Origin of the sequence: Actinoplanes derwentensis, from assembly GCF_900104725.1 — a bacterium.
Lineage (GTDB): Bacteria > Actinomycetota > Actinomycetes > Mycobacteriales > Micromonosporaceae > Actinoplanes > Actinoplanes derwentensis.
Genome location: NZ_LT629758.1, coordinates 9797707 through 9855377 on the forward strand (window position 1 = coordinate 9797707; position 57671 = coordinate 9855377).

The following is a 57671-nucleotide window of genomic DNA, read 5'->3' on the forward strand; positions in this document are numbered from 1 at the left end:
ATCATGGAGAAGCTGAAGATCGCCGAGAGCCGCCGGCTCCGGGGTCTCGGCGACCAGCAGCGCAAGGCCCTCCTGGGGGAGTTCGCTGCGAACTGACTCATCGGCTCGTGTAGGAATGAGCCGTGAGCATGGATGACGACGCGCGCCCGGCAGCTCGACTCACTGTTCTTTCCGGCCCTTCCGGGGTCGGAAAGGACAGTGTGATCGAGGTGATCCGGGCGCGCTCGCCGTGGATCAAACTCTCGGTGTCGGTGACAACACGCAAGAAACGCGACTACGAGACCGACGGCGAGCACTATCACTTCGTAAGCAGGTCCGAGTTCCAGCGCCTGGTCGATGGTGATCAGCTCCTGGAGTGGGCGGAATTCGCGGGGAACCTCTACGGCACACCCCGCGCGCAGGTCGAGGGCTGGCTCCGTGAGGGCCGGCCCGTTTTGTTGAAGATCGACCTACAGGGCGCCCGGCAGGTCCGTGCCGCCATGCCGGAGGCCCAACTGGTCTTCCTGGCCCCACCCAGCGTCGACGAGCTGCAGCGCCGGCTGATCGGCCGGGGCACCGACGACGAAGAAACGATCAAGCGCCGGCTCGCTCACGCCGACGAGGAACTGGCGGCCGAGGCGGAGTTCGACGCCACCGTCGTGAACGACTTCGTCGAGCGTGCTGCCGATGAGCTGGTAGGATTGCTCGGTTCGTTACACCTCGCACACGAGCATTAAGGACTTCGCCACAGTGGGAACCATCGCGAACCCCGAAGGAATCACCAACCCGCCGATCGACGAGCTGCTCGACAAGACCTCGTCGAAGTACTCGCTGGTGATCTTCGCGGCCAAGCGCGCCCGCCAGGTCAACGCCTACTACAGCCAGCTCGGCGAGGGTCTGCTCGAGTACGTCGGTCCGCTCGTCGAGACCACGCCGCAGGAGAAGCCGCTGTCGATCGCGATGCGCGAGATCAACGCGGGTCTCTTGACTGCTGAGGCGACTGACAACCCCTGATCGATCCGACTCTCTTGATCCCGCGTCCCACACCTTGGGCGCGGGATCAATTGTTATCCGAGGTGGGACTGTGACCGAGGTCGTGTTGGGGGTCGGGGGCGGGATCGCCGCCTACAAGGCCTGTGAGCTGCTGCGACTGTTCACCGAGTCGGGGCACGGGGTGCGGGTGGTGCCGACTGATTCGGCACTCAGGTTCGTCGGGGAGCCGACCTGGGCGGCGCTGTCCGGGCGGCCGGTCGCCACCGGCGTCTGGAACGACGTGCACGAGGTGCCGCACGTGCGGATCGGGCGGGCCGCCGAACTGGTCGTGGTCGCTCCGGCCACCGCCGACCTGCTGGCCAAGGCCGCCCACGGCATCGCCGACGACCTGCTCACCAACACGCTGCTCACCGCCACCTGCCCGGTCGTCTACGCGCCGGCGATGCACACCGAGATGTGGGAGAACCCGGCGACGCGGGCCAACGTGGCCACCCTGCGCGAGCGTGGGGCGATCGTCATCGAGCCCGCCGTCGGCCGCCTGACCGGCAAGGACACCGGCAAGGGGCGGCTCCCCGATCCGGCGGCGATCTTCGAGACCGCGGTACGCGTACTCAAGCGGGGTCTTGATCTTGATCTGGCCGGTCGTCATGTGGTGGTGACCGCCGGTGGGACGCGCGAGCCGCTGGATCCGGTCCGTTTCCTGGGCAACCGTTCGTCCGGCAAGCAGGGTTACGCGCTGGCGAAGGTCGCCGTCGCCCGCGGCGCCCGAGTGACACTCGTCTCGGCGAACGTGTCGCTGCCCGAACCCGCCGGGGTGGACCTGGTCCGAGTCGGCACCACCGAGGAGCTGCGTAAGGCCACCGTGGAGGCGGCGGCTTCGGCAGACGTCGTCGTGATGGCCGCGGCGCCCGCCGACTTCCGGCCCGCGTCGGTCGCCGAGCAGAAGATCAAGAAGACCGACGACGGTACGCCCGGGCCGATCGTCCTCGTCACGAATCCGGACATCGCGGCCGAACTGGGCGCGGCCAAACGTTCCGGGCAGGTTCTCGTGGCGTTCGCGGCGGAGACGCACGATGCGCTGGAGAACGCCCGTGGCAAGCTGGTCCGTAAACGCGCGGACCTGATCGTCGTCAATGAGGTGGGTGCCGGCCGGGTCTTCGGCCAGGACCGCAACACCGTCACTCTGCTGGGCGCCGACGGCTACACCGCCACCCACGGGGAACTCCCCAAAGGCGATGTGGCGGATATGATTTTCGATCAGGTGGTGAGCCGCCTGGAAGCCCAGGTAGGCGAACGCTGAGCCACTCTGGCTAAACTTCCGCGTTACGTTGTAATTCGACAAATCTGAGGAGCACCGTGGCACGCCGCCTGTTCACCTCCGAGTCGGTCACGGAAGGCCACCCGGACAAGATCGCTGACCAGATCAGCGACGGGATTCTCGACGCTCTGCTCGCCCAGGACCCGCGCAGTCGCGTCGCGGTGGAGACCCTGATCACCACCGGCCAGGTGCACGTGGCGGGCGAGGTCACCACGCAGGCCTACGCCGACATCCCCAAGATCGTTCGCGACACCATTCTGGCGATCGGCTACGACTCGTCGAAGAAGGGTTTCGACGGGGCCTCCTGCGGCGTCAACGTCTCGATCGGCTCGCAGTCGCCGGACATCGCGCAGGGCGTCGACAGCGCCATCGAGCTGCGCTCCGGTGACAGCGAGCACGTGCTGGACTCCCAGGGCGCCGGCGACCAGGGCATGATGTTCGGCTTCGCCTGCTCGGAGACCCCGGAGCTGATGCCGCTGCCGATCGCGCTCGCCCACCGCCTGGCCCGTCGCCTGTCGGCCGCGCGCAAGGACGGGACGATCCCCTACCTGCGCCCCGACGGCAAGACCCAGGTCACCATCGAGTACGACGGGCTGCGCCCGGTCCGCCTCGACACCGTCGTGGTGTCCACCCAGCACGCCGCCGACATCTCCCTGGAGTCGCTGCTCACGCCGGACATCCGGGACCACGTGATCGCGCCCGAGCTGGAAGGCCTCGGCATCGAGACCGAGGGCTACCGGCTGCTGGTCAACCCGACCGGCCGTTTCGAGATCGGCGGCCCGATGGGCGACGCCGGCCTGACCGGCCGCAAGATCATCGTCGACACCTACGGCGGCTACGCCCGGCACGGTGGCGGCGCGTTCTCCGGCAAGGACCCGTCCAAGGTGGACCGCTCCGCGGCGTACGCGACCCGCTGGGTGGCGAAGAACGTGGTCGCCGCCGGTCTCGCCGAGCGCTGCGAGGTCCAGGTCGCCTACGCGATCGGCAAGGCCCACCCGGTCAGCCTGTTCGTGGAGACCTTCGGCACCGAGAACGTCCCGGTCGAGCGGATCGAGAAGGCCATCAAGGACGTCTTCGACCTGCGTCCCGCCGCGATCATCCGCGACCTGGACCTGCTGCGCCCGATCTACCAGCAGACCGCCGCGTACGGCCACTTCGGCCGGGAGCTCGCCGACCTCAAGTGGGAGAGCACCGACCGCGCCCAGGACCTGAAGAACGCCGCTTCCTGACCCGGTCTCACCAACGGCCGGCACCCTTTTTCCGGGTGCCGGCCGTTGGCGTTGATCCGCTGGCGCCGGTTTTGCGTGTTCGTTCGCATGAGTCTCGTGGGTGGTTCTGGCGGCTACGCTCCGGTGATGACGGCTGTCCAGGGTGAACGGGTGATCGTTGTCCGCCACGCCATGCCGGCGGTCGATCCGGACGTGCCGTCGGAACAGTGGCAGCTCGCACAGGAGAGCCGGGTCGCCGCCCGCCTGCTGCGATTGCACGTCTGTCATCCGGCTTATTACGTGGCCAGCACCGAACCCAAGGCCGCACAGACCATGCAGGAGATCGCCGGCGCCCAGCGGGTGGTCCGCGACGCCGGGCTCGCCGAGGTGCACCGCCCGCACGTGTGGTTCACCGACGAGGGTTACCACTCGGCCGCGCTGGCCTACGCGCGTGGCGAGTGCCCCGAGGGCTGGGAGCCGCGGGACCAGGTGATCGAGCGGTTCGACGCCGCGGTGGTCCGGCACGCCGCCGCGGCCGCCGCACAGAACCGCACCCTGGTGATGGGCACCCACGGTCTCGCCCCGACGGTGTGGATGGCCAGTCGCTACCAGCTGGCCACCGACCCGGCCCGGTTCTGGGCCGACCTCCGGTTCCCCGACATCGTCGAGATCGACCTGCGGGCCTCGACGGTGAGCTGCCTGACCCACTGACGCCCGCACCCCGCCCGGAAGTGTCGTACCGGGCGGGCAGAATGTTCGGCGATGGCCAACAAGGGAACACGCGGGGAGCGGGAGCCGGCCGAGCGGCTGCCCGTGGCCCGGGTGTGCGTGGATGTGGCGCTGGCTCACCTGGACCGGCCGTTCGACTATCTGGTCTCCACCGGCGACGACGAGGCGGCGCAGCCCGGGGTGCGGGTCAAGGTCCGCTTCGCCGGGCAACTGGTCAGCGGCTTCCTGCTGTCGCGGGCCGAGAGTTCGGAGCACCCCGGGAAACTCTCCTACCTGGAGAAAGTGGTCTCCGCCGAGCGGGTCCTCGACCCGGACGTCGCCCAGCTGGCCCGAGCGGTCGCCGACCGCTATGCGGGCAACCTCGCCGACGTTCTGCGCCTCGCGGTCCCGCCCCGCCACGCCCGGGTGGAGTCGCAGGCGGCCGACCCGCCGGCGATCGAGGAGGACTCCGGGATCAAGGAGCCCGCCGCCGGCGGCTGGGATTCGTACCTGACCGGCGGTGCCTTCCTCCGTGCTCTGCGGGACGGGAAGCCGGCTCGGGCCGTGTGGTCGGGGCTTCCGGGGGAGGACTGGCCGGCCCGCCTCGCGGAGGCGGCCGCCGCGACCGTGCTCGGCGGGCGCGGCGTGGTGATCGTCGTCGCGGACGCCCGTGACCTGGACCGGGTCGACCGGGCGCTGCAGGCGACCCTGGGACCGGGGCGGCACGTAGCGCTGAACGCGGCACTCGGGCCCGCCGAACGATACCGGCGGTTCCTCGCCGCCAGCCGGCATCAGGTGCCGGTCGTGGTGGGGACCCGGGCCGCGGTGTGGGCGCCGGTCGCCGACCTGGGACTGGTGATCATCTGGGACGACGGCGACGATGTGCACGCCGAGCCGCGGGCGCCCTACCCGCACGCGCGGGACGTGCTGCTGACCCGGGCCCGGCTGGCGGACTGCGCGGCGCTGGTGGCGGGGTTCGCCCGTACCGGCGAAGGGCAGTTGCTCCTGGAGACCGGCTGGGCACGGGAGATCACCGCGGATCGGGCGGTGCGCCGGCACCGCTCCCCGGCGATCACGCCGACCGGCGACGACTCGCAGCTCGCCCGCGATCCCGGCGCGGTGGTGGCCCGGCTGCCCAGTCTGGCGTGGCAGGCGGCCCGGGAGGCGCTGCAGGCCGGGACCCCGGTGCTGGTGCAGGTGCCCCGGCGCGGCTATCTGCCGTCGGTGGCGTGCGCCGAGTGCCGCTCCCCGGCGCGATGCCCGCACTGTTCCGGTCCGCTGGGGCTGCAGGGCGCCCGGGACGTGCCGGTGTGTCACTGGTGCGGGCGGGCCGCGGCGGCCTGGGAGTGCCCGGTCTGCCACGACCGGCGGCTGCGGGCCTCGGTGATCGGGGCCCGGCGGACCGCGGAGGAGATGGGCCGGGCTTTCGCCGGTTTCCCGGTGCGCACGTCCGGGCGCGACGAGGTGCTGACCACCGTCGCGGCCGAGGCGGCGCTGGTGGTGTCGACGCCGGGGGCGGAGCCGGTGGCCGAGGGCGGGTTCGGGGCGGTGCTGCTGCTCGACACGTGGGCCCTGCTGAGCCGGGCCGATCTGCGGGCCGCCGAGGAGACGATGCGGCGCTGGCTGAACGCGGCGGCGCTGGCCCGGTCCGCGGCCGACGGTGGCCGGGTCGTGGTGGTCGCCGACGGCTCGCTGGCGCCGGTGCAGGCGCTGCTGCGGTGGGATCCGGGCTGGTTCGCGGCCCGGGAGCTGGCCGAGCGCCGGGATCTGGGCTTCCCGCCGGCGGCCCGGATGGCCAGTGTCACCGGGCTGACGGTGGCGGTCAACGAGCTGCTGGGGCTGGCCCGGCTGCCGGAGGGGGCCGAGGTGCTGGGCCCGGTTCCGGCCGGCGAGGAGCAGGAGCGGATGCTGTTGCGGGTGGCCCGTTCGAAGGCCGCCGATCTGGCACACGCGCTGCACGAGGCGGCGGGGGTGCGCAGCGCCCGCAAGGCGGCTCTGCCGGTGCGGATCCAGGTGGATCCGGCCGACCTGTTCTGACCGTCGCCGGGCACGGCCCGTCAGAGGTGTTCGTGCGGTCACTGTCAGCGCGGCGTCGTACGGGTCACTCCGTAGACTGGGCCGGTGCCGCCCATCAGAGTCAGGAGTTTCACCGCGTGACCGTTCAGCCCATCCGTCTCTTCGGCGATCCGGTGCTCCGCACACCGGCCGACGACGTCGCCGATTTCGACAAGGAACTGCGCAAGCTGGTGAAGGACCTGATCGAGACCATGCAGGACGAGGGTGGTGCCGGTCTGGCCGCGCCGCAGCTCGGCGTGGGCCTGCGGGTGTTCAGCTTCGACGTCGACGACGTGGTCGGCCACATCGTCAATCCGGTGCTCTCGTTCCCGGACGAGGAGGAGCAGGACGGCCCGGAGGGCTGCCTGTCGATCCCCGGCATCTACGTGGACACCAAACGCCGGCAGAACGTGGTGGCCAACGGTTTCAACGAGTTCGGTGACCCGGTCCAGCTCGTCGGCACCGGCATGATGTCGCGGTGCGTCCAGCACGAGACCGACCACCTGGACGGGGTGCTCTTCCTGGACCGCCTGGACTCGGCGGCCCGCAAGGACGCCATGCGGCAGATCCGGACCGCCGACTGGTACGACGCCGGCAAGCCCCCCACGATCAAGGAGAACCCGCACAGCAGCGGGATCTTCGGGTCCGGTCTCTTCAGTTCGGGGCGGTGAGGCGGATGCGCCTGGTCTTCGCGGGTACCCCGGCGGTAGCCGTCCCCAGCCTGGACGCGCTCGCCGCCTCCGGGCACGAGCTGGTCGCGGTCGTGACCCGGCCGGACGCCCCGGCAGGTCGGGGCCGCCGTCTGGTCCGCTCCCCGGCCGGTGCGTGGGCCGACGAGCGTGGCATCGAGGTGCTGACACCGGAGAAGCCACGGGACCCGGAGTTCCAGGAGCGGCTGCGGCAGATCGCGCCGGACTGTGTGCCGGTCGTGGCGTACGGCGCGCTGGTCCCGCCGTCGGCTCTGGAGATCCCGAAGTTCGGCTGGGTGAACCTGCACTTCTCGCTGTTGCCGTCGTGGCGCGGTGCGGCGCCGGTGCAGCACGCGGTCCTGCACGGCGACGCGGTGACCGGGGCCAGCGTGTTCGACCTGGAGGCGGGTCTGGACACCGGCCCGGTCTACGGGACGCTGACCGACCAGATCCGGTTCAACGACACGTCCGGGCATCTGCTGGAGCGGCTGGCGGTCGAGGGCGCCGGGCTGCTGGTGGCGGTGCTGGACGCGATCGAGGCTGGGACGGCGCGGGCCCATCCGCAGCCGGCCGACGGGGTGACACACGCCCCGAAACTGACGGTGGACGACGCCCGGGTGCGCTGGGACGATCCGGCGTTCGCGGTGGACCGGCGGATCCGGGCGTGCACCCCGGCGCCGGGCGCGTGGACGACGTTGCGCGACGAGCGGCTGAAACTGGGCCCGGTGCGGCCGGTGGCGAACGCCCCGGCGCTGCGGCCCGGTGAGCTGCTGGTCGAGCGTAAGCAGGTATTGGCCGGCACGGCCACCACGCCGGTGCAGCTCGGCGAGGTCCGGGCGGCCGGCAAGAAGCCCATGTCCGCGACGGACTGGGCGCGCGGTATGCGTATCGAAGCAGGGGAGAAGTTGGCGTGACGGAACACAGGGCCTCGCGCCCGCACGGCGGACGGCCGAGCCGCCCGAGCGGCCCGGGTAGCCCCCGGGACGAGCGCAGCGGCCGGGCTCCGCGCGCGGGCCGGCCACCGGCGGACCCGGCACGGCAGGCGGCGTACGAGGCGGTGGCCGCCGTGCACCGCGACGACGCGTACGCGAACCTGGTCCTCTCCGACATCCTGCGAGGGATGGGCCTGCACGGCCGGGACGCGGCGTTCGCCACCGAATTGACGTACGGCACGCTGCGCGCGGTCGGCACCCTCGACCTGATCATCGCGGCGGCCGCCGAGCGTGAGGTCGCCCGGATCGACCCGCCGGCCCGGGACGCGCTGCGGCTCGGCGCCTACCAGCTGCTCTACACCCGGGTGCCGACCCACGCGGCGGTCAACCAGACGGTCGACCTGGTGCGCTCGGTGGCTCCGGGTGCGGCCGGGTTCTCCAACGCGGTGATGCGCACGATCTCCGAGACCACCCTCGAGGCCTGGCTGGAGCGGCTCGCGCCGCCGTACGAGACCGACCCGATCGGGCACCTGTCGGTGATCCACCACCACCCGCAGTGGGTGATCCGGTCGTTCGCGGAGGCGCTCGGCGGCGACCTGGAGGACACCGCCCGGCTGCTGATCGAGGACAACCAGCCGCCGGCCGTGCACCTGTGCGCCCGTCCGGGCCGGGCCGACGCGGTCGAGCTGGCCGACGAGGTCGGCGGGGTGCCGGGAGCGTTCTCGCCGTACTCGGTGTACCTCAACGGCGGCGCCCCGCGGGAGATGGCCGCGATCCGGGAGGGCCGGGCGCACGTCCAGGACGAGGGTTCGCAGCTGGTGGCGGCCGCGCTGCTGGCGGCCCCGATCGAGGGCCGGGACACCCGCTGGCTGGACCTGTGCGCCGGTCCCGGTGGCAAGACCGGGCTGATCGGTGCGATCGCCGCCGGGCGGGGTGCCGAGGTGACGGCCGTCGAGGTGGCCGAGCACCGGGCCCGCCTCGTCGACCTCGCCACCGAGGGCATGCCGGTGACGGTGCTGCCGATGGACGGCCGCTCGGTGGGCCGGGACCCGGACCTGCCGGAGGAGGGCTTCGACCGGGTGCTGGTGGACGCGCCGTGCACCGGGCTGGGTTCGCTGCGGCGCCGGCCCGAGTCGCGGTGGCGCCGGCAGCCGGCTGACCTGCCGCCGCTCACCCGGCTCCAGCGGGAGCTGCTGGTGGCGGCGTTGCGGGCGGTCCGGCCGGGTGGTGTGGTGGCCTATGTGACGTGCTCGCCGCACATGGTGGAGACGCAGGTCACGGTCAGCGAGGGGGCCCGGCGCAGTGGCGTCGAGGTCGACTTCGTGGACGCGCGCCCGCTGCTGCCGCCGGGCATGCCGGGTCTGGGCGCCGGGCCCACGGTGCAGCTCTGGCCGCATCGGCACGGCACGGACGCGATGTTCCTGGCGGTGCTGCGCCGTACCAGCTGATCTGATCGGAAAGTGGCCGGGCCCGAAGGGGCCCGGCTTTTCCACGGGGACCGGCCTGTCGGCGACCATGCTGTCCGGGGGTCCTAGACTTCGGGTCGTGGAACGATCGCCCATCATCGCGCCCAGCATTCTCGCCGCCGACTTCTCCCGCCTGGGGGAGGAGGTGCGTGCCATCGAGGGAGCGGCCGACTGGGTGCACGTGGATGTCATGGACAACCATTTCGTGCCGAACCTGACGATCGGCCTGCCGGTGGTGACGAGCCTGCGCAAGGCGACGACGATCCCGTTCGACGTGCACCTGATGATCAACGACCCGCAGCGGTGGGCCCCGGCCTACGCGGAGGCGGGCGCCTACAACGTGACCTTCCACGCCGAGGCGTGCGAGGACCCGGTGGCCCTGGCGAAGGCGCTGCGGGCGGCGGGTTCGAAGGCGGGGCTGGCGATCGACCGGGACACGCCGGTCGAGCCCTACCTGGAGCTGCTGCCCTACCTCGACACGATCCTGATCATGACGATCAAGGCCGGGTTCGGCGGGCAGTCGTTCATGCCGGAGCTGCTCGGCAAGGTGCGTGACGTGCGCCGCCGGGCCGACGTCAACGACCTGCAGATCCGCATCGAGGTCGACGGTGGCATCGCCGCCGACACCATCGAGCAGGCGGCCGAGGCGGGTGCGGACGCGTTCGTGGCGGGCACCGCGGTCTACGGCGCGGCCGACCCGGCGGAGGCGATCCGTAAGCTGCGCGCGTTGGCCGCCGGGCGGATGGGGCTGGCGTGACTCGCCGGTAAGGACCATTATCGAGCCTGACTGGGCTGGAAGGTGAGATGAGCAAGGCAGAGCCGCTTCCCGAGATCGATCCCGAACTGGACTCCGAGGAGGGACCGAGCCTCGTGCTCGTGGTCGACGACGATCAGGACATCGCTGGCTTCGTCGAGTTCAATCTCAAGCTGCGTGGTTTCGAGGTGATCCGGGCCCGGGACGGCCAGGAGGCGCTCGACCTGATGGAGACGCACCTGCCCGACCTCGCGGTGATCGACTGGATGATGCCGCGGATGGACGGGGTCGAGCTGATCCGGCAGCTGCGGGCCGAGCCGCTGACCTCGGCGCTTCCGGTGATCATGCTGACCGCGATGGGGCTGACCGGGGACAAGGTGCACGGCTTGCAGGCCGGCGCCGACGACTACCTGGTGAAACCGTTCGACCTGGAGGAGCTGATCGCCCGGGTCACCAACACGCTGCGCCGGCACCGGGACGCGCGTGAGGTGTCGCCGCTGACCGGCCTGCCCGGTAACGCCCGGGTGCGGCGCGAGATCAGCGACCGGATCCGGTCCGGCCGGGACTACTCGGTCGGCTACATCGACGTCGACCGGTTCAAGAGCGTCAACGACGTGTACGGGTTCGACCGCGGTGACGAGTTCATCATCGCGCTGGCCCGGAGTCTGCAGCGGGCGTCGAGTCAGACCGGGAAACCGTCTATCTTCCTCGGGCACATCGGTGGCGACGACTTCGTGTTCATCTGCGAGCCCGATCAGGTGCTGCCGCTGACCCAGCGGACGGTGACCGACTTCGAGACCGCGGCGGACCGGCTGTACGAGCCGAAGGACGCTCAGCGTGGTTACATTGAGGTGCCGGACCGGCGTGGCAACAAGCAGAAGGCGGCTCTGGTCACGCTTTCGATCGGGGTGGCGCAGGCGACCGAGGACGGGCGCCGGTTCCTCGATCCGCGGGCGGTGATCGCGGTGGCTTCGGAGATGAAGAAGGTCGCGAAGTCACAGCCCGGGTCGTACGTCGCGATCGACCGCCGCCGCGACGAGGCCGACTGAAAGATGTATTCCCATGGGTGATGTGGTATTCGTGACATGCCCATCTGTCCTGCTCAGGGCTTTTTCGGCGAGGCTCGTTGTGAACTAGATCCCCCGGCAGGTGGCAAAGTCGCGAACCCGTGCAAGACTCGGGGGTGACCCACCACGCGCTGGCGGGACTCGGTGAAATTCCGAACCGGCGGTGATCCGACGCGAAAGCGACGGTAAGCCCGCGACCCGATCGCCCCACCAAGGGCGAGCGGTGGACCTGGTGAGACTCCAGGGCCGACGGTTGATCAGCACATGCTGGTCTGACAGTCCGGATGGGAGACAGCGCGCGGAATCGGACGGGTCGTGCCCTCATCGGCACGACCTCGCCGGGGTGCGCGAAGCGTACCCTCAGTGTCCGATTCCTGGCGTTCTCCCACCATCTCTCCGCGCGTGCCGTTACCGCGCGAGAGGACTTTGATGGTCACCGAGGACGAGGCGATGCGCCGCGCTGTCGCGCTGGCCGTCCGGGGTCTCGGCACGACCAGCCCCAACCCGGTGGTCGGCTGCATCCTGCTCGACCCCGCCGGTGAGGTGGCCGGGGAGGGTTTCCACGCCTACGCCGGCGGCCCGCATGCCGAGATCGTGGCCCTGGCCCAGGCCGGCGAGCGCGCCCGCGGCGGGACCTGCATGGTCTCCCTGGAACCCTGCAACCACACTGGCCGGACCGGCCCGTGCTCCCAGGCCCTGATCAACGCCGGTGTCCGCCGGGTCGTCATCGCCGTCGACGACCCGACCCCGGTGGCCTCCGGCGGTGCCGCCACGCTGCGGGCGGCCGGCGTCGAGGTGATCACCGGGGTCCGGCGGGCCGACGCCGAGCTGGGCAACGTGGCCTGGCTGACCGCGGTGCGCCGGGGCCGGCCCTACGTGACGTGGAAGTTCGCGGCCACCCTCGACGGGCGGTCGGCCGCCGCCGACGGCACCAGCCAGTGGATCTCCTCGGCCGAGTCCCGGGCCGACGTGCACGTGCTGCGCAGCACCGTCGACGCGATCGTCGCCGGAGTCGGCACCGTGGTCGCCGACGACCCGCAACTCACCGTCCGTGACCTGCGGGACGGGACACTCGCCATCAAACAGCCGATGCGGGTGGTGGTGGACTCGTCCGGGCGGACCCCCGCGGACGCCCGGGTCCGGGACGCCGCCGCACCCACCTGGATCGTCACCACCGCCGAGTCCGGCGCCGGGCCGGACGGCCGCGTCGACCTGTCCGCCCTGCTCACCGAGCTGTTCGCCCGCGGCGTCCGCAACGTCCTGCTGGAGGGCGGGCCGACGCTGGCCGGCGCCTTCCTGGCCGCCGGGCTGATCGACCGGGTGATCGGTTACGTCGCGCCGAAACTGCTCGGTGCCGGCCGGACCGCCCTGCTCGACGCCGGGATCGGCACCATCACCGACGCGGTCGACCTGAACTTCCTGGAAATCGCGCAGATCGGCGGCGACCTGCGTTTCACGGCGACCCTGCGCCCGAAAGAGAGCCATCCGACCGCCCCGCCCGCCACCCTCAAAAAGGAAGAACGGACTTTCTAGATGTTCACCGGAATCATTGAAGAACTGGGCGAGATCATCCGCCTGACCGAGGGAGCCGAGGACTCCGCGGTGATCGCCGTCCGCGGCCCGGTCGTCACCTCGGACGCGCGGCACGGCGACTCGATCTCGGTGAACGGCGTCTGTCTCACCGTGATCGACAACGAGAGCGGGGTGTTCACCGCCGACGTGATGGGCGAGACGCTGCGGCGCAGCTCGCTCGGCGCGCTGCGGACCGGCAGCAACGTCAACCTGGAGCGGGCCGCCGCCCTCGGCAGCCGCCTCGGCGGCCATCTGGTGCAGGGCCACGTGGACGGCGTCGCGCGGATCATCGCCCGTGAGCCGGCCGACCAGTGGGAGGTGGTGCGCTTCTCGCTCCCGCCTGAGCTGGCGAGATACGTGGTGGAGAAAGGGTCGATCACCGTCGACGGGGTGTCACTGACCGTCATGACGGTCGACGAGGACAGCTTCGCGGTCGGGATGATCCCGGCCACCTCGAAGCTGACCGTGCTGGGCAGCAAGGCCATCGGCGATCCGGTCAACCTCGAGGTCGACGTGATCGCCAAGTACGTCGAGAAGATGCTGGGGAGCCGCAATGTCTGAGAGCATCGAACGCGCGATCAAGGACATCGCGGCCGGTAAGCCGGTGATCGTGGTGGACGACGAGGACCGGGAGAACGAGGGCGACCTGATCTTCGCGGCCGAGCACGCCACACCGGAGCTGGTCGCGTTCATGGTCCGCTACACGTCCGGTTACGTCTGCGTGGCCATTCCGGAGACCGAGGCGGACCGGCTCGACCTCCCGCCGATGGTGAAGACCAACCAGGACAACCTCAAGACGGCGTACGCGGTGACCGTCGACGCCCGGCACGGCATCACCACCGGCATCTCGGCCGCCGACCGCGCCCACACCATCCGCCTGCTGGCGGCGGCCGACAGCGGCCCGGACAGCTTCAACCGCCCGGGTCACGTCGTTCCGCTGCGGGCCAGGCCGGGTGGTGTGCTGCGCCGCCCCGGTCACACCGAGGCCGCGGTCGACCTGGCGGCACTCGCCGGCTGCCGCCCCGCCGGGGTGCTCTGCGAGATGGTCAACGACGACGGCACCATGCAGCGCCGCCCGGACCTGGAGACGTTCGCCGCCGAGCACGACCTGCCCCTGATCACCATCGCCGACCTGGTGGCCCACCTGGGGCAGACCGCCGGGACGGTCGTGCGGTTCCCGGACAACGTGCGTTACCTGCACGACAAGCGTGGCCACCTCTTCGCCGAGTTGGCCTGACCAGTCCCCGAGCAGGGTGAATGATGACTAACGAGGGGGACTTCCATGGCCGGTTTCGGTGATCCACATCTGCAGACCGTCGACGCGGCCGGGCTACGGCTCGGCATCGTCGGCTCCCGCTGGCACAACGACCTGGTCGACCACATGATCAGCCGGGCCGAGGCGGCCGCCGAGGCGTGCGGGGTGACGGACGTCGTGGTGATGCGGGTGGCCGGTTCGGTCGAGCTGCCGGTGGTCGCACAGGCCTTGGCCCGCAAACTCGACGCGGTGGTCGCCCTGGGCGTCGTGATCAAGGGCGAGACCCAGCATTTCGAGTACGTCTGCGACTCCGTGACCGCGGGCCTGACCCGGGTGGCGCTCGACGAGAGCACCCCGGTCGGGCACGGCGTGCTCACCGTGCAGAGCCTCGGCCAGGCCCGCGACCGGGCCGGTCTGGAGGACTCGATCGAGGACAAGGGCTGGCAGAGCACCGTCGCCGTCCTGGACGCCGCGCTGGCCATCCGTGAGGTGGTCAAGCAATAGCTTGACTTCACCCGCACGACACCTCGAGTTCCCGGAATAGGCGCTCGGCACGGGGAAGCTTCCCCGGTCCGCCGCCTATTCCGGAGATGAGCAGTTGATTCCCCGTCTCAGCATCGTCGTGCCGTTCTACGACGTGGAGCGTTACCTCGCGGCCTGCCTCGACTCCCTGGCCCGGCAGACGTTCCGGGACTTCGAAGTGGTGCTGGTCGACGACGGTTCGCGGGACGGCAGCGCGGCGATCGCCCGCGATTTCTGCGCGCGGGACCCGCGGTTCCGGCTGGTCACCCAGGAGAACCAGGGCCTCGGCCCGGCCCGCAACACCGGGGTCACCCACGCGCGGGGCGAATACCTGACGTTCGTGGACAGCGACGACCTGGTGCCCCGGCACGCGTACGAGCTGCTGGTCGGTTCTCTCGACCGGACCTCGTCGTCGATCGCCGGCGGCAACGCGCGGAGATTCAACAACACGTCGGGCGTACGCCAGTCGTACGTGCACCGGATCGCCTACGCCACCGACCGTCCCGCCACCCACGTGCTGGAGTTTCCCGAGCTGGCCGTCGACCGGATGGTCTGGAACAAGGTCTACCGACGTCGCTTCTGGGACCAGTTCGACTTCAAGTTCCCCGCGATCCGGTACGAGGACTACCCGGTCACGTTGAAGGCCCACATCGACGCGGTGACCGTGGACTGCCTGGCCGCACCGGTCTACTACTGGCGCGAGCGTGAGTCCGGCGAATCGATCACCCAGTTGAAGTTCCAGATCGGCAACCTGGAGGACCGGGTGGTCTCGGCGGAACGGGTTCTCGACATCGTCGACCGCAAAGCCCCCGGCCTGCGCCCCGGAGTGCACGGCCACCTCGCCCAGATCGATCTCACCACCGTGGTCCAGGCGTTCGGCGCGGCCCCCGACCACGAGGCCCCGGCCCTGCTGGAACTGGGCCGGCGACTGACCCGGCGACTGCTGCCCGAGGTGTTCGAGAAGGCGTCGTCGTTCCAGCGGATGGAGTACTACGGGCTGCAGTCCGGCGATGTGGAGCTGCTGCAGCGGCTGGCCCGGTTCCGGGCCGACGGCGGGCTGGCGGCCGGGCCGCGCGCGCGACGGCACCCGGTGCTGCCGTGGCGGTTCCGCGGGCACTATCCGGGCCTGCCGGAGACCGCCGGAGTGCCGTCCGAGGTCTACCGGCTGTCCCGCGCCGATCTCGACCTGCGCGCCGCCGTCACCGAACTGACCTGGGACGACGACGCGCTGATCGTCCGCGGCACGGCGGAGATCCACCACCTGCGGGCGACCGCCGACGCGACGTTGCGGATCTCGCTGCTCGCCGGGACTCGGGAGACACCCCTGGAGAGCGAACGGTTCGACGTGCCGGACGCGCGTGGCGAACAGCGCCCGGCCGGGTTCACCGCCCGGGTGCCGCGGGAACTACTCGCGTCGGTCGCCGCGAACCGGGGAGCGGTGCAACTGCTGGCCACCGTGCGCAGCGGCCGGGTGCGCCGCCGCAAACTGATCAACTCGCAGGTGCAGTACCCGGCCGGCGCCCGGATCGCCGACGACTGGTTCCAGCCGGTCCGGGCCAACGACGGCCGGCTGCTGCTGCGCCGGATGAACGGCGACCCGGAGCTGACCGGTGCGGTCGCCGACGGGGACACGCTGGTGCTGACCGGCCGGCTGCCCGGCGCGGTGGACGACCCGGTGCTGCGGCTGACCCGGGCGGCCCGGGAGATCCGGGTGCCGCTGGACCTCGGCCCCGGCGGTGTCTTCACCGCCCGTGTCCCGGCCGGTGCGGTGGTCGACGCGGCCAGCCCCGACGATCCCTTCCTCGGTCGTACGGTGCTGATCCCCAAGATCGGCGGCAAGCTGATCCTGATCACCGGTCTGGACCGGGCGGTGAGTGTGCCGCACGGCGACCGGATGCTCAGCGTCTCCCGCTCACCCGGGCAGTACCTGAACCTGATCGAGGCGCCCGCCCGGGCCTCCGTCTCGGACCTCGGCATCGACGGCGACCTGGTCACCGTCAGCGGGCCGTGCCGGCCGGGCGTCGACCACCGGGGCATCGTGTGGCGGCGTTTCCTGCCGAACTCCGACGACGCCGTGGACACCGTCTGCCGGATCACCGACGACGGGGTGACCTGGTCGGCGGAGGTGGACCTGGCGGCACTCGGTGCGGCGGACGAGACCGACTGGACACTGTTCGCCCGTGCGGACGGCGAGCTGCCGTACGCCGTCCAGGTCGAGACGTTCGCGCTCACCGGGCTGCCCCGCCGCCTCGGCCGCCACCGCCTCTACGCGCGGGCCGGCACCCTGCACCTGGAGACGAGCTGATCGGCATGCATCATCACAACCACTACTACGGGCAGACGCACATCCTGGCGCGCTGGTGCGGCCTGGACGACGAGCACCCGCCCCGGATCCGCGGCTACCTGCAGCACGGGTGGAACGTCGGCTGCGGCTGGAACCCGGTGCACGAGTTCTTCGACGGTGCCTGGCGGTACACCTGGAGCGACCCGCCACGCCGGCGCGGCCACTCGCTCGGGCGCCGGGACTACCACGTGGTCGGCGCGCCCTTCCTCTACCTCGCCGAACTGGAACCCACCCTCGGTGCGGTGCCCGAGCCGGAACGCCGAGGCACGCTCTGGTTCCTCTTCCACGGCTGGGAGGGCGGCGGCAAGGGCGGCAAGATCGAGGGTGACCACGCCCGGCTGATCTCCGAGATCAAGGAGACCGAGACCGAGCCGGTCACGATCAGCCTCTACTACACCGAGTTCGAGCGGCCCGAGGTCCGGCGAGCCTACGAAGAGGCCGGTTTCGAGGTGATCTGTTTCGGCAAGCGGGGCTGGAACTACGAGGGCACCGACCGGCGCTTCCTGTACAAGCAGCTGGAGGCGTTCCGCGGCTTCAAACGGGTCGCCGCCAACCGGCTCAGCACCGCGATCTTCTTCGGTGTCGCGGCCGGGTGCGAACCCGCCGTCTACGGCGACCCGATGGAACTGGAAGGCGACAACCCGCTCTTCGGCGGGCAGGCCCGGATCGCCCGGCTCTGGCCGGAGATGCTGGGCAAACAGATCGACCTCGCCACGGCCCGCGCCACCACCGACGCCGAACTGGGCCGCCACCACCTGATGCCGCCGGCCGAGATGCGCATGCTCTTCGATTGGAACCCTCGTGACTGACCGCACGCTGCCGCCCGTCGTCCGCGGCGAGATCCAGCCGTGGACCGACCGGAACCCGGCCGGTGGACCGGCGCTGACCGGTTTCCTCGCCGACCTGCTGCCGGACCGGCCCGGCCGGGTGCTGGTGGCCGGGCCGCACCACACCGGCGTGCTCGACCTGGTCGCGAGCCGCAGCGACGACGTCACCGTCCTGCTGCGGTCGGTCAGTGACGCCGAGGCGGTACGGGGCAACATGTACGCGGTGGTCACCGGCGCCCTGGACGGGCTGGCCGACGAGAAACCCGAGCCGTTCGACGTGGTGATCGCCGCCGACGGGCTGGACCGGCTGCTCGGCCCGGACTCGGCGGCCCTGGACTGGCCGGAACGGGCGGCGCTGCTGCGCGGACTGGCCGGGCCGGCGGCGCTGGTCGTGATCGGAGTGGAGAACGGCTTCTCGATCACCGGGCTGCTGGACCGGCGGCCCGCCAAGGACCGCTACGGCGACGACGAGTGGCGGCCACTGCACGACGACCCGCGCCGGCCGGGGTCGGCAGCACAGGTGAACGACCTGCTCGGCGGGGTGCAGCGGCGTTACGCCCGCTTCGGGGAGCACACGCTGCTGGAATCGGGGGCTCTCACCCGTACCCAAGCAGGGTTTCCGGCGATGCGCCTCGCGGTCGCCGCGCTGGAGGCCTCGGACACGCCGCTCCTCGCGTCCGTCGGCGACGCCGCCGAGGCCGCGGCCCGGTCCGGGATGCTCGACGCCGTCGCGCCGGGCTGGCTGGTGGTGCTCGGTTCCGGCGGCGCCACGCACACCGTCTACACCCCGGCCGGGGCTGCGGATCTCGCGGCGGACGGCTGGCATGTCGGTGACCGGGTGGTGCCGGACGTCGAGGACGCTGAGACGGTGCTGCTGCGGTTGGCTGCCGCTGAGGACGTGCCGGGATTCCGGGCATATGCCGCGAATCTCGATGCGGTCCGGTTCGACGGCGACCCATTCCAGGCCTCAGCTACGGCTAGCCGTAGCTCAGATGCCTTTGAACGATCGGCGAACCTCGCCGCCGCGTGGTTCCGCTTCCGGCACCGACTGATCGGCGGCCACCACCGGCACCCGTGGCCCCCGTGGATGACCGACGGCGACGACCTGGTGAAGATGTGGCTGGCGATGTCCGGCACCGAGCCCACCGACGAGATCCTGACCCGCGGGCGAGAGATCGCCGGGACGGTGCCGGACGGGCGGCCCGCCCTCGCCGGGACGGTGCCGGACGTTTCGGACGTGCCCGACCTGCGGACCGCCCTCGCCGACGCCGACCAGGCCCGCGCCACGATCAAGGAGCAGGCCGGTCACATCTTCGGCCTGGAACGGACCATGCGCTTCCGGGACCAGCAGTTGCGCACCCGGGAGCAGCAGCTCCGCAACCTGCGCGACGAGTTGCGGCGACTCAAGAGCGGCCGGTCGGCCAAGGTCGCCGCCACGATCAGCCGGGTGGCCCGGTTGCGTGATCCCAAACACCTGGCCGGCGCGGTCAAGAAGCGGGCTAAAGCCTTCCTGCTTCGATGATGCGGGCCAGGAACTGCCTGGTCCGGGCTTCGACGGGGTCGCCGAGCACCTGCTCGGGCGGCCCCTGTTCGAGGACCTTGCCGCCGTCCAGGAACGCCACCCGGTCGGCCACCTGTTTGGCGAAACCCATCTCGTGGGTGGCCAGCACCATGGTCATGCCCTCGCCCTTGAGGTCACGGATCATGGTGAGCACCTCGCCGACCAGCTCCGGGTCGAGCGCCGAGGTGACCTCGTCGAGCAGCAGCAGGCGCGGGTTGTTGACCAGGGCCCGGACGATGGCGACCCGCTGTTGCTGGCCGCCGGAGAGCCGGTCCGGATAGGCGCCCGACTTGTCCGCCAACCCGACCCGGTCCAGCCACTGCATCGCCTGCTCACGGGCTTCTTTCAACGGCTTTTTGTGTACGCGTACCGGAGCCAGGGTGATGTTGTCCAGCACTGTCATGTGCGGGAACAGGTTGTAGCTCTGGAACACCAGCCCGATCCGCTGGCGCACCTCGTCCGGATCGGCCTTCGGGTCGGTGATCTCGTCGCCGTCCAGGTGGATCGTGCCGTCGTCGATGTCGGTGAGCAGGTTGACGCAGCGCAGCAGGGTCGACTTGCCCGAGCCGGAGGCGCCGATCAGGGCCACCACCTCGTGCTCGCCGACGTCCAGGCTGAGCCCGTCGAGGATGACGTTCTCGCCGAAGACCTTGCGGACCTCGTGACAGGAGAGCAGCACTAGTTCCCCGCGTTCTGGCGACGGGCCGCGCGCAGGGTCACCCAGTCGGTGACCGCGATCAGCGGCAGGGCGAGCAGGACGAACAGCACCCCGGCAACGATGTACGGGGTGAAGTCGGCGTCCTGGGCCACCCCGATCTGGGCGGCCCGGATCGCGTCGATCGGTCCCGCGAGGGAGATCAGGCCGACGTCCTTCTGCAGGGCCACGGTGTCGTTGAGCAGCGGCGGAGACACCCGGCGGACCGCTTGCGGCAGTACCACGTGCCGCATCGCCTGCCGGTAGCTCAGCCCGAGCGAACGGGCCGCCGCGATCTGGCTCGGGTGCACCGATTCGATGCCGGCCCGGAACACCTCGGCCAGGTAGGCGCCGTAGGTCACGATGATCGCCCCGGCGCCCAGCCACAGCACGTCCGGGGTGCCCTGCAACCGCAGGCCGGGAATGCCGAAGGCGAACAGGTAGATCACGATGATCAACGGCAGACCACGGAACGAGTACGTGTACCCGGTCGCCAGCGCCCGTACCGGGAAGGTGACCGGTCCGCGCAGGGTGCGCAGCACCGCCACCAGCAGCCCGAGCGCCATCGCCAGGGTCGCGCAGACCACCAGCAGTTTCAGGTTGAGCCAGAGGCCCTCGAGGATCTGCGGCAGGTATCGGACGGCGGTGTCCGGGTCGAAGAAGGACTCCTTGACCCGTTCCCAGCCGGGCGCGCCGGTGATGCCGACGACGAGCAGTGTTCCGACGACGGCCGTCGATGTGGCGGCCAGCAGAACGGAACGGATCGCCCGCCCCCGGCGGTATGCGACCCGTTCCTGTTGCCGTGCGCTGGGTATGTGACTCACGAGAGCTCGGGAGCTCCGTCACTGCCGGCGAGCCACGTCTTCTCCAGAACGGCGAGGGTGCCGTCGTTGCGGAGCTGGTCGACGGCCTTGCTGACACAGCCGGTGAGCGGCGAGTTCTTGTCGAGCACGATGCCGAACTGCTCGGGTACGCCGACCTGCGGCAGCTGGCCGACGATCACGCCGTTGTCCAGTTCGGCACCGGTCATGTAGAACGCGGTCGGCAGGTCCACCACGATGCCGTCGACGGTGCCGTTCTCCAGGGCCTTCTTGGCGTCGTCGTTGTTGTTGAACACCGACGGGTCGGCGCTCGGCTTGATCACTTCGGTGAGCGCCTGGTAGCTGGTGGTCCCGACCTGGGCGCCGAGTTTCGCGGTCTTCAGGTCCGCGAGGGACTTGGCACCGGCGATCTTCGAGCCCTTGGTGGTGATCACGGCCTGGCGCACCAGGTAGTACGGGGACGAGAAGTCCACCGCCGCCTTGCGCTCGTCGGTGATCGAGAACTGGTTGACGTCGATGTCGTACGTCTTGGGCCCGGGCGCGACCGCGTTGAGGAACGTCACATCGGTCCAGACCACGTCGGACTGCTGGTAACCCAGGCGCTCGGCGACCTGATAGGCCACGGCGGACTCGAAGCCCTTGCCGTTCGCCGGCTTGTTGTCGCTGAACCACGGGCCGTACGCCGGGTTGTCGGTTCCGATCGTGAGCTTGCCGGCGGCGAGCGTCTTCAGGTCCGCCGGAGCGCAGGTCGCGGCGGCGGAGGACGATGGGCCCGACGTGGCGGAGGGGCTGTTTTCTTCCATCGGGGAGCAGGCCGTCACGCTGGCGAGCAGCAGCGCTGCGCCACCGAGGGCCACGGAGGGGATTCGGCTGACCATGACCGGAACTTTAGAAGACGTCCCACGGGCTGGGGGCGTTCGTCGTCAAGACGTGATGAGCTGCCACAATCGGATCTCGTGAAGACGTTCGAAGAACTGTTTGCCGAGTTGCAGAACAAGGCGGCGGACAAGACACCCGGGTCGGGCACCGTCGCGGCGCTCGAGCGAGGAGTCCACTTCATCGGCAAGAAGGTCGTCGAAGAGGCGGCCGAGTCGTGGATGGCCGCCGAGCACGAGGGGCCGGAACGCACCGCCGAGGAGATCTCCCAGCTGCTCTACCAGGTTCAGTGCCTGATGATCGCCTCCGGACTGGAGCTGAAGGACGTTTACCGACATCTGTGAACGCGCGTCCCGCCGACCCGTTCACAGATCGAAGGAGCACGTCATGCTGCGCATCGCCATTCCCAACAAGGGCACCCTCTCGGCCCCCGCGTCACAGATGTTGCGGGACGCCGGGTACCGCCAGCGCACCGATCCCAAAGACCTGATTTGCCGTGACGAAGCCAACAACGTCGAGTTCTTCTACCTGCGGCCCAAGGACATCGCGACGTACGTGGGCTCGGGTGACCTGGATCTCGGCATCACCGGCCGGGACCTGCTGGTCGACTCCGGAGTCCCGGCCACCGAGCTGCTCGACCTGAACTTCGGCCGGGCCACGTTCCGCTGGGCCGCCCCGTCGGGGACGCTCACCGGCGTCGACGAGATCGGTGGCCGCCGGATCGCCACCGCCTACCCCGGGGTGGTCGGCCGCTACCTGGCCGAGCACGAGCTGAAGGCCGACGTGGTGCGTCTCGACGGTGCGGTCGAGAACGCGGTCCGGCTCGGGGTGGCCGATCTGATCGCCGACGTGGTGGAGACCGGTGCGACGCTGCGCCAGGCGGGTCTGGTCACCCTCGGTGAGCCGATCATGGAGTCCTCGGCGATCCTGATCGGGCGTGACCAGGAGGCCGTCGGCGGGGCCGCGCAACTGCTGCGGCGGCTGCACGGTGTGCTGGTGGCCCGCAGTTTCGTGATGCTGGCGTACGACGTCCGGGCCGACCTGCTCGACCAGGCCACCGCCCTGACCCCCGGTATCGAGTCGCCGACGGTGTCCCCGCTGCACCGGGAGGGCTGGGTGGCCGTCCAGGCGATGGTCCAGCGCAGTGACGTGCACCGGATCATGGACGAGCTGTACGACCTGGGCGCCCGCGCCATCCTGGTCACCGCCATCGCGAATTGCAGGCTCTGAGATGACTGGTGTGCTCTATCGCCCGAAGAAGATCCGCTGGGTGGCCGTGCCCCTGGCGATCGCGCTCGCGCTGTTCTTCACGGTGATCAGTTTCGGCCTCACCGGTTCGGCCGGGTTCGAGAACAAGAACGCCAGCTTCCAGCGCGGCGACCAGTTCGCCATGATCGGCCTGGGGATCCTGCTGGGCCTCGGCGTGCTCACGTTCTGCCGGCCACGGGTCACCGCCGACGACGACGGTGTGCACGTGCGCAACGTCATCGGCGGTTACGACCTGCCGTGGAACGTGGTGCGCGCGGTCCGTTTCGACCGGAACTCGGCGTGGGCGCACCTGGAGCTGGAGAACGACGACCAGGTACCGATCCACGCGCTGCAGGCGGTGGACAAGGACTATGCCGTTGATGGCGTACGAACGCTGCGGTCTTTGCATTCGGCCTCGCAACCACCTGCGTAGAGGCATGCGGGCTGCTCTTCAGGCGCCTGCTAGGATGGCTAGCAGTCGACCACGTCCATGCTTAGGCTCCGTGCTTTTGCAGGGACGCGAAAGAGGAGCCCGCTGGTTCCCACCCGAGTCATTCAGTGGCCGGGTCCGGTCTCCCTGACAGGGATTAGTCCCTGTCAGGTGTGCGTCCTTGGTTGTGGGCGCCGATGACCGGTCGAGCGGGCCCCGGCATGCTCTTTTTCATTCAGAGCGTGCGGGGCCTTCTGCTTTCCCGGCGTCCCGCCGCCAGCGGGACACTCGGGGCCGACCGACATTGGCAGCGCCTGGCCTAATTGGCCGGGCGAGGTATCAACTGAGGAGGCCCCATCAGCGTCGAACCACGCGTGAACGAACAGATCCGGGCTCGTGAGGTCCGCCTGGTCGGTCCGGAGGGTGAGCAGGTCGGCATCGTGCCGCTCGAGCGCGCTCTCCAGCTGGCCGCGGATGTCGATCTGGATCTGGTCGAGGTTGCTCCGATGGCGCGGCCGCCGGTGTGCAAGCTCATGGACTTCGGCAAGTTCAAGTACGAGAGCGCACTCAAGGCCCGCGAAGCGCGACGCAACCAGCAGCAGACCGTCATCAAGGAAATGAAGCTTCGGCCGAAGATCGACCCGCACGACTACGAGACCAAAAAGGGTCACGTGGTGCGGTTCCTCAAGGCGGGCGACAAGGTCAAGGTGACGATCATGTTCCGTGGTCGTGAGCAGAGCCGTCCCGAGCTGGGTTTCCGGCTCCTGCGCCGGCTCAGCGAGGAGATCTCGGAACTCGGCTTCGTCGAGGCCAGTCCGAAGCAGGACGGCCGAAACATGATCATGGTGCTGGCTCCGCACCGGGCCACCAAGGCCGCTGCCGTCGCCGCTGTCGCCGCCGGCGCCAAGCCCGCACGTGAGCCGCGCGAGGGCGACGTCGTCGAGGACGATGTCGTCGAGTCCGAAGCCGAGGCCGCGGTTTCGGTTCCGGTTCCGGCCGAGACCACCGCAGAGTAAACAGCTTTTCCCCGTCCCCCTGGTTGCGGGGAAAGACCAGAAAGAGGCGTCAAGTGCCGAAGATGAAGAGCCACACCGGCATGGGTAAGCGGGTGAAGGTGACCGGCAAGGGCAAGATCCTGCGCGAGCAGGTCGGCAAGCGTCACTACCTGGAGCACAAGAGCTCCAACGTCACCCGCCGGATGACCGGCACGGTCGTTGTGGCCAAGGCCGACACCGCTCGTGTGAAGAAGCTTCTGGGCCGCTGACGCGCGCCTGACCCGGTTTTCCCTGAAGGAGTAACTAGAAATGGCACGCGTCAAGCGGGCGGTAAACGCCCAGAAGAAGCGCCGCACACTGCTCGAGACCGCGAGCGGCTACCGCGGTCAGCGCTCCCGCCTGTACCGGAAGGCCAAGGAGCAGGTACTGCACTCGATGCAGTACTCGTACCGTGACCGTCGTGACCGCAAGGGCGACTTCCGTCAGCTCTGGATCACCCGTATCAACGCGGCGGCCCGGGCCAACGGCATGACCTACAACCGTCTCATCCAGGGTCTGAAGCTGGCTGAGGTCGAGGTCGACCGCAAGATCCTGGCCGACCTCGCGGTCCACGACGGGGTTGCCTTCGCCGCCATCGTCGAGGTCGCTCGCGCGGCCGTCGCGGCCGAGGGCACCGGCGGCGCCGCCGCGCAGGCTGCCTGATTTCGCGTAGCACTTTTCAAACGCCTCCCGGTCACTGATCGGGAGGCGTTTTCGTGAGGAGACCATGTTCACGCCCCGTACCCCCCGCATCGTCGCCGCCCGCCGCCTGCAACGCCGCCGGGACCGGGACCAGGCCGGGCGTTTCCTGGCTGAAGGACCGCAGGCCGTCCGTGAGGCGCTCGCCGCGGGCGCGGTGATCGAACTCTTCGGGACCCCGGCCGCCCTGGACCGGCACGCCGACCTGGCCGCCCAGGCTCCGGAGCTGTCGCCGGTCACCGACGACGCCCTCGCGGCGCTCGCCGAGACCGTGCACCCACAGGGCCTGGTGGCGATCTGTGAGCAGGGCGACGTCTCGATCGGTGAGGCCCTGGCGAAGAACCCGCGGCTGGTCGCGGTGGTCGCCGAGATCCGGGACCCCGGGAACGCCGGGACCGTGCTGCGCACGGCGGACGCGGCGGGGGCCGGGGCGGTCATCTTCGCCGGCGACGCCGTCGACCCCTACAACGGCAAGTGTGTACGGTCGTCAGCCGGCTCACTGTTCCACGTGGACGTGGTCCGTTCCCCGCTGAGCGTCGTCGACCTGTTGCAGGACAACGGGCTGCAGGTGCTCGCGACCAGTGGCACCGGCGAGGACGACGTGGACTCGCTGCTGGACGGCGGTCAGCTCGCCGCCCGTACCGCCTGGTTGTTCGGTTCGGAAGCCCACGGCCTGCCGTCCGAGGTGCTGAAAGCCGCCGACCGCCGGGTCCGCGTACCGATCTATGGCGGCGCGGAGAGCCTCAATCTGGCCGCGGCCGCCGCCGTCTGTTTATATGCTTCGGCCCGCGCGCAACGCTGAGGGTATGCTCGCTGCATGTCAGGTCCCCGGTATCTGTTTATCCGGCCCGCTGGTCGCGGGCGCCGGATCTGACACTTCTGCGCGCAACTCCCTGACCGGCGGGCTACGGCTGAGCCGTGCCTCCGTAGACTGTCCCCGTTTTGTCGCCACTTCGCGGCCCTCGCTGCGCTCGATGGCAAATCCGGTGTGAGGGAGTTCGCCCTACCATGTCCTACCGCAACGATCCGTACGATCCGAAGCAGGCCGTCCTGCTGGCCCCCGAGTCTCTCGAGGCCGCCGTCGCGGAGGCCGAGAAGGCGTTCGCCGCCGCCGCCGACCTCGACGCGCTCCAGGCTCTGAAGCCGGCCCACCTCGGTGACCGTTCCCCGGTGTCGCTCGCGCGCCGGGAGATCGGCTCGCTGCCGCCGGCCGCGAAATCCGACGCCGGCAAGCGTGTCAACATCGCCCGCCAGGCCGTGCAGGCCGGTTACGACGCCCGCCAGGCCGAACTCGAAGCCGACCGCGCCGCCCGGGTGTTGGTCGAGGAGCGGGTCGACGTCACCCTGCCGTGGTCCCGTCGTCCGCGTGGTGCCCGGCACCCGCTGACCACGCTGATGGAGCACATGGGCGACATCTTCATCGGCATGGGCTACGAGATCATCGACGGTCCCCAGCTCGAACTGGAGTGGGCCAACTTCGACGCGCTCAACATCGGCCCGGACAACCCGGTCCGCGGCGCCTCCGACACCTTCTTCGTCGACCTGCCCGGCCTGGTGATGCGCACCCACACGTCACCCGGTCAGGTGCGCACCATGCTGGACCGGCAGCCGCCGATCTACGTGGTCAGCCCCGGCCGCGTCTACCGGACCGACGAGCTGGACGCCACGCACAGCCCGGTGTTCCACCAGATCGAGGGCCTGGTCATCGACGAGGGCATCACCATGGCGCACCTGCGCGGCACTCTCGACCACTTCGCGCGGGCGCTGTTCGGCCCGGACGCGAAGACCCGCTGGCGCCCGCACTACTTCCCGTTCACCGAGCCGTCCGCCGAGTTCGACGTGTGGTTCGCCGAGCACCGCGACGGCCCGCGCTGGGTCGAGTGGGGTGGCTGCGGCATGGTCAACCCGCGGGTGCTCACCGCCGCCGGCATCGACCCGGCCGTCTACTCGGGATTCGCGTTCGGCATGGGTGTCGAGCGGACCCTGATGTTCCGCAACGGTGTCTCCGACATGCGCGACATGGTCGAGGGCGACGTGCGGTTCACCACGAACTTCGGAATGGAGTCCTGAAGCGATGAAGACGTCACTGTCGTGGCTGCGCGAGTACGTCGAGCTGCCCGCGGGGATCACCGCTTCGGAGCTGGACACGGCGCTCACGAATCTCGGCATGGAGGTCGAGAGCATCGTCGACCAGGCCGGGACGATCCTCGGTGACCTGGTCGTCGGCCGGGTGCTGACGATCGAGGAGCTGACCGGTTTCAAGAAGCCGATCCGGTTCACCACCGTCGACGTGGGCCGGAGCACCCCGCAGGAGATCGTCTGTGGTGCGCGGAACTTCGCCGAGGGCGACCTCGTCGTGGTCATCCTGCCCGGTGGCGAACTGCCCGGCGGGTTCAAGATCGGTGCGCGCAAGACGTACGGGCGGAACTCGCACGGCATGATCTGCTCGGCCCGGGAGCTGGGAGTCTCCGACGACCACGAGGGCATCATCGTGCTGCCCGCTGCCGAGGGTGTGACGCCCGGTATCGACGCACGGCCGGTCGTGGGACTGGACGAGGTGCTGATCGAGGTCGAGATCACCCCGGACCGCGGGTACGAGATGAGTGTCCGTGGCATCGCACGGGAGCTGTCCACGTACTTCAACGTGGGTTTCGTCGATGTTGCCGACCTCGCGTCGGCCGCCGGAACGGAAGACGTCCCGCATCCGGTCGTGATCGACGACACCGTCGGCTGTGACCGGTTCGCGGCCCGGGTCGTCCGTGGTGTCGACCCGGCCGCGCAGTCTCCCGAGTGGATGCAGCGCCGCCTGATCCAGGCCGGCATCCGGGCCATCTCGCTGCCGGTGGACATCACCAACTACCTGATGCTCGAATTCGGTCAGCCGATGCACGTCTTCGACCTGGACCGGCTGCACGGCGGCCTGGTCGTCCGGCGGGCCCGGTCCGGCGAGAAGCTGACCACCCTGGACGGTGTCGCGCGGGTGCTCGACGCCGAGGACATGGTGATCTGCGACGAGACCGGCCCGATCTCGCTGGCCGCGGTGATGGGCGGCGAGACCAGTGAATGGCAGGAGGGCACCGTGAACGTGCTTCTCGAAGCCGCCCACTGGGACCCGGTCATGGTCGGCCGTACCGCCCGCCGGCACAAGCTGTTCAGCGAGGCCGCCAAGCGCTGGGAACGGGGCGTCGACCCGGCGCTGCCGCTCGCCGCGCTGCAGAAGGCCGTCGACATCCTGGTCGAGCACGCCGGCGGGACCGTCGACGAGCGGGTCCTGGACATCGACAACGTGGTGGCGCCGGTCGCCCTGACCTTGCCGGTTGACGCGCCGTCGCGTCTGATCGGCCTGCCCTACACCGGCGCCCAGTCGGCTGACCTGCTGCGCAAGATCGGCTGCGAGGTCACCGGGGACGAGGTGCTCAGTGTCGTGCCGCCGACCTGGCGTCCCGACCTGGTCGCCCCGATCGACCTGATCGAGGAGGTGGCGCGGCTCGGCGGTTACAACGAGATCCCGAGCGTGCTGCCGCCCGCCGGAGCCAGCCGTGGGCTCACCCCCGCGCAGAAGCGGCGCCGGTCGATCGGCCGGGCGCTCGCCGAGAACGGTTACGTCGAAGTCCTGTCGTACCCGTTCGTCGCACCCGGCACCGCCGACGCTCTCGGGCTCGCCCCCGAGGACCCCCGGCGCAGCGCCGTCCGCCTCACCAACCCGCTGTCCGAGGAGGAGCCGCTGCTGCGCACCACGCTGCTCGGCCCGCTGCTCGGCACCCTGAAGCGGAACCTGGGCCGGGGCCGCCGGGACGTGGCCCTGTTCGAGGCCGGCACGGTGTTCCTGCCGCACCTGACCTCGATCTCCCCGCCGGCCCTGGGCGTGGACCGCCGGCCCACGAATGCCGAATGGGCGGCCGCCAACGCGATCGTCCCCGAGCAGCCGTGGCACCTGGCCGTCGTCCTGTCCGGCGACATCGACCCGGCCGGCTGGTGGGGTGCGGGCCGGGCCGCGACGTGGGCGGACGCCATCGAGGCGGCGCGCGTCACGCTCGCCGCCGCGGGCGTCACCGAGGACCGGATCGCGGTACGCGCGGCCGAACGCGCGCCGTGGCACCCCGGACGGTGCGCTGCCGTGCTGGTCGACGGCGAGGTCGTCGGCCACGCCGGCGAACTGCACCCCGCCGTGCTGGCCGCCCTGGAGCTGCCGAAACGCACGTCGGCCGCGGAGCTCGACCTCGACGCCCTGCCGGAGTCCCCGGTGGTCGAGGCCCCGAAGATCTCCACGTTCCCGCCGGCCCTGATCGACGTCGCCCTGATCCTCGACGAGACGGTCCCGTCCGCCGAGGTCCAGGCGGCGCTGGCCGAGGGCGCCGGCCCGCTGCTGGAGTCGGTGTCGTTGTTCGACGTCTACGAGTCCGAGCAGCTGGGCGAGGGCAAGCGTTCCCTGGCGTACAAGCTGACGTTCCGGGCCGCCGATCGCACCCTCACCTCCGAGGAGACGATCACCGCTCGCGACACCGCGGTGGCCCTGACCGCGTCCCGTTTCGGAGCGACCCTCCGCGGCGCGTAATCCGGATCAGAACAGGCCGGGCCGGTGGTTCACTCCACCGGCCCGGCCTGTCTCTGTTCAGTCGGCGGTCAGGTAGCGCTGGATCGTCGGGCCCAGCCAGCCGGCCGCCTCGTCGGGGGTCAGGTCCACCACCGGAGGGAGCCGCAGCACGTAACGGCACAGGGCGAAACCCAGCATCTGGGTCGCGACCAGTCCGGCCCGGGTGGGGGCCTGGTCCGGGGCGGGGGCCAGGCGGGCGGCGACCGGGCCGATCTGGGTGGCGAAGACGGTGCGGACCCGGTCGGCCGCGGCCTGTTTGGTGACCGCCGCCCGCAGCAGCGCCAGCAGGGTCTCGTCACCCTCCCAGCGGTGCAGGAAGTGCCGGGCCAGGGTGTCGCCGATCTGGCCGGCCGGGGTGTCGCCGAGCTCGGGCAGGCGCAGGTCGAAGTCGGCGGCCGCAGCGAACAGGGCCTCCTTGTTGCCGTAGTAACGCATCACCATCGACGGGTCGATGCGGGCGTCGGCGGCGATGGCGCGGATGGTGGCGCGCTCGAAGCCGTCGGTCGCGAAGCGCTCGCGGGCGGCGGCCAGGATGGCGGCCCGGGTGGTGTCGGAGCGGCGGGTCGTCATGGTTTCAGCTTATGCCAACGGGCGTTGGCCAACAAGTGTTGACCTGGCTTCGCGACGCCGCATATGGTTTTGCCAACACCTGTTGGCAAACGTGGGGAGGACGTCGTGCACACCACTGTCGCGATCATCGGGGCCGGTCCGACCGGTCTGCTGCTCGCCGGCGACCTGGCCCGGGCCGGGATCCCGGTCACCCTGTTCGAACGACGGGCGAACACGTCCAACCTGACCCGGGCGTTCGGCGTGCACGCCCGTACGCTCGAATTGCTCGACGCCCGGGCCCTCGCCGACCGCATCGTGGCCGGCGGCGCGAAAGTCGAACACCTGCGCCTCTTCGACCGCATCCGGCTGGACCTGTCCCGGCTGCCGTCCCGCTACCCGTTCCTGCTGATCACCCCGCAGTCGCGGGTGGAGGAAGCGCTCGAGGAGCGGGCCGTGGCGGCGGGCGCCCGGATCGAGCGCGGCGCCGCGCTGACCGGCCTGCGGCAGGACGACGAGCGGGCCACCCTGGAGTTCGGCGAGCAGACGGTCACCGCGGACTGGGTGGTCGGCGCCGACGGGGTGCACAGCACCGTCCGCGATGCGCTCGGCCTGCCGTTCCCCGGAAAGGCCGTGCTCACCTCGATCATGCTGGCCGACGTCCGCCTGGCCACCCCGCCGGAGGACGTGCTGGCCGTCAACGCGGTCGGTGACGCGTTCGCCATGGTCGCGCCGTTCGGTGACGGGTGGTACCGGATCTTCGCCTGGGACCGCCGGCACCAGGTCGGCGACGACGTTCCGGTGACGCTCGACGAGATGCGCGGGGTGACCCGCCGGGTGCACGGCACCGATTTCGGCATCACCGAGGCCCGTTGGCTGGCCCGGTTCCACAGCGACGAACGGCAGTCCCCGCGCTACCGGGTGGGCCGGATCCTGCTCGCCGGCGACGCCGCTCACGTGCACTCCCCGGCCGGCGGCCAGGGCATGAACACCGGTCTGCAGGACGCGGCGAACCTCTCCTGGAAACTGGTCGCCACCATCCAGGGCTGGGCGCCCGCCGGCCTGCTCGACACCTACGAGGCCGAGCGCCACCCGGTCGGCCGGCTGGTCCTGCGCAGCAGCGGCGCCCTGATCCGGATGGCGATGATCCACTCGGCTCCGGCCCGTGCCCTCCGCAACACCCTGGGCAACATGCTGCTCGGCCTTCCGCCGGTGGCCCGCCGCGCCACGGGTGTCGTCTCCGGCGTCGGCATCGGTTACCCCGGAGCACCGCGGGCCACCGACGTCGCGCTGGCCGAGGGCAGCCGCCTTTACCAGGCGCTTCGCGAGGGCCGGCACGTCCTTCTCACCGATCGGTCCGTGCCTGGTCACGCCGATCGCCTGCTCGTGGCGGTCCCGGCGATTTCCGGCAGTGAGGCGGTCCTCGTCCGCCCGGACGGCTACGTGGCCTGGCGCGGTCCCGCCGCGGACGCTCCGGCCGCGGTCAGTCGCTTCCTCAGCCCTGCTACCTAGCGACACTTCTCCGCAGCAGCCCGCGGGCGTGCGGGCGCTCGGACGGATCCAGGCGGGTGCAACCGGAGTCGCGCACCCGCCAGCCACCGGCGGCCAGCGCGGCGTCGATGCCGGACCGTGCCTCGCCGACCCGGTCCGGCTCGGCCGCGAAGAGCACCCGCAGACGGATCTCGTCCCCGGCGGCAACAACCGCGACGTGGTGTTGCGGGAGAGCATCGGCGAGCGTGGCTCCCGGATCGGTGCCGGGCTCGGGCACGAGCGTCGCCTGATGGGCGTAGACCTGCCGCATCAGGGCAGTTCAAGCACATCGGCGATGACCGTGCCGTCCGTGCCGAGCCGGATCGGGGCCGGGCTGTCGTAGACGACGAGCACCCGGTCGGTGCCGAGCAGGCTCAGGCCCTCGGCGTGATCGTCACCCTCGCCATAGGTCAGTTCCAGCACCCGGCTGATCAGAACGTCGCGCACGATCGTCGGGACCTCGGCCGCGAACGCACCGTGCCAGCGGTAGATCCGCACCGGCCCGTCCAGATCCATCGTCGGACCGGCCAGGATCAGCACGTCGTCGCCGATCGGGCAGAGGTCACGCACCCCCAGACCATCAAGATCAAGGACATGCTTGCGGTACGGGGACCCGTCCTCGAAACGGTGCAGCCGCAGCCGGGTGGGTTCGTCGTCGAGCACGTAGGGCCGCAACTCCAGCACGAACGCCCAACCGCGCAGCACCGGGCCGCGCAACCCGACGAAGACCCTGTCCCCGCGTACGGCGATGCCTTCGACGTCCAGGCCGTTGTCCTTGCCCGGAATCGCCAGGAACGGGGCCAGATGCTCGTCATCGCGCAGCAGCCGCCGCAGATCGTCGCGCCGGCTGAGGGCGGCGGCCCGGTGTGTCATGCCGTCCGCGTGCAGCTCCCGGACCGGGGTGGGGATCCCGTCCACGTCGGCGATCGGCAGCCGCACCAGGATCTGCCGATTGTCCTGCCCCTCCACGCGGGCCAGCCGGCGCAGTGCCCGCGGGCCCTCGTGGCGGTCCTTGATCTGTTTGCGGCGCAGGCTGTGCGAACCGATCGCCCAGAGGAAGCGGCCGGTGCGGGCCAGGCCCTCCACGTCCGCCTCCTCGTCGGCGTCAGCGCCCGGCAGATCGACGAAATCGGCCAGCCGGAACCGTGCCTCCGCCCCGAACTCGGTGGGCCGCTCCGGATCGTCGGCGAGCAACCGCTCGACCGTCGCCGTCTCGTCGCCGGCGATCCAGAGGGCCCGCCCGTCGAGGCGGATGGCAGAGAGGTTCGTGTGGGTGGCCGTGGCCCGCGACTCGTCGGAGAACCGCAGCCGCACCGTGTAGTCGACCGTCATGGTCGACATCGTCGCACCGGCACGCACCTGAAATCGGTGGGTTCTTCGGTCAGCCTTGCGAGATGTACAGCCGGTACCCGGACGGCACGAACCCGACCCGCTCGTAGACCCGCCAGGAGTCGTCGCCGGACGCCTCCAGCCAGGCGAACTCCGCGCCGCCCTCGAAGAGCCGCCGGGTGACGCCCGCACTGATCGCCCCGCCGAGACCACGCCGCCGGAACTGCTCCCGCACCGCGATCCCGGCCACCTCGCTCAGGCCGTCGTTCGGTGGGCTCGACTGCCCGCCACCAGCCCAGACACCGTCAGCCGAGCGGGCGCCGAGGACCACTCCGCCGCGCTCCTGACTACGGCGCATCCGGGCCACGGCGGCCTCGGACGGATCGTCCGGGAACTCGCCGAAGGCCTCGTTCTGCGCGGAGACGATGGCGGCCCGGTCCCGGTCCGTCTCCGGTTCCACCAATTCCAGACCGGTGGGTACGGGGGGAGCGTTCAGCGTCGACGGGGAGCAGATCAGGTACTGGTTGCGCTCCTCGACGGTGAATCCGGCACCGAGCAGCAGCCCTTCCAGCTCCGGGGAGCAACTGGTCACGTACTCCAGGCGGGGTTTGCGGCCCGCGCCGGCGAATGCCGTGACCAGGGCGGTGATGTCGGCTGCCGTGATCGGGACACCGGGCACGGGAGTGGCGTAGTTGATGTAGGGACTGTCGGTCTCCGGGTCGAACCCGGCCACGAACGGGCCGGTGTCGATGGCCTGCGGCCGGGTACGGAGGTTGGACACGACGGAGCGCTGAATGCGCAGATCCATGATGAGTGAAGCCTTTTCGCCAGAGAAACGGATGCCTACGCGGAAGATTTCGCGGGGCCGCCTGCTGGGCGTGCGAGCGTCAGCGGCGGCCGAAGGGCCGGGCCGAGGGCATTGGCGTCACTCTTTCAAGAAGTCGGGACCGTGTGCTTTCACACGACCGCCCGCAAATCCTGCCACGGGCGGGTGTTCTCCCGCAAACATCGGCGCGGGCCGGCCGCCTGCACGGCCCGCACCGATGTCCCTCACTCTGTCCCATCCCGATCGGGAAGTCCATGGACGTCGATGTGTTCCCCTTTTTGTCGGAGGGGGTCGTTAGGGTTCAGCCGACCGATCGAGCGATGCCTGGGAGAGTGAGCCGTGACATTTGTCGTGCCGGCCGGGTGGAAACGGTTCCTGCTGCCGCGTCGCGGTGACGCCCCGGCGTTCCCACAGGTCAAGCTCGCCGAGGTCACCGCCGCCGACGAGCTGCTGACCGCCTTCGACGGCGACGTCCGGGGCGCGCTCGGCCATCGGCTCACCCCCGGCGACCTGTCCGCTGCCGGGCACGCCCATCTCTCCGGCGAGGCCCCCTCCCCGCTCGGCGCGGCGGTCGTGGCCGCGGCGGTGGCCAACGTGCTGCAGTGGCCCCGGCAGGAGGAGCTGCTCGCCTTCACCGAGCTGTGGCGCTCCCGGCACGGGCTGCCCTTCGCCGCGGCGGCCGTCGCCGAGTTGACCACGATCTTCCACGGGAGTCAGCGGGTCGACCGCCCGATCACCCGGGCCGTGCCGGACCTGGACGCCGACGGCTTCGCCACCCGGGTTCTGCTGCCGATGGCCTTCCGGCTGCGGCGCGCCGTCGCCGCTGTCCCCGCGGGGGAGTATGCACAGGTCGTCGCCGCTCTGGCCGCGGTGCGCGGGCCGTCGCTGCTGCAGCGGGTGACCGTCTCGGTGCTGACCCCCGACGAGACCGGGTGGGCCACCGACATCACCGGCGCGCTGCTGGCGGTCTCCGGACGGGACGGGCTGAAGGCCCTGATGCTGACCGTCGTCACCGACGAGGCGGCGGCCGCCCGGCTGGCCGCCCCACTCAGCCCGTGGCAGGTGCTGAACTGGAACGAGGTCGTCTACACCTTCACCGCCACGCTCGGCCCGGCCGCCGCCCCGGCGCTGGCCCAGTGGCTCGACGCCACCACGACCGCCGCGCAGCTGCGGCGCAGACTGCTCACCCTGCTGACCACGATCGGTGGCGACGCGGCCTTCACCGCCCTGCTCGTCCGGCTCGACCAGCCGGACGTGGCCGCCGCGATCGCCGATTCGGCCGGTCGCTCCCCGGCCCGGGCCCTGCGGCTGCTGGCTGAGGCGCCGGTCGGCGACCGGCTGCTGCGCAACCACCTGGCCAACCATCGTGACCTCGCCGACGAGGTCCGGCCCCTGCTCACCGACGAGGCCGCCGGCCGGTTCGACGCCGCCCACGCCGTGCTGACCGCGGTCGGCGGCGACGTGGCCGGCCCCGCCGACCTGCCGCCGATCCTGGTCAGCCCGCCCTGGACCGACCCGGTCCCGCGCAAGCCCCTGGTCGTCACCGGCCTGATCGGCGACGACGCGCCCCAGGTGGAGTGGGCGCCGGGTGAGCGGGAGAGCTGGGGCGACGGATCCTGGCCCGCCCGGCACGGTGGCTCCCGCGACTGGGCGACCATCGCCGCCGACTTCGGCACCAGCCGGGCCAACCCGTGGCACGAGACGTTCTTCTTTCTGCAGGGCCCCGACGAGGTGACCCTGTCCCGGATCACCGGCTGGCGCCCGGAGTGGACCCACTATCTGGACGACTGGGGTCCCGAGTTGCTCGCCCGCTACCAGGCCGACGCCGTCCCGGCCCTGGTCGCGGCGGCGAAACGCACCCCGGTCGCGGGCGCGCCGGTGCTGCTCCCGGCCGCCACCGCCGAGGTGGCGCTGCTGATGGCCGGATGGCTCGCCAAGTCCCGCGCGATCCGCACGACAGCCCTGGCCTGGTTCGCCCGCCACCCGGCGTTCGCCGCCCGCGCCCTGATCCCGATCGCCGTGGGCAAGGTGGGCAAGACCCGGACCGAGGCCGAGGCCGCGCTGCGTGTCCTGCCCCGCGACGAGGTCCTGACCGCCGCCGCCGGTCACGGCCCGGAGGCCGTCGCGGCGGCCGAGGAGATCCTGGCCGTCGATCCGGTGACGATCCTGCCCAAGGTCATCCCCGCGGTGCCCGACTGGGCGAACCCGGCGGTGCTGCCCCCGGTCCGGCTCACCGGCGGTCGCGGCACGCTGCCCGCCGACGCCGTCCGGCACCTGCTGACCATGCTCGCCCTGTCCCGTCTCGACGGCGTCTACCCGGGCCTGCCCCTGGTCGCCGCCGAGTGCGAGCCGGCCGACCTGGCCGAGTTCGCCTGGGTCCTGTTCACCGAGTGGCGCGAGGCCGGCCATCCGGCCAAGGCGAGCTGGCCGCTCGACGCCCTCGGCCTGCTCGGCGACGACGAGACGGTCCGGCGGCTGGCCCCGGTGATCCGCGCCTGGCCCGGCGAGGGCGGCCACACCCGCGCGGTCACCGGGCTCGACGTGCTCGCCACGATCGGCACCGACGTGGCCCTGATGTACCTCAACGGCATCGCGCAGAAGGTCAAGTTCAAAGGCCTGAAGGAGCGTGCCGAGGAGAAGATCGCCGAGCTCGCGGCCGGGCTCGGGCTCACCAGCGAGGAACTGGCCGACCGCCTCGTCCCCGACCTGGGCCTCGGCGAGACCGGCAGCCTCACCCTGGACTACGGGCGCCGCACCTTCACCGTCGGTTTCGACGAGCAGCTCAAGCCCTACGTCACCGATGCCGGCGGTAAAAAGCTCAAAGCCCTTCCCAAGCCTGGTACGCAGGACGACCCGGTCCTCGCCCCGGAGGCCTACCAGCGGTTCACCGCCCTGAAGAAGGACGTTCGCGCCATCGCCACCGACCAGGTGCGCCGACTGGAACGGGCGATGGTCGACCAGCGCCGGTGGACCGGCGCCGGCTTCCGGCAGTTCCTCGCCGGGCATCCGCTGCTACGGCACCTGGTCCGGCGGCTCGTCTGGGTGCGCTTCGACGAGGCCGGGCGCCCGGCCGGTGGGCTGCGCCTGGCCGAGGACGGCAGCCTCGCCGACCGCACCGACGAGACCGTCACCCTGCCCGACGACGCCCTGATCGGGATCGGTCACCCACTGCACCTCGGCGACGACCTGGCCACCTGGGTCGAGTTGTTCGCCGACTACGAGATCCTCCAGCCGTTCGACCAGCTCGGCCGGGGCACCGAACCGCTCACCCCGGAGCGGGCCGCCGGATTCACCGGCCGCACCGTGCCCAGCACCACACTGCTCGGGTTGGAACGGCGCGGATGGCGGCGCGGCAGCCCGCAGGACGGCGGCGTGCAGGGCTGGTTCGAACGCGACGTTCCCGGCGCCCGGCACCTGGTGGTGGCGATCGACCCCGGTATCCCGGTCGGCGCCGTCGACGTCCTCGGTGACCAGACGATCGAGGCGATCTTCGTGGAGCCGGCCGCCGCGTACCACTGGTCCCGCCGGGACCAGGACGACCACATCCGCGAACTCGATCCGATCACCGCCGCCGAGGCGCTGCGCGAACTATCCGAGGTGCTCCCGTGACCCGTTCCACCCCGCCGAACTCCGCTTCGTCCTTCGTTTCGCCTTCCGGGGCCTCCGCTGCTTCGCCTTCCGGGGCCTCCGCTGCTTCGCCTTCCGCGTCGTCCTCCGCTTCGTCCTCCGCGCCGGAGCACGTTCAGCGGCCGCCGGCCGAGGTTCGCTACGCCGACGAGCTGGCTCGTCTCCGCGCCGCCGACGACGCGCCCACCCCGCCCGGCTGGGCGCTCAGCCTCCGGGCCGCCCGTGCGTTCGTCGTCGGCGACGAGAACCTCGGCGTCACCCGCAAGTTCGTCGGCGACCCGTCACTCATCGACCGGGCCCTGGTCAGCCTCGCCACCAGTCGCGGTCTGCTGCTCGTCGGCGAGCCCGGCACCGCCAAGTCGCTGCTGTCCGAACTGCTCGCGGCGGCCGTCAGCGGCGACTCGACCCTGACCATCCAGGGCGGCGCGGCCACCACCGAGGACCAGATCAAATACTCGTGGAACTACGCCCTCCTCGTCGCCGAGGGCCCGACCGAGCGGTCCCTGGTCCCGGCACCGCTGCTGCGCGGCATGGCCCACGGCAAGGTGGTCCGCTTCGAGGAGATCACCCGTTGCCCCCTCGAAGTGCAGGACTGCCTTCTCTCCCCGCTGTCCGACCGGGTCCTCGCGGTGCCCGAGCTGCCCGGTGCCGCGAGCATGGTGTTCGCCCGGGAAGGCTTCAACATCATCGCCACCGCGAACACCCGCGACCGGGGTGTCAACGACATGAGCTCGGCGCTGAAACGGCGCTTCAACTTCGAGACGGTCTTCCCGATCGGCGACTTCGACACCGAACTGGCTCTGGTCGAAACCGAGGCCGGCGCCCTGCTGCGGCGCTCCGGCGTCACCGCCCCGCCCCGTCGTGACGTGCTCGAAGTGCTGGTCACCGCGTTCCGGGAACTGCGCACCGGGCGTACCGGGCGCGGCGACGAGATGGAGAGACTGTCGTCGGTGATGAGCACCGCCGAGGCGGTGTCGGTCGCCCACGCCGTCGGGCTGCGCGGCTGGTTCCTCAACGGCACCGCCGGCACCACCACCGACCTGGTCTCCTGCCTGGCCGGCACCGCCGCCAAGGACAGCCCGGAAGACCTCGCGAAACTGCGCCGCTACCTGGAGCAGCACACCTCGTGGCGGTCCGGACCGCAATGGCGTGAGCTGCGGGACGCGCGCCGGGAACTGCCCGGCGGATGAACCTCACCGTCATCGGGGTCCGGCACCACAGCCCCGCCTGCGCCCGCCTGGTCGGCACCACGATCGCCGCGCTCCAGCCGGCGTTCGTGCTGATCGAGGGGCCCGCCGACATGAACGCGCGGATCGGTGAACTCCTGCTCGGCCACGACCTGCCGGTGGCGGTCTTCACCAGCTACCTCGACGAACAGCGGCGGCACGGCTCGTGGGCGCCGTTCTGCGAGTACTCACCCGAGTGGGAGGCCCTGCGCGCAGGCCACGCGAGCGGGGCGGAACTCCGGTTCATCGACCTGCCGGCCTGGCACGAGGCGTTCGCCGACCGCGACAACCGCTATGCCGACGCCGAACTGCGCTACGCCGAAGCCGTCGACCGGCTGTGCACCGAGTTCGGCGTCGACAACAGCGACGCCCTCTGGGACCACGTCGTCGAGATGGCGCCGGCCGACGGTCTGGCCGACCGCCTGGCCGCCTACTTCGAGCTGATCCGCGGCGACACGGCGGCCGGCCCCTCCGACACGGCCCGCGAGGCCTACATGGCCGCCTGGCTCCGGGCCGCGTGTGCCGAGGCCGGTGACCGCCCGGTCGTCGCGGTCGTCGGCGGTTTCCACCGCCCCGCCCTCCTCCGCCTGGCCACCACACCGGCTGACCCGCCGATCCCCACATCCGCGCCCGCGCCCATCCCCGCGCCCACCCCCACCCAGACTCCGGCCTTCTCGGCCGTGGCGCCTGCCGCCGCGTCGTCATCCCCGCCTGCTTCTGAATCTCCCGGCGCCGTGGCGGGTTTCTCCCCGCTCACATCCCGGTCTTCCGGGGCCGGCTCGGCGGCGGGCGGGGCCGGGTGGCCGGAGATTCCCGCTCCGCCGGACGGGGCTACCGCCGGGAGCTATCTGGTGCCGTATTCGTTCCGGCGGCTGGACGCGTTCGGGGGATACCAGTCGGGGATGCCGTCACCCGAGTACTACCAGCGGCTCTGGGAGAGCGGCCCGGAGGAAGCGGCCCGATACCTGGTGACCGCCGTCGCGGGGCGGTTGCGGAAACGCGGTCAGCCTGTCTCCACGGCCGACCTGATCGCCGCCCGTGCCGGGGCCGAAGCGCTCGCACTGCTGCGCGGGCACGACCACCCGGCCCGAGTCGACGTGCTCGACGGGCTGGCGTCCGCGCTGGTCAGCGAAGCTTTGGAAGTGCCACTGCCGTGGGCGGTGCGCGGGACCGTCAGCGCCGGGCAGCATCCGGCCGTCGTCGAGATGACCGCCGCGCTCAGCGGGGAACGGGTCGGGCGGCTGCATCCGGACACCCCGCTGCCGCCGCTCGTCCACGCGGCCACCGCCGAACTGGAGCGGTACCGCCTCGACGAACCCGGCGAACACACCGCCGACCTCACCGAGGCGCACGGCCGTACCGTCAGCCGGGTCCTGCACCGCCTGCGGGTCCTCGGGGTGCCGGGCTTCCGGCGTGACGCCGGGCCGGCCACCGGCATCGACCCGGTGCTGCGGGAACGATGGACCACCACCGCGCACGAGCACCGGCTCGCCGCACTCATCGAGGCCGGCGGCTACGGCCCGACACTGGAGGCCGCCACCGCCGCCCTGATCACTCAGCGCATCGCCGGATCGTCCGGAGACCTGGCCCGGCTCGCCGACGCGCTCTTCGACGCGGCGCTCAGCGGGGTCACCGACCTCGGCACCGATGTCCCCGCCCTACTCGAACGCGGTGTCGCCGCCGGGAGCGACCTGGCCGAACTGGGCCGGGTCCTGGCGATCACCCTGGCTCTGTGGCGGCACGACCGGCTGCTCGGTACCGCGGGCAGCGACACCCTCGGTACCGTGATCGCCGCAGCCACCCGCCGGATCCTCTGGCTGTCCGAGGGCTGGCACGCGGCCGGAGCACCCGCCGACCGGACCCGGATCGCCGCCGTCGTGGCGGTCCGCGACGCGGTGTTGCACGCCGGGGCGGTGGGCGTCGACCGTACCGCCGCCGTTGAATCAGCCGGCCGGATCGCCGCCGACCGCGCCGCACCGCCGGACCTTCGCGGCGCCTTCTACGGCCTCGGCCGAACCCTCCTCGCCGCCACCGCACCACCCGCCGGCCTTGCGCCTGCCGTTCCCGCTGGCCTTGAGCCCGTCAGCCTTGAGCCCGCTGGCCTCGTGATCCCGGCGGACTCGGTGGCCGCTGACGATCCGCCCGTCGCGCCCGGTGGTTCGCCGCCCGGTCCAGGCCGTGGCGGGGGCTCCTCGGGCTCCGGTGGGAGCGGGGAGCCTTTTCCGGCGCCGGATCATGCGGTTCGGGGAGCGTTCGCGGCGGGGACCGCGGGGGACTGGCTGGCGGGGCTCTTCGGGGTGGCCCGGGAGCCGGTGCTCGCGCCGGACGGGATCCTCGACCTGCTCGACGATCTGATCAGCGGGTTCGCCGCTGAGGACTTCCTGGTGGCGTTACCGGCGCTGCGGCAGGCGTTCGAATATTTTCCGCCGCGGGAGCGGGCCACCATCGGTGACCGGTTGCTGGCCCGGCGCGGGCTCGCCGGATCGGGGCGTGACCTGCTGCGGGCCACCGGCGATCCGCGGCTGGTGGCGGCCGGGATGGCGCTGGACGAGACCATCGAGCAGCGACTCGTGCGAGCGGGGCTGATCAGCTTGAGGGAGACGGCATGACCGACGCCGGACTGGAACGATGGCGGCTGGTCCTGGGCGAACCCGCCGGTGGCAGCCTCGGGGAACCCGGCGGTGACGCAGCCGCCCGGGACGCGGCCCTGGACTGGCTCTACGGCCGCGACGGCGAACTGGACCGGCGTGACATCCGGCGGCGCCAGGGCGGTTCCGGCCCGTCCCAGATCACCACCGTGGACTGGCTCGACGACATCACCCGGCTGTTCCCGAAGGAGACCGTCGAACGTCTGCAGCGCGACGCCGTCGAACGGTACGAGATCGACGACATCGTCACCGACCCGAAGGTCCTCGAACGGATCGAGCCGAACCCGTCCCTGCTGCGTGCTGTGCTCCGCACCAAGCATCTGATGAACCCCGAGGTGCTGCGGCTGGCCCGGCGGATCGTCGAAGCGGTCGTCCGCGATCTGATGGAACGGCTCGCCACCGAGGTCCGGCAGAGTTTCTCCGGCGCCCGGTCCCGGCGGTCCAGCCGGTTCAAACAGGCCCGCGACTTCGACGCCCGGCGCACGATCCGGGCGAACCTCGGCAACTACCGGCCGGACGAAGGGCGGATCTATGTCGAGACGCCGTACTTCACGTCCCGGACCCGGCGCCAGCTCACCCAGTGGCAGGTGATCCTGCTCGTCGACCAGTCCGGGTCGATGCTCGACTCGGTGATCCACTCGGCGGTCACGGCGGCCTGCCTGTGGGGGCTGCCCGGGGTGCGTACCCATCTGATCGCCTTCGACACCGACGTCGTCGACCTCACCTCCGACGTCAGCGACCCTGTCGAACTGTTGATGAAGACCCAGCTCGGCGGGGGTACGGACATCGGGCGCGCGGTCCGGTTCGCGGCTCAGCTCGTCGAGCAGCCACGACGAGCGATCGTGGCGGTGATCAGTGACTTCTACGAGGGCGGATCGGAGGCGACCCTGGTGCGGGCGGTGCGGGAACTCGTCGAGCAGGGCACGATCGTTCTCGGTCTGGCGGCTCTCGACGAACAGGCGGATCCGGCGTACGACCGGGCCTGTGCCCAGCGACTCGCCGACGTCGGCGCCTGGGTCGGCGCGATGACTCCGGGTGAACTGGCCGCGTTCGTCGCCGAGCGGGTCGGCCGATGAGCCTGCCGGTACGCGCCGACCTGCTCGCCCTCGACGACGCCGCTCTCGCCGCACTCGCCAACCGGGGCCTGGTGAAACGGGCCGCCCGGGAGGTCGAGCGCGAATCCCCGCTGCTGTCCGCCCGGCAGACCACGATCGTGGCCGGCTGGCCCGACGGCATTCACACCGAACTCCCGGAAGGCGGCCTGGACCGGGGCACCTGCTCGTGCGGCGCGACCGGGGTGTGCCGCCACCTGATCGGCCTGGTCTTCGCCTACCAGCACGTCTCCACCGCCCCACCATCCGCCGCGTCATCGTCGGCCGCCACGCCGTCCACCGTGTCGCAGTCCGCCGTCGCGGTCCCGACGGCCGAGCCGTCCGTTGCCGCGTCGGCCGCCATCCAACTGGCCGCCACCACGTCGGACGCCGGTGAGTCGTCGCCTGCCGGGTCGCCCGCCGCGGAGAAGCCGCCTGCCAGGGTGTCCGTGTCGTGGTCGCCCGGAGCGTTCAGCGACGCTGATCTGGTCGGCCGGATCGGGGCACGGCTCGTCGACGCGGCCCGCCGGGCCGAACGTGGCGGATACACCGCCCGGATCCGGCGCGGACCGGTTCCGGTGGCCGAACTACCCGCGGCGACGGTCCGGTTCCTGGTGCCGAACGATCTCGGATACGTGCACACCGACGCCAAAGCCGGTGTCCGAGACGATGTGATCGCCCTGGCCGTCTGGGCGTTCCGGGCCGCCGACGAGCAGCAGCCGGGCGCCGACGACTGTGTGGTCGACGTCGGCGGGTCACGAACCGGGGCCGCCACCTCCGATTCCGGGCTCGAACAGGTGGTGGAGTTCGCCGCCGAGGTACTGCGGGCCGGTGCCGTACACGCGGGTGCCGGGCTGGCCGCGATGGCCGCTGGGCAGATCACCGCCCTGGAGAAGAGCAGCCTGCGGTGGCCGCTCGACGCCGTCACCGAACTCGCCGGTCAGCTCGCCGCCTACCGGGATCGCGGCGCTCGTTACTCCCCGGACGTACTCGCCGATCTGATCGCCGAGTTGTTCGCCCGGCATCGTGCCGTCATCGCGGGCGGCGGCACGGCCGTGCGTTCCCGGGTGCTCGGTACGGAGGAGGCGGCCGAGACCCCATTGCGGAGAGTACGACTGGACGGCCTCGGTGCCCGAGTCACCGCGGTCGACGACGAACGCCGGGTCGAGATCTTCCACGGCCAGGCAGCCAGTGGTGTGGTCCTGGTGTCACACCGGCAGTGGACCGCCACCGACGACGGCCCGGCCCTGTCGAGACGCCGCCTGGCCGGTGCCACGATCGCCGCGCTGGCCGCCGGAACCCTGGTGACCGAATCCGCGATCCGCAGCGCCAGCCGTTCGGTGCGCCTGACCGCCAGCCGCGTCGCCAAGTCCACGGTGACCGCCTCGACCGGCGCCTGGGAACACCTGCCATCCGCCTTGCGGGTGCATGACTATGCGAAGTTCGCCGCCGAACTGGACGCCATGCCACCCCGCCCGGTCCGCGCCCGGGTGCGAGCCGACCTGGTCCGCGTCCTGGAGATCGCCGAGGTCGGCGAGAGCCACTACGCGCCCGGAGCCCAGCGCCTGACGGTGCAGATCCGCGACAGCCTGGGCAACACGGCCACGGTGGTGGCGACGCACTCGGCGGTGGCTCCGGCCCGCCTGGACGCGGTGGCCGCCGCCCTGAACGGCACCCGGGGCCGCCCCCGCTACGTGGCCGGCAGCATTCACCGCAGTGGCGGCGGCTTGGTGATCGACCCTTACGCGATCGCCGCCGACGGCCCACCGGTGGTCCCCGACCTGGCTTCCCCTGCCGACTTCCCCACCTTGACGGTCACGCACCCCGCCGGGCCACCAGCCGCCTCATCGGCGCTGCCGGCTGCGGATGACGGGTTGTCGAGCGGGGATGTCCTTCCGGTGAGTGCTCCGCATCCAGCCGCAGCTTCGGACATGGCGTTGCCGGTTGTGGAAGGCGAAGGACGATTGGGCGGGAGTGGTGCTCCGGGGGGTGAAGTCTGTGGTGGGGTGGAACCCGGAGCCGCTTCGGTCGACGACGGGACGACGGATGTGCTGGCGGCTGTGGTGGCGGCCGCCCGGGAAGTCTTGGCCGAGGCCGCGCACAGTGGGCTCGCCCATCTGCCGCCGGCTTATGCCGAGCGGCTGGGGACCGCCCGTGGCTCACTGGCCGGGGCCGGCCTGCATCGGGTGGCTTCGGCGTTCGGCGAACTGGCCGCCCGGATCAGCCCCGACCCGGGTATCGAGACCGCCCAGGCCTGGGTCGACGCCTACCTGCGGGTGAGTCTCGCAGCCGATCTCCTGTGACGGAGGGATCATGCCCGACGGGTTCGTGATCCGGGACGCGGTGCCGGGTGACCGGGATGCGGTGCTGTCCTTCTGGCCGCATCCCGACCGCTTCGACCGGCGGCTGGCCTCGTCCGTATCGGGTGAGGAATCGCTGCTCGTGGCCGTTCACGGCGACCTGACCGCCGGGATTGTCGGCATTCGGTGGGACGGCGGGTGTGATGACGCGGCGCGACCGTTGCTGTACGCCCTGGAGATCCGGGCGGAGCAGCGTGGGCGCGGCGGTGGGACCGCGTTGATCAGGCATGTCGCCGGTCTGGTGGCGGATCGGGGGTTCGCCGAGCTCACCCTGGAGGTCGAGGTGGCCAACGCCGGGGCGATCAGGCTCTATCACCGTCTCGGCTTCGTGACGGCCGGCCCGCACCGGCACGTCTGGCATTCCGGCAAGTCCTGCGGGATCGCCGACGTCCTGATCATGCACGGCGGGGCCGGCGACCTGGCCCGCCGGTGAGTCCCGACTGGCGGGCCGTCACTGACGGCCACCACTGACAAGGCATCAGTGACGGGGCGCTGTGGTCAGCTGAGGCTGACGGCCTGGTCGACGCTGGTTTCGTACCGGCCCAGGAAGATCGGGTCGCGGGCGGTCAGGACATCAGCGGCGGCTTTCACGGCGGCTCCGTACTCGCGGACCTCCCCGCGTACCCACATCTGTTTGAAGACCCGGACAGAGGAGTCGCCCACGCCGGTGGCTTCGATGCCCTGTTCGCGGCAGAGGGTCACGGCTCGGGGCAGGTGGAAGTCCTGAGTCACGACGATGGCCTCGCGTACGCCGAAGATCTTGTTGGCTCGGGAGCACGAGTCGTAGGTGTCGAAGCCGGCGTGGTCGAGGGCCACCCGGTCGGCGGGGACCCCGTTGGCCACCAGCCAGTTCTGCATGGCGCCGGGCTCGTCGTAGGCCCAGCGGCCGTGGTCGCCGGAGACCAGGATCGCCTTCACCTTTCCGGCTGCCAGTAGTTGGCGGGCGATCTCCAGGCGCGCGGCGAGGAAGGCCGACGGCTGGCCGTCCGCACCGACCTGAGCGCCGAGGACCAGGGCGACAGGGGCGGCGGGAACGGAGGCGGCGTCATAGATGTGACCGTCGGCGGCCGAACGTATCCACTGGGAACAGCCGAGGACGACAGCCACCGCGACGGCCATGCCCAGCGCGCCCACCGTGATCAGGCGGCGCAGGCGCCGGGCGCTGAAGAACGCGGCGATCCGGGTGAGGAGTGCGGGGAGGCGAGGCGCGACGCGGGAGAAGCGCGCGGGGAGGTGAACCGCGACCCGGCTGAAGCGCGCGGCGGCGCGGGCGGAAAGGGTGGTGAGGGCGGGTCGCTTCGGCACCGGGCCGAGGATGCCAGACCTGGTCAATGGCACCATGACGGCCATGATCGAGATCGCTGACCCGTTGATCCGCTGGGCCTTGCACGCACGGGGCGCGTGCCGGTGGGAGCGATCGGGCGCGGTGGTCGTCGCCTGCCCGGAACTGGCGCACTGGGACCGGCTGGTGACGAGCGGCGAACCGGCGGCGGTGGCGGACCTGCTGAGGGTGGTGCTGGCGGAGACGGGGGAGACGTTCCGGCCGTTCGGCACCGAGGAACTGATCACCGAGGTGGTCGCCCGGCTGCCGGAACTGGAGGTGAGCGCCAGGTTCGCCTGGATGGAGACAACCGTCCCGGTGAAGCGGGTGGAGACGACCGCGCGGGTGAAACACGGGGAGACGGCGACGCGGATTCCGTCGAGTGGGGATGACGGTGGGGGACCGGTTTGGCTCACCGAAGCGGACTGGCCCGCGGTGGCCGAGTTGATCCGGGAGGCCTATCCGGATTCGTATGCCTGGCCGGGGGACCCGGATGTGCGGCGCTGGGCCGGCATCCGTGGCACGGACGGTGAGCTGCTGGCGGTGGCTGCGGAGGCGTGGTCGGCGCCGGAGGTCGGGTTCCTGTCGGGAGTGGCGACCCGGCCGTCCGCGCGGGGCCGCGGCTTGGGGGCGGCGATCTGCGCTTTCACCGCGAACGAGCTGCTCGACGGCCGGGAACGGGTGGCGCTGCTGGTCGACTACGGGAACACGGCGGCGGTGGCCACCTACACACGGCTCGGGTTCACGATGCGCCGGGTCGCGGCCGCCCGGCGTTCCTGAGAAAGCCGAATCGAGAAGGCCGGTCCGGAGAAAGGCCGAATCGAGGGAAGACGATCGGGGGGATATGGTGCCCGGCGGCCCCTGGGACGCGACCGCCGGACACCGGCTTCTAGGAGATCCGGAACTTCGCGGCGAGCAGGGACGACGGCCGCGAGTCCGGGCCGACCAGCAGTTCGAAGTCGCCGGCTTCGACGACCCGGGTCGCGGTGGCGTCGACCAGGGTGCAGTCGGCGGCCGCTACCGACAGGGCGACCGTGACACTCTCCCCGGGTGCGACGGTGACCTGCCGGTACGCCTTCAGTTCCCGGCTCGCCCAGGTCACGCTGGTGACCAGGTCGCTGACGTAGACCTGCACGGTCTCCAGCGCCGGACGAGTGCCGGTGTTGGTCAGCCGCACGGTGGCCCGCACGGTCCCGTCGGCGGTGACGTCGGGTTCCTCGATGCTGAGCCCGTCGTAGGTGACGGTCGTGTAGCTGAGCCCTTCCCCGAAGGCGAAGAGCGGATCCTGGGTGAGGTCGGCGTACCGGGCGCCGTGCTGCCCGCGCACCTGGTTGTAGAAGACCGGCTGCTGTCCGGCGTGCCGGGCCGCCGAGATGGGCATCCGCCCACTCGGTTCGATCAGGCCGAGAAGTAGTTCGGCGATGGCTTGCCCGCCGCGCATGCCGGGGTTGAACGCCTGCACGATCGCGGCCGCGGAGAGCGCCGACGGCGGTAGGGCGTGCGGTTTGCCGTCGACCAGCACCACGATCATCGGTGTGCCGGTGGCGGCGACCGCGTCGAGCAGCGCGATCTGCCCGCCCTGGAGTTCCAGGGTGGCGGTGGACTTGCCCTCGCCGGTCAGGTTGACGGTGTCGCCGACGACGACGATCGCGTAGTCGGCGGCGGCCGCGAGGGAGGCCGCGGCGGCGACCTGAGCGGGAGAGGCCGGGACGGCCTGGGAGATCGCCGGCCGGGGCTGCCCGTCCGGGAACGTCTCGCCCGCCGGGTCCGGTACGAGCTGTTCGATCGCGACGGCCGGGTCGAAGTCCAGGGTCCATCCGGACGGCAGCAGCGCGCGCAGCCCGTCGAGGACGGTCGACGTCAGGGCGCGCGGGTGCCCGCCGGGCATCCAGTCGACCTGCCCGGAGTCGCCGGCCCAGTCGCCGAGCTGCGCGGACACGTCGTCGGCGTTGGGTCCGAGGAGCGCGATCCGGCCGGGAAGCGCGATCCGGCCGGGATCCGGGATCCGGTCGGGGTCCGCGATCCGGCCGGGGTCCGCGATCCGGCCGGGGGAGGTCAACGGCAGAACCCCGTCATTACGCAGCAGTACGAGGGACCGGCGCGCCACTTCCAGGTTGAGCGAGGTGTGGGCCGCGCATCCGATCACTTCCCGCTGACGGGCGGCGTCCGGGGTACGCGGGTTCTCGAACAGGCCGAGTTCGAATTTCAGGCGCAGGATCCGCCGTACGGCCGCATCGATCTCGGTCTCGGACAGCGACCCGCGGCGGACCGCTTCTTGAGCGCCCTCGAAGAAGCCCGGCGTCGTCATGATCAGGTCGTTGCCGGCCTGCACGGCGACCGTCGCCGCTTCGGCGTGGTCGGCGCAGACCTTCTGTTCCCAGACCATCCGGCCGACGTTGTCCCAGTCGGTGACCAGCGTGCCGGTGAAGCCCCACTCGTCTTTGAGCACGTCGTTGAGCAGCCATCGGTTGGCGGTGATCGGCACGCCGTCCATCGACTGGTAGCCGAGCATGAAGACCCGGCAGCCCTCCCGGGCGGCTCGTTCGAACGGTGGCAGGAACCAGGAGCGCAGTTTGCGCCGGCTGATGTCGGCCTCGCTGGCGTCCCGGCCGCCCTGGGTCTCGGAGTAGCCGGCGAAGTGTTTGGCGGTGGCCAGGATCGCGGTCGGGTCGGTGAGGCCGTCACCCTGGTAGCCGCGGATCATCGCGGCGCCGAGTTCACCGATCAGGTACGGGTCCTCGCCGAACGTCTCGTCGACGCGTCCCCAGCGCAGGTCGCGGGTGATGCAGAGGACCGGGGAGAAGGTCCAGTGCACGCCGGTCGCGGAGGCTTCCACAGCGGTGGCCCGGCCGACCTTCTCGATCAGCGCCGGGTCCCAGGTGGCGGCCATCGCGAGCTGGGTGGGGAAGACGGTGGCGCCGGGCCAGAAACCGTGGCCGTGGATGCAGTCCTCGGCGGTGAGCAACGGGATCCGCAGCCGGGTCCGGGTGACCAACGTCGCAGCTTCGGCGAGCTTCGCCGGGGAGGTGTGCAGGATCGATCCGGCGAGCTTGCCGAGCACGATCTCGGGCAGGTCCAGCCGGGCGTCGAGCTGGAGCATCTGGCCGGCCTTCTCCGGCAGCGTCATCCGGCCCAGCAGGTCCTCCACCCGTTCCGGCACGCCCAGCGAGGGGTCCTGATATGGCAAGGGCATGCGCTTCTCCCGAGAAATGACGGCCGTGAACGGTTCGGAGTCTTCCAGTCCGGAACCGGTTCCGGCACCCTGCCGTGGTTCCGGAACTTCATCTTGGGTATGAGGCGAATTCGACGGCTTGCGGGTAGGGTCGTCGAGGAAAGGTACTCATTGGAGTCTATCTATCGCTCTCAGTAATCAGAGGGAGAACATGGGTTCGGCTGACCAGGTCCTGCAGAGGGCCGACGACGCGATCGAGCACATACGTGGCATCTGCTTCAAGACCGGCCCACCCCGTCAGGTCGGCGCCGAACTGGAGTGGACCACCCACCGCACCGCTGACCCGACCGCGTACCTGCGGCCCGGTGAGCTGGTCGAGGCTCTCGGGGCACACGCCCCCGCCACCCTCGGCAACCCGAACCCGGTGCCGCTGCCCGGAGGAGGCGCAGTCACCGTCGAACCCGGCGGTCAGGTCGAGATATCGTCGGCCCCGGCCGGTTCCCTGACCGCGTTGCACGCCGCGGTCACCGCGGACGAGACGGCGCTCACCGATCTGCTCGGCCGTGCCGGTCTCTCCTTGGGAGAGCGGGGCCTCGACCCCCACCGGGAACCCCGCCGCATCCTCGACACCCCGCGCTACGCGGCCATGGAGCGCATCTTCAACCCCGCCGGACGCACCATGATGGGCGGCACCGCGGGTTTCCAGATCTGCCTCGACGCGGGCGAGGCCGCGCAGATCCCGGCACGCTGGGCCGCCCTGCACGAGATCGGGCCGGCGATGCTGGCCCTGTTCGCCAACTCGCCGCGGGACGGCTGGGCCTCCGCCCGGATGGCCGCCTGGTACGGCATCGAAACCCACCGCACCGACCCGGTCCCGCAGACCGCCGACCCGGCCCTGAGCTGGGCGGAGTACGCAGTGGACGCCCCGCTGCTCTGCATCCGCCGGCCGGACGGGAACTGGGACGCGCCACGGGGAATGACGTTCCGGCAGTGGATCGACGAGGGTGTACCGACCCTGGACGATCTCGACTACCACCTCGGGACCCTGTTCCCACCGGTCCGCCCTCGCGGTTACCTGGAGGTCCGCTACCTGGACACCCAGCCCGCCGGCGAGTGGATCGCCCCGGCCGCGCTGATCGTCACCGTGTTCGCCGACGACGTCCTCACCGACCGGGCCCGGGACCTGGCCGCCTCGGCGGCGGGGCGCTGGCACACCGCCGCCCGGCTCGGGCTGGCCGACCACCCGGTGCGTGAGGCCGCGACCGCCCTCGCCGATCTGGCCCTGCGCAACCTGCACCGGACCGGGCTCCCGGCTCCGGTCCGCGACACCGTCACCGACATCGTCACCAGCCGCCTGCACCACGCGGCCTCCGGACGAGGATTGGGGATCCCCGCATGACCACCCAGGACCTGCGGCTCACCATCGCCGCCGAGTTGGAGCGCACCCGGGCCCGGACCGCGCTGCTCACCGAAGCGGTCGACGACGACGACCTGACCCGGCAGCACTCACCGCTGATGTCGCCGCTGGTCTGGGACCTGGCGCACGTCGGCAACCAGGAGGAGTTGTGGCTGGTCCGGGACGTCGGCGGCCGTGACCCGGTGCGCCATGACATCGACGAGCTGTACGACGCGTTCAAACACTCCCGCCGGGACCGCACGGCCCTGCCGCTGCTGAACCCGGCCGAGGCCCGCGCCTACGTCGGCCAGGTCCGGGACAAGGTGTTCGACGTGCTGGACCGGGTCCGGTTCGACTCCGCGCAGCGTCTGGTCGACGGCGGGTTCGCCTTCGGCATGATCCTGCAACACGAGCAGCAGCACGACGAGACCATGCTCGCGACGCACCAGCTCAGGGCCGGTTCGCCGGTCCTCACCGCGCCGTCGCCCCCGGCCGCGACAGCGGTCCCCGCCGGTGAGATCTTGATCAGAGCAGGGACCTTCACCATGGGTACGGATACCGAGCCCTGGGCCCTGGACAACGAACGGTCCGCACACCTCGTGGACGTGCCGGCGTTCTGGATCGACGCCGCCCCGGTCACCAACGGTGACTACCTGGCGTTCATCGACGCCGGTGGCTACGACGAGTCACGCTGGTGGAGCGAGCGCGGCTGGGCCCACCGGCAGTCGGCCGGCCTGGAAGCGCCGATGCACTGGCTGCGCGATCACGACGGCTGGCACTACCGGCGGTTCGGGCGGGTCGAGCCGGTGAACCCGGCCGAACCGGTCGTGCACGTCTGCTACTTCGAAGCCGAGGCGTACGCCGCGTGGGCCGGGAAACGCCTGCCCACCGAGGCCGAGTGGGAGAAGGCGGCCCGCTGGGACCCGGCGACCGGCCGCTCCCGGCGGTTCCCGTGGGGCGACGACCCGCCCGGCCCGCAGCACGCCAACCTCGGGCAGCGACATCTCTCCCCGGCTCCGGTCGGCGCCTACCCGGACGGGGCCTCGCCGTCGGGGGTGCACCAGCTCATCGGGGACGTCTGGGAGTGGGTGTCGTCCGGGTTCGAGCCCTACCCGGGATTCGCCGCGTTCCCCTACCAGGAGTACTCCGAGGTGTTCTTCGGCGGCGACTACAAGATGCTGCGCGGTGGCTCGTTCGGCACCGACACGACCGCTGTGCGCAGCACCTTCCGTAACTGGGACCACCCGATCCGGCGGCAGATCTTCAGCGGCTTCCGCTGCGCGCGGGACGCGAGCTGATGTGCCGCCACCTCGGGTACCTCGGCCCACCCGTACCGCTGCGAAGCCTGCTCTTTGATCCTCCGCACTCGCTGGCCACGCAAGCCTGGGCGCCACGGGACATGCGTGGCGGGGGCACGATCAACGCGGACGGGTTCGGGGTGGGGTGGTGGCCGCCCGGCGCCGTCGTCCCGGTGCGGCACCGCAGTGCGATGCCGATCTGGACCGACACCACCCTGCCCGCCCTGGCCGGGGCGGTGTCGTCCGGTGCGGTGCTGGCCGCGGTGCGCTCGGCGACCGTCGGGATGCCCGTGGTGGAGACGGCCGCGGCCCCCTTCACCGACGGGCGGTGGCTCTTCAGCCACAACGGCGTGATTCGCGGCTGGCCTTCGGCCGTCGCCGCTCTGGCGCGTGACCTTCCGGTCGACGATCTGCTCACGCTCGACGCGCCCACCGACTCGGCGATCCTCTGGGCTTTGGTACGAGCGAGGCTACGGTCCGGTGAGCCCCCGGCGAAAGCGGTGGCCGCCGTGGTCGGCGACCTGGTGACCGTCGCACCGGGTTCCCGTCTCAACCTGCTGCTCACCGACGGTCACCAGATGATCGCCACCACGCTGGGGCACGCCTTGTCGGTCCGTCCTGGCCGTGGCTCCACCCTGATCAGCTCCGAACCCCTCGATCCCGGGCCGTCCTGGCAGCCCGTCGCCGACGGTCACCTGGTGACCGCGACCGCCACCGAGGTGGAGATCACCCCGATCTTCTCTGCGCCTTCCTGAGGGTCTTCTCTGCCGCTTCCTAAGGGGAAAAACGTGCTCGACGTCTATCTCGATGAGGATCACGCTGCCCGTGAACTGCGCGCCGACGTGCGGGCCGGGCTCACCGCCGACCCGCGCTGGACGCCGCCCAAGTGGTTCTACGACGCCCGGGGCAGCGAGTTGTTCGAGGAGATCACCGGTCTGCCGGAGTACTACCCGACCCGTACCGAACGGGCCATCCTCGACGAACGGGCCGCCGAGATCGCCCGGATCACCGAGGCCAAGACCCTGATCGAACTCGGCTCCGGCTCCTCGGCGAAGACCCGGCTGCTCCTCGACGCGCTCCTCGGCCACGGGACGCTAGGCGCGTTCGTGCCGCTCGACGTGTCCGCGTCCGCCCTGACCGCGGCCGTGGAGTCGCTGTCCGCCGCCTATCCCGGGCTCAGCGTCCGCGGGGTCGTCGGCGACATGACCCGGCACCTGCGCCACCTGCCGGACGGCGACAACCGGCTCGTCGCCTTCCTCGGCGGGACCATCGGCAACCTGACCCCCGGCGAACGCGCGGCCTTCCTCGCCTCGGTGAGGTCGGTCCTGCACGAGGGCGAGTGGCTGCTGCTCGGTGCCGACCTGGTCAAGGACCCGGCGGTGCTGCTGCCCGCCTACGACGACGCCGCCGGGGTCACCGCCGCGTTCAACCGCAACGTCCTGTCGGTGATGAACCGCGAGCTGGGAGCCGACTTCGACCCGGCGTCCTTCCAGCACGTCGCGCACTGGGACCCGGAGCGGGAGTGGATCGAGATGCGGCTGCGCTCACTGCGGGACCAGCAGGTCAGCATTCCGGCCCTGTCCCTGGACGTCGCGTTCGCCGCCGGGGCGGAACTGCGCACCGAGATCTCCGCCAAGTTCCGCCGGGAGGGCCTGGCCGCCGAACTGGCCGCCGCCGGCTTCTCCGCCCGGCACTGGTGGACGGATCCGCAAGGGTGGTTCTCGGTCACCCTGGCCCAGGCCGGTCCGCCGCTCTGACCAGACTGTCCCGTTCCGTCGACCAGCCGGGTCCGGTTCTTTGACCAGGCCGTTCGCTGTCGCGCGTGTATCGGTTTCGCGTTTTCCGGGCGCGGGCGGCGGTAAAGGTTGAGGCATCGTGCTTTTCTTGCGGTGTCACACATCGCCCTCGCGGCAATCGCGGGGGACGGCTGTGGGGCACCGGAACGGGCCGAGCCGTGAAGGTGCCCGTGCGTCGCCTTCACGGCCGGGCTGGTCCCGCCGCGCCGGGAGGCGGGAAAGAGGGGGTGTCTCATGGAGTCCGATCGAATAGTGCCAGCCGATCCCGAGCGCCCGGTCTCCGGCGAACCACACGTCCGCCTGGTCGACGCGGTGCTCCGCAGTTCCCGCGGGCACGCCGACTGGCAGGCCGAGGGCGGCCCCCGGCCGCAGCTTCCACGGGGCTGGACCGAGCTGTGGAACGACGCGGTCCGGCGGCAGATGGACCTGGCCGAAGAACCGGAGAACGATGCCCGCCGGACCGTTCAGGCCATGCTCGACCAGTTGACCCGCCTGGACCGGGAGGCCGAGTGGTTCCGCAGCGACCCGTTGCTGCGGACCCGGGCCATCTCCGAGACACTGCTGCACTGCACCCGGCTCGGGCCGGACGTGCCGAGCCGGCTCGCGCAGGCCGCCTGGCACCGCCAGCAGGGGCTGCGGCCGGTCGACTACGCCCGGATCCAGGCCATCGCGGCCGCCCAGGACGACTGGCTGGAAGCGTGGAACATCTGGGCGACCACCCGCTGATCTCGCACTGATCATCCGACTTCACCCCGTACCGCAACATCTGAGCGCCACGCTCAGCATGCGGGACGGGGTGTTTCGCTGTTGCCGCCGGGTATTGCGAGTTGATACGGTGGTTTGCATATTCATGCGAAGGCGGAGAGGCGGCGGAGGTCATGGGCATCCGGGTCGCGGTAGCGGGAGCCAGTGGTTATGCGGGCGGTGAGTTACTGCGCCTGATCACCGGGCACCCCGAGTTCGACCTGGTGGCCGCGACCGCGCACAGTCAGGCCGGTTCGCCGGTCAGCGCGGTGCACCCGCAGCTGACCGGGCTCGATCTGACACTGGGCAGCACCGACGCGGCGACGCTGAGTGACGCCGATCTGGTGTTCCTCGCGCTGCCGCACGGACAGTCGGCGGCCCTGGCGGCCCAGCTGACCCCCGGCACCAAGGTCGTCGACCTGGGCGCCGACTTCCGGCTGCAGAGCGCCGAGCAATGGACGCGCTACTACGGCGGCGGCCACGCCGGCACCTGGACCTACGGGCTGCCCGAGCTGCCCGGCGCCCGTGAGGCCATCGCCGCCTCCGACCGGGTGGCCAACACCGGGTGTTACGCCGCGACGATCACCCTGGCTCTCGCGCCACTGATCGCCGCCGGTGTCGCCGACCCCCAGGACGTGGTGGTGGTCGCCAGCTCGGGCACCTCCGGCGCCGGCCGCAGCGCCAAGGTCAACCTGCTGGCCAGCGAGATCATGGGTGACCTCTCGCCCTACAAGGTCGGCGCCCACCAGCACGTCGCCGAGATCAAGCAGGCCACCGGCGCGGCCTCGCTGTCGATGACACCGATCCTGGCGCCGATGCCGCGCGGCATCCTGGCGACGGTGACGGCCCGCCGGCTCAACGGCGGCGACCCGCGCGAGGCGCTGCAGGCGGCCTACGCCACCGACCCGTTCGTGCACGTGCTGCCGGAGGGTTCCTGGCCGCACACGGCCGCCACCGCGGGTTCCAACTCCTGCCACCTGCAGGCCACTGTCGACATCGACTCGGGCCGCATCATCGTGGTGAGCGCACTCGACAACCTCGGCAAGGGCGCCGCCGGTCAGGCCGTGCAGAACGCCAACATCATGTTCGGTCTGCCCGAGACCACGGGCCTCAGCGTCTTCGGAGTCGCACCGTGAGCGTCACCCAGCCCAAGGGCTTCCGGGCCTCCGGAGTCGCCGCCGGCCTCAAGGCCAGCGGCAACCCCGACGTCGCCCTCGTCGTCAACGACGGTCCCGACTACACCGCGGCCGCCGTCTTCACCGGCAACCGGGTCAAAGCCGCGCCGGTCCTGTGGAGCCAGCAGGTCCTCAAGGGCGGCATAGTCCGCGCCGTGGTGCTCAACTCGGGCGGCGCCAACGCGTGCACCGGCTCGCAGGGCTTCCGGGACACCCACGCCACCGCCGAGCACACCGCCACGGTGCTTCGCGGCGGCGCCAACCGGATGATGATCGGCCCCGGCGACGTGGCGGTCTGCTCCACCGGCCTGATCGGTGAGCTGCTCCCGATGGACAAGCTGCTCCCCGGGGTCAACGCGGCGGCCAAGGCACTCGCCGCCGACGGCGGCCCGCGAGCGGCCGAGGCGATCATGACCACCGACACGGTCGCGAAGACCTCGGTGGCCGAGCGCGAGGGCTGGTCGGTCGGCGGCATCGCCAAGGGCGCGGGCATGCTCGCCCCGGCCCTGGCCACCATGCTCGTCGTCATCACCACCGACGCTTCCGCCGACAACGACACGCTCGACGCCGCGCTGCGCGCCGCCACCCGGGTCACCTTCGACCGGATCGACGCCGACGGCTGCATGTCCACCAACGACACGGTGCTGCTGATGGCCAGCGGGGCGTCCAACCGGCAGCCGACGGTCGAGGAGCTGACGGCCGCGGTCACCGAGGTCTGCCACGACCTCGCCCAGCAGCTGATCACCGACGCCGAGGGCGCCACCAAGCACATCGCGATCGAGGTGCAGGGCGCGGCCAGTGAGGCCGACGCGGTGCAGGTGGGCCGCACGGTCGCCGGCAACAACCTGGTCAAGACGGCGTTCTTCGGCAACGACCCGAACTGGGGCCGGATCCTCGCCGCGGTCGGCACCACCAGCGCGGCCTTCGAGCCGGACCGGATCGACGTGGCGATCAACGGCGTCTGGATCTGCAAGGGCGGCGCCGCCGCGGAGGACCGCAACAAGGTCGACCTGTCCGGCCGCGACGTGACCGTCACGATCAACCTGCGGGAGGGCGAGATGGCCGCGACGATCTGGACCACCGATCTGTCCCACGCCTACGTCCACGAGAACTCGGCGTATTCGTCGTGAAAGCGCAGAAGAAAGCCGAGATCCTGATCGAGGCGCTGCCCTGGCTGGAGCGTTTCCACGGCAGCACCATCGTGATCAAGTACGGCGGCAACGCCATGATCGACCCCGCGCTGTCCGCCGCGTTCGCCGCGGACATGGTGTTCCTGCGACACGTCGGCATCAAGCCGGTCGTGGTGCACGGCGGCGGTCCGCAGATCAACCGGATGTTGAAACGGGTCGGTATCGAGAGCGAGTTCCGCGGCGGCCTGCGGGTCACCACGCCGGAGACGATGGAGATCGTCCGGATGGTGCTCACCGGCCAGGTCGGCCGCGAGCTGGTCGGCCTGATCAACCAGCACGGCCCGCACGCGGTCGGTCTCTCCGGTGAAGACGCGCGACTGTTCACCGCGGTCCGCCGGGGCGCCGTCGTCGACGGCGAAGAGGTCGACATCGGCCTGGTCGGCGACGTCGAGCAGGTGGACACGTCGGCCGTCGACGACCTGATCGCGGCCGGCCGGATCCCGGTGATCGCCACCGTCGCGCCGGACGTCAACGGCGTCGCCCACAACGTGAACGCCGACACCGCCGCCTCCGCGCTCGCGGTCGCGCTCGGCGCCCGCAAGCTGGTGGTCCTCACCGACGTGCCGGGTCTCTACACGAACTGGCCGGACACCTCCTCGCTGACCAGCGAGATCGACGCGGCCACGCTGGAGAGGCTGCTGCCGTCGCTGGAGTCCGGGATGGTGCCCAAGATGGAGGCCTGCCTGCGCGCGGTCCGCGGCGGAGTGCCCTCCGCACACGTCGTCGACGGCCGGGTCGCTCATTCGACCC

The 57671-nt window shown here is 71.1% G+C and carries 52 protein-coding genes, 1 pseudogene and 1 riboswitch (2 of these 54 only partly in view); of the genes and pseudogenes, 44 read left to right on the top strand and 9 right to left on the bottom strand.

Annotated elements, in window-relative coordinates; genetic code table 11:
- From mihF to BLU81_RS43890, 19 genes and pseudogenes are all read left to right on the top strand, one after another.
- A protein-coding gene (gene mihF / locus BLU81_RS43800; RefSeq protein WP_043528493.1) for an integration host factor, actinobacterial type crosses the window boundary here: on the top strand, positions 1 to 96 show its end. It extends 222 nt beyond the left edge of the window; 96 of the gene's 318 nt are visible here — the last part of the coding sequence; its start codon lies beyond the left edge, outside the window; the stop codon is at positions 94 to 96.
- Positions 97 to 128: 32 nt separating this feature from the next.
- Positions 129 to 716, top strand: coding sequence for a guanylate kinase (gmk, locus tag BLU81_RS43805; protein ID WP_092555169.1), 588 nt, complete (start codon positions 129 to 131; stop codon positions 714 to 716).
- Between the two features lie 13 nt (positions 717 to 729).
- Positions 730 to 993: a DNA-directed RNA polymerase subunit omega gene (gene rpoZ / locus BLU81_RS43810; RefSeq protein ID WP_015623990.1), complete on the top strand. Its 264-nt coding sequence runs from the start codon at positions 730 to 732 to the stop codon at positions 991 to 993.
- Positions 994 to 1063: 70 nt separating this feature from the next.
- Positions 1064 to 2272 (top strand): bifunctional phosphopantothenoylcysteine decarboxylase/phosphopantothenate--cysteine ligase CoaBC, encoded by a 1209-nt coding sequence (gene coaBC / locus BLU81_RS43815; RefSeq protein WP_092555171.1) that lies wholly within the window; start codon positions 1064 to 1066, stop codon positions 2270 to 2272.
- A 56-nt stretch (positions 2273 to 2328) separates the two neighbouring features.
- Positions 2329 to 3519: a methionine adenosyltransferase gene (gene metK / locus BLU81_RS43820; RefSeq protein WP_092555173.1), complete on the top strand. Its 1191-nt coding sequence runs from the start codon at positions 2329 to 2331 to the stop codon at positions 3517 to 3519.
- Positions 3520 to 3645: 126 nt separating this feature from the next.
- Positions 3646 to 4209, top strand: a complete 564-nt coding sequence (locus tag BLU81_RS43825; RefSeq protein WP_157752027.1) for a histidine phosphatase family protein — start codon at positions 3646 to 3648, stop codon at positions 4207 to 4209.
- A 117-nt stretch (positions 4210 to 4326) separates the two neighbouring features.
- On the top strand, positions 4327 to 6243 hold the full coding sequence (locus BLU81_RS43830; RefSeq protein WP_092558516.1) for a primosomal protein N': 1917 nt from the start codon (positions 4327 to 4329) through the stop codon (positions 6241 to 6243).
- A 116-nt stretch (positions 6244 to 6359) separates the two neighbouring features.
- Positions 6360 to 6932: a peptide deformylase gene (gene def / locus BLU81_RS43835; RefSeq protein WP_092555177.1), complete on the top strand. Its 573-nt coding sequence runs from the start codon at positions 6360 to 6362 to the stop codon at positions 6930 to 6932.
- A 5-nt stretch (positions 6933 to 6937) separates the two neighbouring features.
- Positions 6938 to 7864: a methionyl-tRNA formyltransferase gene (gene fmt, locus BLU81_RS43840; protein ID WP_092555179.1), complete on the top strand. Its 927-nt coding sequence runs from the start codon at positions 6938 to 6940 to the stop codon at positions 7862 to 7864.
- On the top strand, positions 7861 to 9330 hold the full coding sequence (locus BLU81_RS43845; RefSeq protein ID WP_092555181.1) for an RsmB/NOP family class I SAM-dependent RNA methyltransferase: 1470 nt from the start codon (positions 7861 to 7863) through the stop codon (positions 9328 to 9330). Before fmt ends, BLU81_RS43845 begins: the two co-directional genes overlap by 4 nt.
- Before the next feature lie 67 nt (positions 9331 to 9397).
- Complete coding sequence (rpe, locus tag BLU81_RS43850; protein ID WP_092555183.1) at positions 9398 to 10105, top strand: ribulose-phosphate 3-epimerase; 708 nt, start codon at positions 9398 to 9400, stop codon at positions 10103 to 10105.
- 47 nt (positions 10106 to 10152) lie between these two features.
- On the top strand, positions 10153 to 11151 hold the full coding sequence (locus BLU81_RS43855; RefSeq protein WP_172890746.1) for a GGDEF domain-containing response regulator: 999 nt from the start codon (positions 10153 to 10155) through the stop codon (positions 11149 to 11151).
- 144 nt (positions 11152 to 11295) lie between these two features.
- A riboswitch (FMN riboswitch) is annotated at positions 11296 to 11469 on the top strand.
- A 129-nt stretch (positions 11470 to 11598) separates the two neighbouring features.
- Positions 11599 to 12702 (top strand): bifunctional diaminohydroxyphosphoribosylaminopyrimidine deaminase/5-amino-6-(5-phosphoribosylamino)uracil reductase RibD, encoded by a 1104-nt coding sequence (ribD, locus tag BLU81_RS43860; protein WP_092555185.1) that lies wholly within the window; start codon positions 11599 to 11601, stop codon positions 12700 to 12702.
- Entirely contained in the window at positions 12703 to 13302 is a 600-nt protein-coding gene (locus tag BLU81_RS43865; RefSeq protein WP_092555187.1) for a riboflavin synthase, read from the top strand.
- A pseudogene (gene ribB / locus BLU81_RS43870) lies at positions 13295 to 13897 on the top strand (3,4-dihydroxy-2-butanone-4-phosphate synthase); the annotation flags it as partial. The gene BLU81_RS43865 and the pseudogene ribB, both read left to right, overlap by 8 nt.
- Before the next feature lie 126 nt (positions 13898 to 14023).
- Entirely contained in the window at positions 14024 to 14500 is a 477-nt protein-coding gene (ribH, locus tag BLU81_RS43875; protein WP_092555189.1) for a 6,7-dimethyl-8-ribityllumazine synthase, read from the top strand.
- Positions 14501 to 14594: 94 nt separating this feature from the next.
- Complete coding sequence (locus BLU81_RS43880) at positions 14595 to 16823, top strand: glycosyltransferase family 2 protein (RefSeq protein ID WP_092555191.1); 2229 nt, start codon at positions 14595 to 14597, stop codon at positions 16821 to 16823.
- Between the two features lie 5 nt (positions 16824 to 16828).
- Positions 16829 to 17671: a hypothetical protein gene (locus BLU81_RS43885; RefSeq protein ID WP_092555193.1), complete on the top strand. Its 843-nt coding sequence runs from the start codon at positions 16829 to 16831 to the stop codon at positions 17669 to 17671.
- Complete coding sequence (locus BLU81_RS43890; protein ID WP_092555195.1) at positions 17664 to 19211, top strand: hypothetical protein; 1548 nt, start codon at positions 17664 to 17666, stop codon at positions 19209 to 19211. The genes BLU81_RS43885 and BLU81_RS43890 overlap by 8 nt, the downstream gene beginning before the upstream one ends.
- On the opposite strand, the gene BLU81_RS43895 is transcribed toward BLU81_RS43890, so the two are convergent.
- Genes BLU81_RS43895 through BLU81_RS43905 form a run of 3 tightly spaced genes read right to left on the bottom strand, consistent with a single transcriptional unit; the run spans position 19189 to position 21643 of the window.
- The gene (locus BLU81_RS43895; protein ID WP_092555197.1) at positions 19189 to 19929 is read right to left on the bottom strand and encodes an amino acid ABC transporter ATP-binding protein; all 741 of its coding nucleotides are present in this window, start codon (positions 19927 to 19929) and stop codon (positions 19189 to 19191) included. The two genes, BLU81_RS43890 and BLU81_RS43895, sit on opposite strands and share 23 nt — an antisense overlap.
- Positions 19929 to 20759 (bottom strand): amino acid ABC transporter permease, encoded by an 831-nt coding sequence (locus BLU81_RS43900; RefSeq protein ID WP_373873253.1) that lies wholly within the window; start codon positions 20757 to 20759, stop codon positions 19929 to 19931. Before BLU81_RS43900 ends, BLU81_RS43895 begins: the two co-directional genes overlap by 1 nt.
- 5 nt (positions 20760 to 20764) lie before the next feature.
- Positions 20765 to 21643, bottom strand: a complete 879-nt coding sequence (locus BLU81_RS43905; RefSeq protein ID WP_092555201.1) for an ABC transporter substrate-binding protein — start codon at positions 21641 to 21643, stop codon at positions 20765 to 20767.
- 78 nt (positions 21644 to 21721) lie between these two features.
- Here BLU81_RS43905 and BLU81_RS43910 point away from each other — a divergent pair, with 78 nt between their 5' ends.
- The 9 genes from BLU81_RS43910 to pheT all read left to right on the top strand — a co-directional run bounded on the left by BLU81_RS43910 (position 21722) and on the right by pheT (position 29607).
- Entirely contained in the window at positions 21722 to 21985 is a 264-nt protein-coding gene (locus tag BLU81_RS43910; RefSeq protein ID WP_092555203.1) for a phosphoribosyl-ATP diphosphatase, read from the top strand.
- A 43-nt stretch (positions 21986 to 22028) separates the two neighbouring features.
- Complete coding sequence (gene hisG, locus BLU81_RS43915) at positions 22029 to 22871, top strand: ATP phosphoribosyltransferase (protein ID WP_092555205.1); 843 nt, start codon at positions 22029 to 22031, stop codon at positions 22869 to 22871.
- Position 22872: 1 nt separating this feature from the next.
- Positions 22873 to 23322, top strand: coding sequence for a PH domain-containing protein (locus tag BLU81_RS43920; RefSeq protein ID WP_092555207.1), 450 nt, complete (start codon positions 22873 to 22875; stop codon positions 23320 to 23322).
- 371 nt (positions 23323 to 23693) lie between these two features.
- Complete coding sequence (infC, locus tag BLU81_RS43925; RefSeq protein ID WP_092555210.1) at positions 23694 to 24335, top strand: translation initiation factor IF-3; 642 nt, start codon at positions 23694 to 23696, stop codon at positions 24333 to 24335.
- A 53-nt stretch (positions 24336 to 24388) separates the two neighbouring features.
- Positions 24389 to 24583: a 50S ribosomal protein L35 gene (rpmI, locus tag BLU81_RS43930; RefSeq protein WP_092555212.1), complete on the top strand. Its 195-nt coding sequence runs from the start codon at positions 24389 to 24391 to the stop codon at positions 24581 to 24583.
- Between the two features lie 40 nt (positions 24584 to 24623).
- Positions 24624 to 25016 (top strand): 50S ribosomal protein L20, encoded by a 393-nt coding sequence (rplT, locus tag BLU81_RS43935; RefSeq protein ID WP_092555214.1) that lies wholly within the window; start codon positions 24624 to 24626, stop codon positions 25014 to 25016.
- Positions 25017 to 25080: 64 nt separating this feature from the next.
- Positions 25081 to 25854: a TrmH family RNA methyltransferase gene (locus BLU81_RS43940; RefSeq protein WP_092555216.1), complete on the top strand. Its 774-nt coding sequence runs from the start codon at positions 25081 to 25083 to the stop codon at positions 25852 to 25854.
- Between the two features lie 206 nt (positions 25855 to 26060).
- The gene (locus tag BLU81_RS43945; protein WP_092555218.1) at positions 26061 to 27122 is read left to right on the top strand and encodes a phenylalanine--tRNA ligase subunit alpha; all 1062 of its coding nucleotides are present in this window, start codon (positions 26061 to 26063) and stop codon (positions 27120 to 27122) included.
- A gap of 4 nt (positions 27123 to 27126) precedes the next feature.
- A complete protein-coding gene (pheT, locus tag BLU81_RS43950) occupies positions 27127 to 29607 on the top strand; it encodes a phenylalanine--tRNA ligase subunit beta (RefSeq protein WP_092555220.1) in 2481 nt (826 codons plus the stop codon).
- Between the two features lie 57 nt (positions 29608 to 29664).
- On the opposite strand, the gene BLU81_RS43955 is transcribed toward pheT, so the two are convergent.
- The gene (locus tag BLU81_RS43955; protein WP_092555222.1) at positions 29665 to 30216 is read right to left on the bottom strand and encodes a TetR/AcrR family transcriptional regulator; all 552 of its coding nucleotides are present in this window, start codon (positions 30214 to 30216) and stop codon (positions 29665 to 29667) included.
- 63 nt (positions 30217 to 30279) lie between these two features.
- On the opposite strand from BLU81_RS43955, the gene BLU81_RS43960 reads away from it, so the two are divergent.
- Positions 30280 to 31704, top strand: a complete 1425-nt coding sequence (locus tag BLU81_RS43960) for an FAD-dependent monooxygenase (protein ID WP_092555224.1) — start codon at positions 30280 to 30282, stop codon at positions 31702 to 31704.
- On the opposite strand, the gene BLU81_RS43965 is transcribed toward BLU81_RS43960, so the two are convergent.
- From BLU81_RS43965 to BLU81_RS43975, 3 genes are read right to left on the bottom strand one after another with little or no spacing between them, the layout of a single operon-like run.
- The gene (locus BLU81_RS43965) at positions 31697 to 31993 is read right to left on the bottom strand and encodes a hypothetical protein (protein WP_092555226.1); all 297 of its coding nucleotides are present in this window, start codon (positions 31991 to 31993) and stop codon (positions 31697 to 31699) included. The genes BLU81_RS43960 and BLU81_RS43965 overlap by 8 nt on opposite strands.
- Positions 31993 to 33054: a DUF3616 domain-containing protein gene (locus BLU81_RS43970; RefSeq protein WP_092558520.1), complete on the bottom strand. Its 1062-nt coding sequence runs from the start codon at positions 33052 to 33054 to the stop codon at positions 31993 to 31995. The genes BLU81_RS43965 and BLU81_RS43970 overlap by 1 nt, the downstream gene beginning before the upstream one ends.
- A gap of 49 nt (positions 33055 to 33103) precedes the next feature.
- Positions 33104 to 33859, bottom strand: coding sequence for a GNAT family N-acetyltransferase (locus BLU81_RS43975; RefSeq protein WP_092555228.1), 756 nt, complete (start codon positions 33857 to 33859; stop codon positions 33104 to 33106).
- A 357-nt stretch (positions 33860 to 34216) separates the two neighbouring features.
- Between BLU81_RS43975 and BLU81_RS43980 the strand changes: the two genes are divergently transcribed.
- From BLU81_RS43980 to BLU81_RS44005, 6 genes are all read left to right on the top strand, one after another.
- Complete coding sequence (locus BLU81_RS43980) at positions 34217 to 37486, top strand: DUF4132 domain-containing protein (RefSeq protein ID WP_157752028.1); 3270 nt, start codon at positions 34217 to 34219, stop codon at positions 37484 to 37486.
- Positions 37487 to 37656: 170 nt separating this feature from the next.
- Positions 37657 to 38694, top strand: a complete 1038-nt coding sequence (locus tag BLU81_RS43985; RefSeq protein WP_092558521.1) for an ATP-binding protein — start codon at positions 37657 to 37659, stop codon at positions 38692 to 38694.
- A complete protein-coding gene (locus BLU81_RS50055) occupies positions 38691 to 41339 on the top strand; it encodes a DUF5682 family protein (protein WP_197686044.1) in 2649 nt (882 codons plus the stop codon). The genes BLU81_RS43985 and BLU81_RS50055 overlap by 4 nt, the downstream gene beginning before the upstream one ends.
- A complete protein-coding gene (locus BLU81_RS43995; protein ID WP_092555232.1) occupies positions 41336 to 42454 on the top strand; it encodes a VWA domain-containing protein in 1119 nt (372 codons plus the stop codon). The genes BLU81_RS50055 and BLU81_RS43995 overlap by 4 nt, the downstream gene beginning before the upstream one ends.
- Positions 42451 to 44772, top strand: a complete 2322-nt coding sequence (locus BLU81_RS44000; RefSeq protein WP_092555234.1) for a hypothetical protein — start codon at positions 42451 to 42453, stop codon at positions 44770 to 44772. Before BLU81_RS43995 ends, BLU81_RS44000 begins: the two co-directional genes overlap by 4 nt.
- Positions 44773 to 44782: 10 nt before the next feature.
- Positions 44783 to 45262, top strand: coding sequence for a GNAT family N-acetyltransferase (locus tag BLU81_RS44005; RefSeq protein ID WP_092555236.1), 480 nt, complete (start codon positions 44783 to 44785; stop codon positions 45260 to 45262).
- Between the two features lie 65 nt (positions 45263 to 45327).
- Here the strand turns inward: BLU81_RS44005 and BLU81_RS44010 are convergent, their stop codons facing one another.
- Positions 45328 to 46134 carry a SanA/YdcF family protein gene (locus tag BLU81_RS44010; RefSeq protein ID WP_373873250.1) on the bottom strand — a complete coding sequence of 269 codons (807 nt, stop codon included), beginning with the start codon at positions 46132 to 46134 and terminating at the stop codon, positions 45328 to 45330.
- Between the two features lie 43 nt (positions 46135 to 46177).
- On the opposite strand from BLU81_RS44010, the gene BLU81_RS44015 reads away from it, so the two are divergent.
- On the top strand, positions 46178 to 46930 hold the full coding sequence (locus tag BLU81_RS44015; RefSeq protein WP_092558525.1) for a GNAT family N-acetyltransferase: 753 nt from the start codon (positions 46178 to 46180) through the stop codon (positions 46928 to 46930).
- Positions 46931 to 47039: 109 nt separating this feature from the next.
- On the opposite strand, the gene BLU81_RS44020 is transcribed toward BLU81_RS44015, so the two are convergent.
- A complete protein-coding gene (locus BLU81_RS44020; protein WP_092555237.1) occupies positions 47040 to 49343 on the bottom strand; it encodes an exo-beta-d-1,3/1,6-glucosidase in 2304 nt (767 codons plus the stop codon).
- A gap of 190 nt (positions 49344 to 49533) precedes the next feature.
- On the opposite strand from BLU81_RS44020, the gene BLU81_RS44025 reads away from it, so the two are divergent.
- The 8 genes from BLU81_RS44025 to argB all read left to right on the top strand — a co-directional run.
- Positions 49534 to 50721, top strand: a complete 1188-nt coding sequence (locus BLU81_RS44025; protein WP_092555239.1) for a glutamate-cysteine ligase family protein — start codon at positions 49534 to 49536, stop codon at positions 50719 to 50721.
- Positions 50718 to 52016 carry an ergothioneine biosynthesis protein EgtB gene (gene egtB, locus BLU81_RS44030; RefSeq protein ID WP_092555241.1) on the top strand — a complete coding sequence of 433 codons (1299 nt, stop codon included), beginning with the start codon at positions 50718 to 50720 and terminating at the stop codon, positions 52014 to 52016. The genes BLU81_RS44025 and egtB overlap by 4 nt, the downstream gene beginning before the upstream one ends.
- On the top strand, positions 52016 to 52771 hold the full coding sequence (gene egtC / locus BLU81_RS44035) for an ergothioneine biosynthesis protein EgtC (RefSeq protein WP_092555243.1): 756 nt from the start codon (positions 52016 to 52018) through the stop codon (positions 52769 to 52771). The genes egtB and egtC overlap by 1 nt, the downstream gene beginning before the upstream one ends.
- Positions 52772 to 52804: 33 nt before the next feature.
- A complete protein-coding gene (egtD, locus tag BLU81_RS44040) occupies positions 52805 to 53773 on the top strand; it encodes an L-histidine N(alpha)-methyltransferase (RefSeq protein WP_092555245.1) in 969 nt (322 codons plus the stop codon).
- Between the two features lie 291 nt (positions 53774 to 54064).
- On the top strand, positions 54065 to 54538 hold the full coding sequence (locus tag BLU81_RS44045) for a hypothetical protein (RefSeq protein ID WP_092555247.1): 474 nt from the start codon (positions 54065 to 54067) through the stop codon (positions 54536 to 54538).
- Between the two features lie 152 nt (positions 54539 to 54690).
- Positions 54691 to 55692, top strand: coding sequence for an N-acetyl-gamma-glutamyl-phosphate reductase (gene argC, locus BLU81_RS44050; RefSeq protein ID WP_092555249.1), 1002 nt, complete (start codon positions 54691 to 54693; stop codon positions 55690 to 55692).
- Positions 55689 to 56861, top strand: coding sequence for a bifunctional glutamate N-acetyltransferase/amino-acid acetyltransferase ArgJ (gene argJ, locus BLU81_RS44055; RefSeq protein WP_092555251.1), 1173 nt, complete (start codon positions 55689 to 55691; stop codon positions 56859 to 56861). The genes argC and argJ overlap by 4 nt, the downstream gene beginning before the upstream one ends.
- Positions 56858 to 57671: the 5' portion of an acetylglutamate kinase gene (argB, locus tag BLU81_RS44060; protein WP_092555253.1), read on the top strand. The gene runs 53 nt beyond the window's last position; the window shows 814 of its 867 coding nt (coding positions 1-814); the start codon lies at positions 56858 to 56860; its stop codon lies beyond the right edge, outside the window. Before argJ ends, argB begins: the two co-directional genes overlap by 4 nt.

Coding starts and splice junctions, on each gene's coding strand:
- gmk (WP_092555169.1), top strand. CDS start 129: ATGGATGACGACGCGCGCCCGGCAGCTCGACTCACTGTTCTTTCCGGC.
- BLU81_RS43825 (WP_157752027.1), top strand. CDS start 3,646: ATGACGGCTGTCCAGGGTGAACGGGTGATCGTTGTCCGCCACGCCATG.
- fmt (WP_092555179.1), top strand. CDS start 6,938: ATGCGCCTGGTCTTCGCGGGTACCCCGGCGGTAGCCGTCCCCAGCCTG.
- rpe (WP_092555183.1), top strand. CDS start 9,398: ATGCTGTCCGGGGGTCCTAGACTTCGGGTCGTGGAACGATCGCCCATC.
- BLU81_RS43855 (WP_172890746.1), top strand. CDS start 10,153: ATGAGCAAGGCAGAGCCGCTTCCCGAGATCGATCCCGAACTGGACTCC.
- ribD (WP_092555185.1), top strand. CDS start 11,599: ATGGTCACCGAGGACGAGGCGATGCGCCGCGCTGTCGCGCTGGCCGTC.
- BLU81_RS43865 (WP_092555187.1), top strand. CDS start 12,703: ATGTTCACCGGAATCATTGAAGAACTGGGCGAGATCATCCGCCTGACC.
- ribH (WP_092555189.1), top strand. CDS start 14,024: ATGGCCGGTTTCGGTGATCCACATCTGCAGACCGTCGACGCGGCCGGG.
- BLU81_RS43885 (WP_092555193.1), top strand. CDS start 16,829: ATGCATCATCACAACCACTACTACGGGCAGACGCACATCCTGGCGCGC.
- BLU81_RS43905 (WP_092555201.1), bottom strand. CDS start 21,643: ATGGTCAGCCGAATCCCCTCCGTGGCCCTCGGTGGCGCAGCGCTGCTG.
- hisG (WP_092555205.1), top strand. CDS start 22,029: ATGCTGCGCATCGCCATTCCCAACAAGGGCACCCTCTCGGCCCCCGCG.
- BLU81_RS43920 (WP_092555207.1), top strand. CDS start 22,873: ATGACTGGTGTGCTCTATCGCCCGAAGAAGATCCGCTGGGTGGCCGTG.
- rplT (WP_092555214.1), top strand. CDS start 24,624: ATGGCACGCGTCAAGCGGGCGGTAAACGCCCAGAAGAAGCGCCGCACA.
- BLU81_RS43940 (WP_092555216.1), top strand. CDS start 25,081: ATGTTCACGCCCCGTACCCCCCGCATCGTCGCCGCCCGCCGCCTGCAA.
- BLU81_RS43945 (WP_092555218.1), top strand. CDS start 26,061: ATGTCCTACCGCAACGATCCGTACGATCCGAAGCAGGCCGTCCTGCTG.
- pheT (WP_092555220.1), top strand. CDS start 27,127: ATGAAGACGTCACTGTCGTGGCTGCGCGAGTACGTCGAGCTGCCCGCG.
- BLU81_RS43955 (WP_092555222.1), bottom strand. CDS start 30,216: ATGACGACCCGCCGCTCCGACACCACCCGGGCCGCCATCCTGGCCGCC.
- BLU81_RS43960 (WP_092555224.1), top strand. CDS start 30,280: ATGGTTTTGCCAACACCTGTTGGCAAACGTGGGGAGGACGTCGTGCAC.
- BLU81_RS43965 (WP_092555226.1), bottom strand. CDS start 31,993: ATGCGGCAGGTCTACGCCCATCAGGCGACGCTCGTGCCCGAGCCCGGC.
- BLU81_RS43970 (WP_092558520.1), bottom strand. CDS start 33,054: ATGACGGTCGACTACACGGTGCGGCTGCGGTTCTCCGACGAGTCGCGG.
- BLU81_RS43975 (WP_092555228.1), bottom strand. CDS start 33,859: ATGGATCTGCGCATTCAGCGCTCCGTCGTGTCCAACCTCCGTACCCGG.
- BLU81_RS50055 (WP_197686044.1), top strand. CDS start 38,691: ATGAACCTCACCGTCATCGGGGTCCGGCACCACAGCCCCGCCTGCGCC.
- BLU81_RS43995 (WP_092555232.1), top strand. CDS start 41,336: ATGACCGACGCCGGACTGGAACGATGGCGGCTGGTCCTGGGCGAACCC.
- BLU81_RS44000 (WP_092555234.1), top strand. CDS start 42,451: ATGAGCCTGCCGGTACGCGCCGACCTGCTCGCCCTCGACGACGCCGCT.
- BLU81_RS44005 (WP_092555236.1), top strand. CDS start 44,783: ATGCCCGACGGGTTCGTGATCCGGGACGCGGTGCCGGGTGACCGGGAT.
- BLU81_RS44015 (WP_092558525.1), top strand. CDS start 46,178: ATGATCGAGATCGCTGACCCGTTGATCCGCTGGGCCTTGCACGCACGG.
- BLU81_RS44020 (WP_092555237.1), bottom strand. CDS start 49,343: ATGCCCTTGCCATATCAGGACCCCTCGCTGGGCGTGCCGGAACGGGTG.
- BLU81_RS44025 (WP_092555239.1), top strand. CDS start 49,534: ATGGGTTCGGCTGACCAGGTCCTGCAGAGGGCCGACGACGCGATCGAG.
- egtB (WP_092555241.1), top strand. CDS start 50,718: ATGACCACCCAGGACCTGCGGCTCACCATCGCCGCCGAGTTGGAGCGC.
- egtC (WP_092555243.1), top strand. CDS start 52,016: ATGTGCCGCCACCTCGGGTACCTCGGCCCACCCGTACCGCTGCGAAGC.
- argC (WP_092555249.1), top strand. CDS start 54,691: ATGGGCATCCGGGTCGCGGTAGCGGGAGCCAGTGGTTATGCGGGCGGT.